This is a genomic window from Streptomyces yongxingensis (assembly GCF_055597465.1).
The window spans coordinates 8,788,204-8,844,300 of record NZ_CM145717.1 but is presented as its reverse complement, the minus strand read 5'-3'; the positions used below and the strand labels follow the sequence as shown (position 1 = coordinate 8,844,300).

Annotated in this window: 51 protein-coding genes and 11 pseudogenes (1 of these 62 only partly in view); 37 read left to right on the top strand and 25 right to left on the bottom strand. The window is 67.9% G+C overall.

Features of this window, described 5'->3' with window-relative positions; all coding sequences use genetic code 11:
- Positions 1–10 precede the first annotated feature (10 nt).
- Positions 11–259: pseudogene (locus ACZ6TD_RS37950) on the top strand (IS5/IS1182 family transposase); the annotation flags it as partial.
- 15 nt (positions 260–274) lie between these two features.
- Here ACZ6TD_RS37950 and ACZ6TD_RS37945 read toward each other — a convergent pair.
- Complete coding sequence (locus tag ACZ6TD_RS37945; RefSeq protein ID WP_471345359.1) at positions 275–1,054, bottom strand: SDR family oxidoreductase; 780 nt, start codon at positions 1,052–1,054, stop codon at positions 275–277.
- A 78-nt stretch (positions 1,055–1,132) separates the two neighbouring features.
- On the opposite strand from ACZ6TD_RS37945, the gene ACZ6TD_RS37940 reads away from it, so the two are divergent.
- Positions 1,133–1,717 carry a TetR/AcrR family transcriptional regulator gene (locus tag ACZ6TD_RS37940; RefSeq protein WP_471345358.1) on the top strand — a complete coding sequence of 195 codons (585 nt, stop codon included), beginning with the start codon at positions 1,133–1,135 and terminating at the stop codon, positions 1,715–1,717.
- Positions 1,718–1,734: 17 nt separating this feature from the next.
- Here the strand turns inward: ACZ6TD_RS37940 and ACZ6TD_RS37935 are convergent.
- A pseudogene (locus ACZ6TD_RS37935) lies at positions 1,735–1,857 on the bottom strand (IS5/IS1182 family transposase); the annotation flags it as partial.
- A gap of 573 nt (positions 1,858–2,430) precedes the next feature.
- Between ACZ6TD_RS37935 and ACZ6TD_RS37930 the strand changes: the two are divergent.
- The 3 genes and pseudogenes from ACZ6TD_RS37930 to ACZ6TD_RS37920 all read left to right on the top strand — a co-directional run bounded on the left by ACZ6TD_RS37930 (position 2,431) and on the right by ACZ6TD_RS37920 (position 8,561).
- Positions 2,431–5,826, top strand: coding sequence for a WD40 repeat domain-containing serine/threonine protein kinase (locus ACZ6TD_RS37930; RefSeq protein ID WP_471345357.1), 3,396 nt, complete (start codon positions 2,431–2,433; stop codon positions 5,824–5,826).
- A 99-nt stretch (positions 5,827–5,925) separates the two neighbouring features.
- Positions 5,926–7,292: pseudogene (locus ACZ6TD_RS37925) on the top strand (protein kinase domain-containing protein).
- 576 nt (positions 7,293–7,868) lie between these two features.
- Positions 7,869–8,561: a hypothetical protein gene (locus ACZ6TD_RS37920; protein ID WP_471345355.1), complete on the top strand. Its 693-nt coding sequence runs from the start codon at positions 7,869–7,871 to the stop codon at positions 8,559–8,561.
- Positions 8,562–8,636: 75 nt separating this feature from the next.
- On the opposite strand, the gene ACZ6TD_RS37915 is transcribed toward ACZ6TD_RS37920, so the two are convergent.
- Entirely contained in the window at positions 8,637–8,786 is a 150-nt protein-coding gene (locus ACZ6TD_RS37915; protein ID WP_471345354.1) for a hypothetical protein, read from the bottom strand.
- A 262-nt stretch (positions 8,787–9,048) separates the two neighbouring features.
- On the opposite strand from ACZ6TD_RS37915, the pseudogene ACZ6TD_RS37910 reads away from it, so the two are divergent.
- A pseudogene (locus ACZ6TD_RS37910) lies at positions 9,049–9,354 on the top strand (hopanoid C-3 methylase HpnR); the annotation flags it as partial.
- Between the two features lie 49 nt (positions 9,355–9,403).
- On the opposite strand, the gene ACZ6TD_RS37905 reads toward ACZ6TD_RS37910, so the two are convergent.
- The 4 genes from ACZ6TD_RS37905 to ACZ6TD_RS37890 are packed head-to-tail and all read right to left on the bottom strand — an operon-like array spanning position 9,404 to position 12,762.
- Positions 9,404–10,087 (bottom strand): alpha/beta fold hydrolase, encoded by a 684-nt coding sequence (locus ACZ6TD_RS37905; RefSeq protein ID WP_471345352.1) that lies wholly within the window; start codon positions 10,085–10,087, stop codon positions 9,404–9,406.
- A complete protein-coding gene (locus tag ACZ6TD_RS37900; RefSeq protein WP_471345351.1) occupies positions 10,087–10,443 on the bottom strand; it encodes a hypothetical protein in 357 nt (118 codons plus the stop codon). Before ACZ6TD_RS37900 ends, ACZ6TD_RS37905 begins: the two co-directional genes overlap by 1 nt.
- Positions 10,433–11,233 (bottom strand): Rid family hydrolase, encoded by an 801-nt coding sequence (locus ACZ6TD_RS37895; RefSeq protein ID WP_471345349.1) that lies wholly within the window; start codon positions 11,231–11,233, stop codon positions 10,433–10,435. The genes ACZ6TD_RS37900 and ACZ6TD_RS37895 overlap by 11 nt, the downstream gene beginning before the upstream one ends.
- Complete coding sequence (locus ACZ6TD_RS37890; protein ID WP_471345347.1) at positions 11,230–12,762, bottom strand: monooxygenase; 1,533 nt, start codon at positions 12,760–12,762, stop codon at positions 11,230–11,232. Before ACZ6TD_RS37890 ends, ACZ6TD_RS37895 begins: the two co-directional genes overlap by 4 nt.
- Before the next feature lie 62 nt (positions 12,763–12,824).
- Here ACZ6TD_RS37890 and ACZ6TD_RS37885 point away from each other — a divergent pair, with 62 nt between their 5' ends.
- The 5 genes and pseudogenes from ACZ6TD_RS37885 to ACZ6TD_RS37865 all read left to right on the top strand — a co-directional run.
- A complete protein-coding gene (locus ACZ6TD_RS37885) occupies positions 12,825–13,517 on the top strand; it encodes a TetR/AcrR family transcriptional regulator (protein ID WP_471345346.1) in 693 nt (230 codons plus the stop codon).
- 1,285 nt (positions 13,518–14,802) lie between these two features.
- Positions 14,803–15,108 carry a hypothetical protein gene (locus tag ACZ6TD_RS37880; RefSeq protein ID WP_471345344.1) on the top strand — a complete coding sequence of 102 codons (306 nt, stop codon included), beginning with the start codon at positions 14,803–14,805 and terminating at the stop codon, positions 15,106–15,108.
- The gene (locus ACZ6TD_RS37875; RefSeq protein ID WP_471345342.1) at positions 15,105–15,365 is read left to right on the top strand and encodes a hypothetical protein; all 261 of its coding nucleotides are present in this window, start codon (positions 15,105–15,107) and stop codon (positions 15,363–15,365) included. Before ACZ6TD_RS37880 ends, ACZ6TD_RS37875 begins: the two co-directional genes overlap by 4 nt.
- Before the next feature lie 327 nt (positions 15,366–15,692).
- The gene (locus ACZ6TD_RS37870) at positions 15,693–16,736 is read left to right on the top strand and encodes an integrase core domain-containing protein (protein WP_471345340.1); all 1,044 of its coding nucleotides are present in this window, start codon (positions 15,693–15,695) and stop codon (positions 16,734–16,736) included.
- A pseudogene (locus tag ACZ6TD_RS37865) lies at positions 16,721–16,837 on the top strand (IS5/IS1182 family transposase); the annotation flags it as partial. The gene ACZ6TD_RS37870 and the pseudogene ACZ6TD_RS37865, both read left to right, overlap by 16 nt.
- Positions 16,838–16,890: 53 nt before the next feature.
- On the opposite strand, the pseudogene ACZ6TD_RS37860 reads toward ACZ6TD_RS37865, so the two are convergent.
- The 4 genes and pseudogenes from ACZ6TD_RS37860 to ACZ6TD_RS37845 form a co-directional block, all read right to left on the bottom strand.
- Positions 16,891–17,004: pseudogene (locus ACZ6TD_RS37860) on the bottom strand (mycothiol transferase); the annotation flags it as partial.
- A gap of 405 nt (positions 17,005–17,409) precedes the next feature.
- Positions 17,410–18,507 carry an alkene reductase gene (locus ACZ6TD_RS37855; RefSeq protein WP_471345338.1) on the bottom strand — a complete coding sequence of 366 codons (1,098 nt, stop codon included), beginning with the start codon at positions 18,505–18,507 and terminating at the stop codon, positions 17,410–17,412.
- Positions 18,508–18,630: 123 nt separating this feature from the next.
- Positions 18,631–19,593 carry an Lrp/AsnC family transcriptional regulator gene (locus ACZ6TD_RS37850; protein WP_471345336.1) on the bottom strand — a complete coding sequence of 321 codons (963 nt, stop codon included), beginning with the start codon at positions 19,591–19,593 and terminating at the stop codon, positions 18,631–18,633.
- Between the two features lie 360 nt (positions 19,594–19,953).
- Positions 19,954–20,691 (bottom strand): SDR family oxidoreductase, encoded by a 738-nt coding sequence (locus ACZ6TD_RS37845; protein ID WP_471345334.1) that lies wholly within the window; start codon positions 20,689–20,691, stop codon positions 19,954–19,956.
- A gap of 93 nt (positions 20,692–20,784) precedes the next feature.
- Here ACZ6TD_RS37845 and ACZ6TD_RS37840 point away from each other — a divergent pair, with 93 nt between their 5' ends.
- Positions 20,785–21,624 carry a LysR family transcriptional regulator gene (locus ACZ6TD_RS37840; RefSeq protein WP_471345332.1) on the top strand — a complete coding sequence of 280 codons (840 nt, stop codon included), beginning with the start codon at positions 20,785–20,787 and terminating at the stop codon, positions 21,622–21,624.
- Between the two features lie 926 nt (positions 21,625–22,550).
- Positions 22,551–22,689 (top strand): annotated as a pseudogene (locus tag ACZ6TD_RS37835) (IS701 family transposase); the annotation flags it as partial.
- A 36-nt stretch (positions 22,690–22,725) separates the two neighbouring features.
- Here the strand turns inward: ACZ6TD_RS37835 and ACZ6TD_RS37830 are convergent.
- The 3 genes and pseudogenes from ACZ6TD_RS37830 to ACZ6TD_RS37820 all read right to left on the bottom strand — a co-directional run.
- Positions 22,726–22,860, bottom strand: a pseudogene (locus ACZ6TD_RS37830) (electron transfer flavoprotein subunit beta); the annotation flags it as partial.
- 22 nt (positions 22,861–22,882) lie between these two features.
- Complete coding sequence (locus ACZ6TD_RS37825; RefSeq protein ID WP_471345330.1) at positions 22,883–23,266, bottom strand: cytochrome P450; 384 nt, start codon at positions 23,264–23,266, stop codon at positions 22,883–22,885.
- 75 nt (positions 23,267–23,341) lie between these two features.
- On the bottom strand, positions 23,342–24,025 hold the full coding sequence (locus ACZ6TD_RS37820; protein ID WP_471345328.1) for a TetR/AcrR family transcriptional regulator: 684 nt from the start codon (positions 24,023–24,025) through the stop codon (positions 23,342–23,344).
- A gap of 207 nt (positions 24,026–24,232) precedes the next feature.
- Here ACZ6TD_RS37820 and ACZ6TD_RS37815 point away from each other — a divergent pair, with 207 nt between their 5' ends.
- The 8 genes and pseudogenes from ACZ6TD_RS37815 to ACZ6TD_RS37780 all read left to right on the top strand — a co-directional run bounded on the left by ACZ6TD_RS37815 (position 24,233) and on the right by ACZ6TD_RS37780 (position 31,394).
- On the top strand, positions 24,233–24,754 hold the full coding sequence (locus ACZ6TD_RS37815; protein ID WP_471345327.1) for a Zn-ribbon domain-containing OB-fold protein: 522 nt from the start codon (positions 24,233–24,235) through the stop codon (positions 24,752–24,754).
- A gap of 390 nt (positions 24,755–25,144) precedes the next feature.
- Positions 25,145–26,749: an acyl-CoA carboxylase subunit beta gene (locus ACZ6TD_RS37810; RefSeq protein WP_471345325.1), complete on the top strand. Its 1,605-nt coding sequence runs from the start codon at positions 25,145–25,147 to the stop codon at positions 26,747–26,749.
- 57 nt (positions 26,750–26,806) lie between these two features.
- A complete protein-coding gene (locus ACZ6TD_RS37805) occupies positions 26,807–27,013 on the top strand; it encodes an acyl-CoA carboxylase epsilon subunit (protein ID WP_471345323.1) in 207 nt (68 codons plus the stop codon).
- A gap of 18 nt (positions 27,014–27,031) precedes the next feature.
- Positions 27,032–27,148: pseudogene (locus tag ACZ6TD_RS37800) on the top strand (methylmalonyl-CoA mutase); the annotation flags it as partial.
- A gap of 48 nt (positions 27,149–27,196) precedes the next feature.
- Complete coding sequence (locus ACZ6TD_RS37795) at positions 27,197–27,352, top strand: hypothetical protein (RefSeq protein ID WP_471345322.1); 156 nt, start codon at positions 27,197–27,199, stop codon at positions 27,350–27,352.
- On the top strand, positions 27,349–29,097 hold the full coding sequence (locus tag ACZ6TD_RS37790; RefSeq protein WP_471358410.1) for an acetyl/propionyl/methylcrotonyl-CoA carboxylase subunit alpha: 1,749 nt from the start codon (positions 27,349–27,351) through the stop codon (positions 29,095–29,097). Before ACZ6TD_RS37795 ends, ACZ6TD_RS37790 begins: the two co-directional genes overlap by 4 nt.
- Positions 29,098–29,430: 333 nt before the next feature.
- The gene (locus ACZ6TD_RS37785; protein ID WP_471345320.1) at positions 29,431–30,117 is read left to right on the top strand and encodes a FadR/GntR family transcriptional regulator; all 687 of its coding nucleotides are present in this window, start codon (positions 29,431–29,433) and stop codon (positions 30,115–30,117) included.
- Between the two features lie 2 nt (positions 30,118–30,119).
- A complete protein-coding gene (locus tag ACZ6TD_RS37780; RefSeq protein WP_471345318.1) occupies positions 30,120–31,394 on the top strand; it encodes a CynX/NimT family MFS transporter in 1,275 nt (424 codons plus the stop codon).
- Positions 31,395–31,950: 556 nt separating this feature from the next.
- Here the strand turns inward: ACZ6TD_RS37780 and ACZ6TD_RS37775 are convergent.
- The 5 genes from ACZ6TD_RS37775 to ACZ6TD_RS37755 all read right to left on the bottom strand — a co-directional run bounded on the left by ACZ6TD_RS37775 (position 31,951) and on the right by ACZ6TD_RS37755 (position 38,704).
- On the bottom strand, positions 31,951–32,613 hold the full coding sequence (locus tag ACZ6TD_RS37775) for an adenylate kinase (protein ID WP_471345316.1): 663 nt from the start codon (positions 32,611–32,613) through the stop codon (positions 31,951–31,953).
- Between the two features lie 358 nt (positions 32,614–32,971).
- A complete protein-coding gene (locus ACZ6TD_RS37770; protein ID WP_471345314.1) occupies positions 32,972–35,314 on the bottom strand; it encodes a transketolase-like TK C-terminal-containing protein in 2,343 nt (780 codons plus the stop codon).
- Complete coding sequence (locus ACZ6TD_RS37765) at positions 35,314–35,769, bottom strand: NUDIX domain-containing protein (protein ID WP_471345312.1); 456 nt, start codon at positions 35,767–35,769, stop codon at positions 35,314–35,316. Before ACZ6TD_RS37765 ends, ACZ6TD_RS37770 begins: the two co-directional genes overlap by 1 nt.
- Positions 35,770–35,972: 203 nt before the next feature.
- Positions 35,973–37,526: an acyl--CoA ligase family protein gene (locus tag ACZ6TD_RS37760; protein WP_471345310.1), complete on the bottom strand. Its 1,554-nt coding sequence runs from the start codon at positions 37,524–37,526 to the stop codon at positions 35,973–35,975.
- Entirely contained in the window at positions 37,523–38,704 is a 1,182-nt protein-coding gene (locus ACZ6TD_RS37755; RefSeq protein WP_471345308.1) for an LLM class flavin-dependent oxidoreductase, read from the bottom strand. The genes ACZ6TD_RS37760 and ACZ6TD_RS37755 overlap by 4 nt, the downstream gene beginning before the upstream one ends.
- A 307-nt stretch (positions 38,705–39,011) precedes the next feature.
- Between ACZ6TD_RS37755 and ACZ6TD_RS37750 the strand changes: the two genes are divergently transcribed.
- The 4 genes from ACZ6TD_RS37750 to ACZ6TD_RS37735 all read left to right on the top strand — a co-directional run bounded on the left by ACZ6TD_RS37750 (position 39,012) and on the right by ACZ6TD_RS37735 (position 41,035).
- The gene (locus ACZ6TD_RS37750) at positions 39,012–39,182 is read left to right on the top strand and encodes a hypothetical protein (protein WP_471345307.1); all 171 of its coding nucleotides are present in this window, start codon (positions 39,012–39,014) and stop codon (positions 39,180–39,182) included.
- Complete coding sequence (locus ACZ6TD_RS37745) at positions 39,175–39,675, top strand: flavin reductase family protein (RefSeq protein ID WP_137964902.1); 501 nt, start codon at positions 39,175–39,177, stop codon at positions 39,673–39,675. Before ACZ6TD_RS37750 ends, ACZ6TD_RS37745 begins: the two co-directional genes overlap by 8 nt.
- A 111-nt stretch (positions 39,676–39,786) precedes the next feature.
- Positions 39,787–40,152, top strand: a complete 366-nt coding sequence (locus ACZ6TD_RS37740; protein ID WP_137964903.1) for a VOC family protein — start codon at positions 39,787–39,789, stop codon at positions 40,150–40,152.
- 451 nt (positions 40,153–40,603) lie between these two features.
- Entirely contained in the window at positions 40,604–41,035 is a 432-nt protein-coding gene (locus ACZ6TD_RS37735) for a hypothetical protein (protein WP_471345305.1), read from the top strand.
- A gap of 95 nt (positions 41,036–41,130) precedes the next feature.
- Here the strand turns inward: ACZ6TD_RS37735 and ACZ6TD_RS37730 are convergent, their stop codons facing one another.
- From ACZ6TD_RS37730 to ACZ6TD_RS37715, 4 genes are all read right to left on the bottom strand, one after another.
- Positions 41,131–42,429, bottom strand: coding sequence for an MFS transporter (locus ACZ6TD_RS37730; protein ID WP_471345303.1), 1,299 nt, complete (start codon positions 42,427–42,429; stop codon positions 41,131–41,133).
- Between the two features lie 1,110 nt (positions 42,430–43,539).
- Positions 43,540–43,989: an AMP-binding protein gene (locus ACZ6TD_RS37725; protein WP_471358408.1), complete on the bottom strand. Its 450-nt coding sequence runs from the start codon at positions 43,987–43,989 to the stop codon at positions 43,540–43,542.
- Positions 43,986–44,534, bottom strand: a complete 549-nt coding sequence (locus ACZ6TD_RS37720; RefSeq protein ID WP_471345301.1) for a TetR/AcrR family transcriptional regulator — start codon at positions 44,532–44,534, stop codon at positions 43,986–43,988. The genes ACZ6TD_RS37725 and ACZ6TD_RS37720 overlap by 4 nt, the downstream gene beginning before the upstream one ends.
- 68 nt (positions 44,535–44,602) lie before the next feature.
- Positions 44,603–45,370 (bottom strand): creatininase family protein, encoded by a 768-nt coding sequence (locus ACZ6TD_RS37715; RefSeq protein WP_471345299.1) that lies wholly within the window; start codon positions 45,368–45,370, stop codon positions 44,603–44,605.
- Positions 45,371–45,567: 197 nt separating this feature from the next.
- Between ACZ6TD_RS37715 and ACZ6TD_RS37710 the strand changes: the two genes are divergently transcribed.
- The 12 genes and pseudogenes from ACZ6TD_RS37710 to ACZ6TD_RS37655 all read left to right on the top strand — a co-directional run.
- On the top strand, positions 45,568–46,749 hold the full coding sequence (locus tag ACZ6TD_RS37710; protein ID WP_471345297.1) for an LLM class flavin-dependent oxidoreductase: 1,182 nt from the start codon (positions 45,568–45,570) through the stop codon (positions 46,747–46,749).
- Complete coding sequence (locus ACZ6TD_RS37705) at positions 46,746–47,564, top strand: enoyl-CoA hydratase/isomerase family protein (RefSeq protein WP_471345295.1); 819 nt, start codon at positions 46,746–46,748, stop codon at positions 47,562–47,564. The genes ACZ6TD_RS37710 and ACZ6TD_RS37705 overlap by 4 nt, the downstream gene beginning before the upstream one ends.
- A 12-nt stretch (positions 47,565–47,576) precedes the next feature.
- Positions 47,577–48,356 (top strand): enoyl-CoA hydratase/isomerase family protein, encoded by a 780-nt coding sequence (locus tag ACZ6TD_RS37700; RefSeq protein ID WP_471345293.1) that lies wholly within the window; start codon positions 47,577–47,579, stop codon positions 48,354–48,356.
- Positions 48,349–48,849, top strand: coding sequence for a flavin reductase family protein (locus ACZ6TD_RS37695; RefSeq protein ID WP_471345291.1), 501 nt, complete (start codon positions 48,349–48,351; stop codon positions 48,847–48,849). Before ACZ6TD_RS37700 ends, ACZ6TD_RS37695 begins: the two co-directional genes overlap by 8 nt.
- 46 nt (positions 48,850–48,895) lie before the next feature.
- Positions 48,896–50,725 (top strand): AMP-dependent synthetase/ligase, encoded by a 1,830-nt coding sequence (locus ACZ6TD_RS37690; protein WP_471345289.1) that lies wholly within the window; start codon positions 48,896–48,898, stop codon positions 50,723–50,725.
- Between the two features lie 74 nt (positions 50,726–50,799).
- Positions 50,800–51,009 carry a hypothetical protein gene (locus tag ACZ6TD_RS37685; RefSeq protein WP_471345287.1) on the top strand — a complete coding sequence of 70 codons (210 nt, stop codon included), beginning with the start codon at positions 50,800–50,802 and terminating at the stop codon, positions 51,007–51,009.
- Positions 51,010–51,028: 19 nt separating this feature from the next.
- Positions 51,029–52,033 carry a LysR family transcriptional regulator gene (locus ACZ6TD_RS37680; RefSeq protein ID WP_471345285.1) on the top strand — a complete coding sequence of 335 codons (1,005 nt, stop codon included), beginning with the start codon at positions 51,029–51,031 and terminating at the stop codon, positions 52,031–52,033.
- Between the two features lie 225 nt (positions 52,034–52,258).
- Positions 52,259–52,399 (top strand): hypothetical protein, encoded by a 141-nt coding sequence (locus tag ACZ6TD_RS37675; RefSeq protein ID WP_157856976.1) that lies wholly within the window; start codon positions 52,259–52,261, stop codon positions 52,397–52,399.
- Positions 52,400–52,434: 35 nt separating this feature from the next.
- Positions 52,435–52,776, top strand: a complete 342-nt coding sequence (locus ACZ6TD_RS37670; RefSeq protein ID WP_471345283.1) for a PadR family transcriptional regulator — start codon at positions 52,435–52,437, stop codon at positions 52,774–52,776.
- Positions 52,773–53,729 (top strand): hypothetical protein, encoded by a 957-nt coding sequence (locus ACZ6TD_RS37665; RefSeq protein WP_471345281.1) that lies wholly within the window; start codon positions 52,773–52,775, stop codon positions 53,727–53,729. Before ACZ6TD_RS37670 ends, ACZ6TD_RS37665 begins: the two co-directional genes overlap by 4 nt.
- A gap of 193 nt (positions 53,730–53,922) precedes the next feature.
- Positions 53,923–54,735, top strand: a complete 813-nt coding sequence (locus ACZ6TD_RS37660; protein ID WP_471345279.1) for a phosphatase PAP2 family protein — start codon at positions 53,923–53,925, stop codon at positions 54,733–54,735.
- 278 nt (positions 54,736–55,013) lie between these two features.
- Positions 55,014–55,277 (top strand): annotated as a pseudogene (locus tag ACZ6TD_RS37655) (pentapeptide repeat-containing protein); the annotation flags it as partial.
- Positions 55,278–55,401: 124 nt separating this feature from the next.
- Here ACZ6TD_RS37655 and ACZ6TD_RS37650 read toward each other — a convergent pair.
- Both ACZ6TD_RS37650 and ACZ6TD_RS37645 read right to left on the bottom strand, forming a co-directional pair.
- Positions 55,402–55,524, bottom strand: a pseudogene (locus ACZ6TD_RS37650) (IS110 family transposase); the annotation flags it as partial.
- Positions 55,525–56,038: 514 nt separating this feature from the next.
- A protein-coding gene (locus tag ACZ6TD_RS37645) for a VOC family protein (protein WP_020867395.1) crosses the window boundary here: on the bottom strand, positions 56,039–56,097 show its 3' portion. 328 nt of this gene lie beyond the right edge of the window; 59 of the gene's 387 nt are visible here — the last part of the coding sequence; its start codon lies off the right edge, out of view; its stop codon occupies positions 56,039–56,041.

The window sequence follows — 56,097 nt, the reverse complement described above, 5'->3', positions numbered from 1 at the left end:
TCCCGGATGTCGGCCTCGAAAAATCCGCGCGGTCATCCCCGTCCCGGCCGACCAGCGCGACCACCGGCTCCGCCGGGGCAGCCGCGGCGGCAGACCACCATTCTTCGGGCACGATACCTACAAGCAGCGCAACACCGTCGAGCGCTGCACCAACAAGTTGAAACAGTGGCGCGGGCTCGCCACCCGCTACGACAAGACCGCGACCATTTACCTCGCCGGGCTCCACCTCGCAGGCATCTTCATCTGGTCCGCCCGATGACGCAAACGAAAGGCCCTAGATGACGGGGAGTTCGCCGCCGTCGACTATCAGGCTCGCTCCGGTGACCCACTGAGCCCGGTCCGATGCGAGATAGGCAACGGCCTCGGCGATGTCGCGCGGGTCTCCGGGGCGACCCAGAGGGACGTCCGCCGTGACGTCGGCAAGCGAGACGCTCATCGCGTCGGCGAAGTTCTGGCGGATCACGTCGGCGCCCGGGGTGAGCACGTTGCCGGGCATGATCGTGGTGACGCGGATTCCGGCGGGCGCGAGCTCGGAAGCGAGCGCCTTGCCATAGGTGTTGAGCGCGGCCTTGGCGGCACCGTAGTGGGCCAATGGCGGCACAGGCGTGAGGGCCGCCCCCGATGAGATGTTGACGATCACGCTGCCCGACCCGGCCTCGCGCAGCGCCGGCAGCAGCGCGCTGTTGACCCTCACGGCGGACAGGTAGTTAAGGTCGAGTGCGTCGAGCCATTCCTCATCGGGGATGGACGAAATGCCCCCGACGTGGGTGCGTGCCGCGGCCGCGTTGTTGACCACGATGTCGACGCCGGCGAGTTCGTTGAGCGCTGCCGCAGTGAACGCCTGCACGCCCGCGAGCGTGCTGATGTCGCCTTGAATGAAGGTGGCGGCCTTCGGCGTCTCGTCGGTGGCGTTACGCGCCGTGGTAACGACGGTCGCGCCGCCGTCGAGCAGCCGCTGCACGATAGCCGCGCCGATCCCGCGAGAACCTCCCGTAACGATCGCGCGCTTGCCGGCGAACTCGGTGGTGCTGGGCGAAGCAAGAGTTCTGAACATACGGTCCACTATATCGAGTTCTGGACCGAACGTCCAGAAGTTTCGGACCGGGAGTTCAGAACGGCGTATCATAGAGGCATGGCGCGACCACGGAAATTCAACGAGCAAGACGTCATAGTCGCTGCGCGTCGGCAGTTCAACGAAACCGGCTACCACGGCACCTCGGTCGACGATCTCTCCCGCGCGACAGGGCTCAGCAAGGGAAGCCTCTACGGCGCGTTTGGCGACAAGGAGGCACTGTTCCAGCGAGTGTTCGAGGAGTACTGCGCGAGCTCCGAAAAGGGCGCCGCCGCCCGGCTCGAAGGCCCGGAGGACCAGGCGCTCGACCGCCTCCGCAATTGGCTCCGGGCGCCGGAGAGCTACACCGACCGGCGTGGCTGCCTGCTGGCCAAGGCCACGGCCGAACTGGCGTGGGAGAACGACGACATCGCGACCAGGTCGCTCGCGGCGCACGAAACGCTACTCGACAGCTGCCGCCAACTTGTCGAGCAGGCGCAGCGCGCCGGGCACGTGGATCCGGCCGCCGACGCTGAGGTGCTCGGCGGGCTGATCCTCACCACGCATCGCGGGCTCGAGGCGCTCGCCAAGGCGGGGTTCGACACGGAGACCAGGAACCGCATCGCCGACGCCGCGATCGACAGCATCGCACTGCCGGTTTCTTGACCCTGGAGCCGGCAGTTCCCGTCTGCGGCGAGGTGGACCTTGGTGCTCAGTCCTCCGCGGGAGCGGCCGATGGCGTGGTCGTGGGGCTCGGCAGCCGGGGCCCCCTTTTTACGGGCCCCGGCCGCGTTCTGATGCGCGCGGGTGCATGCCCTCAAGGGCCAGGGTGTTGGCCTTCCGGATCCAGGGGCGGGCGGACAGGATGGCGAAGGGCAGCGCGAGTACATCGCCACGCCGTCCTGCCACACCTTGCCGGTGATCTTCCAGTAGCCGGCGGCGAAGTACAGCACGGCCGTCGCGCGGACACCACGATCACGGCGTGGTAGACGATCTCGAACCAGACCGTGGAACGCCCCCACAGGAAGAGGGAGAAGCCCCCGCGCGGCAGCGCGGATTTCGCTGTGGAGATCGAGTTGTAGGAGTCGAGCCCCCACAGGAAGCGACCGAGCAGTGCGGTGGAAAAAGTTGCACGCGGCGGTCGACCGGCCCTTCAGACCTCCCCGCAGGTGGGCATCTCGGCGAAGGACTGAACGGCGCGCTCCCGCACCCCCGCGGTGAGCCTGAAACATCGACACCAGGATCGACGACGTCACATACTGACCCTCGTCGAAATCTGACAACGGGGCCATCTGCGTCCGGGCCTTCCAGGACAGCGACTTCTGCCGCAATCACGATGAGGAATCGCAGTGAACGCACCTACGTCGCCGGCAGTTTGGGTGACCGGCGAGACCATCGACGGCCGGTACCGGGTGATCGGCGAGCTTGGCCGGGGCGGGATGGGCGTCGTGCACCGGGTACGGCATCTCGCCTGGGGCATCGACATGGCGGTGAAGAGTTCGCGGCCCGAGCTGTTCCGGAGCCCCGGCGATCAGGAGCTGTTCGTCAGGGAGGCCGAGGCGTGGGTGTCCCTCGGGCTCCATCCGAACGTCTGCGCCTGCCATTACGTGCGGGTGATCGACGGTGTCCCCCGCGTGTTCGCCGAGTACGTCGACGGCGGCAGCCTGGCCGAGTGGATCGGCGACGGGCGCCTCTACGCCGGGGATGCGCCGCAGGCCCTCGCCCGTGTCCTCGACACGGCGGTCCAAGCGGCCCGTGGGCTCGAGCACGCCCATCGCAGAGACCTGGTGCACCAGGACGTGAAGCCGGCCAACATTCTGCTCGACGGCACGGGCGCCGCGAAGATCACCGACTTCGGTCTCGCCCGGTCCAAGGCCACCACGGCCCCGGCTGACCTCCAACTGACGCCCGATGTCAGCGTGTTGGTGCCGTTCGGCGGCATGACGGTCGGCTACGCGTCCCCGGAGCAGCTCGCGGGCGAGCCCGTCGGGCGGCGCAGCGATGTCTACAGTTTCGCGGTCTCGGTCCTGGAGATGTTCACCGGCGGTGTGCATTGGGCGGCTGGTTCGGTCGCGGGTCTCGCGCTGGAGGAATACCTGGCCGACCCCTCGAACCCGGTCGCGGCGCCGCCGGAAGTCGCCCACCTGCTCCGGCGTTGCCTGCGGCAGCACCCGGCCCACCGGCCGGCCTCGATGGCGGACATCGCGGATGTACTGACCGGGATCTACGAGCAGGCGACCGGCTCGGCGTATCCGCGTCCCACGTCGCAGGCCGCCGATCTGCGCGCCGACGAGCTCAACAACCGTGGCCTGTCGCTCCTCGACCTGGACCGGGCCGCCGACGCCGAACATGCCTTCGACCAGGCGCTCGCGGTCGACCCGCACCACGTCGCGGCCGTGTACAACGGTGGCCTGTTCCAGTGGCGTACGGGGGCGATCACCGATGGGGAACTCGTCGCCCGGCTGGAGGCGATCCCGCGTGGGTCCGGCACGTCCTCCTGGCAGGTGCGGCTGTTTCTGGCCCGGGTCCACCTCGAACGCGGCGACCTCGCGGCGGCACACGACCTGCTCGACGCCCTCGCCCGCGAACGGCCCGACGACACCGACGTACGGGCGGCGCTGCGGGTGACGACCTCCGGAACCGTGGCCGATGCCCGCCACACCGACACCCGCGAATTCCGCGAGCCGTTCGCGCTGCCGTTCGCGCCGGTGAAACTGCTCGCCCGGCACGAGGTGATGGGCTACCTGCCGATCCGGTTCGCTCCCGACGGACGCCTCGCGCTGAGCGGCCACTGGGACGGCGTGCTGCGGCTGTGGTCCACGGCGACCTGCGCACAGCGGTTGGCGGTCAAGGGCCACCCCACGCAGGTGCTCGGCGTCGACCTCACCCCTGACGGCTCGTACGCACTGTCCACGAGCCGCGACGGCACGGTGCAGTTCTGGGATCTCAGGGCGGGCAGGTGTACCCGCGTCATCCGCTCCGCCGCACGCGCCACGGGGTGCCCGGTCAGGTTGAGTGCCGACGGACGCATCGGTGTGTGGCGTGGTGCGGACGGGCGCGTCCAGGTCTGGGAACCGCGGACCGGGACCCGCCGGTGGTCGCTCAGGGCAGCGCTCAAGGACAGCGCCCTGGACGGCTCGCAGTACGAGGTGAGCGCCGACGGGCGCCATGTGCTCACCGCCGAGGAGGACGGGGCGCGGCTGTGGAGCGTGGCCGATGGCCGGTGCCAGGTGCTGGCCGCCGGCTCGGCGACGCATGCGCTGTGCTTCAGTCCCGACGGGCGGATGGTCGCGGTGGCCGGCGAGGACCGGGTGATCCGGTTGTGGGATGTGGGGAACGGCCGGCGGGTCCGTACGTTGCGTACGTTGACGGGGCTGACCGCCGCGGCCGGTCACCTGGCCTTCAGCGACAGTGGGCGGCTGCTGCTGTCCGGTACGACCGGCGACCACACCGTTCAGATCTGGGAGCTGAGCAGCGGCCGGTGTCTGCGGACCTTCACCGCCCACGCGTACGGAATGCACCACGTCGGATTCCCCGACAGCGACGACCGGTTCGGCGCTTCCGTCGGCGGACACCCCGAACTGCCCATGCATCGCTGGCGTTTGCCCGATACCGAATACACCGCCGAGCCGCACCTGATCAAGCCGCGCGAGTACGCGGAGGTCAGCCGGCTCGGCGGACTGGCCGAGGAACTGCTCGCCGAAGCACGCCAGGCGATGTCGAACGGCCGACACCGGTCAGCCTTCGGCCTGTTGACCCGCGCACGCGAGATCCCGGGATACGAGCGCGCGCCCCAGGTCCTGGCCGCCTGGCACGAACTGGGCCGCTCGGCGCGCCACGTACGGCTGCGCTCCGCCTGGTCGCGGCCACTGGACGCCGGCCACCTCTCCTTCGGCGCCATCACGGCGATCGGTGTCGCCGCGGATGTCCGGCTCGCCGTCAGCGGGCAGAGCGACGGCACCGTACGGATGTGGGATCTGGACAGCGGCGCGTGCACGCACGTCCTCAACGATCACCCGGGCAGGGTGGGCGGGGTGGCGTTGAGCGACGACGGTCGGCACGTCCTGTGCGAGGGCACCAAGCCACTCGCGATCATTCGGCGGCGACTGGCAGACGGCGAGTGCCGTCGGCTGACTCCGGACTGGGACATGAGGCGGACCATCAGGTTCACCGGCGACGGAAGGTACGCCTGGTTCGGCGGCGGCGACGGTGTCCTGCGCCGATGGGACCTGGACGACGACCGCTGCGTCGCGACGATCACCCGGAACGGCCCGGTCAACGTGATCTCCACGTCCGCGGACGGGCGGCTCGCGGCGGTCGGCGACTCGGGCGGCGTGCTCCGGCTGCTGGATCTTGACACCGGAGCCTGCCTGCGGACCTGGACCGGCCCCCGGGAACCGATCCTGTCGGCGTGCCTGAGCGCCGACGGCCGCCTGGCCATGTCCACACACCAGGTCATGTCCTCGGGCGCCAAGGACGAACCGATCCGGCTGTGGGACGCCGGTTCCGGGCGGTCCGTACGCGAGTTCACGGGGCACGAGGGCTGGGTCTCCGCCGTGCGGTTCACCCCCGACGCCCGGTTCGCCTTCTCGGCCGGCCACGACAGATCCGTACGGATGTGGGAGGTCGCCACCGGCCGATGCCTGCACGTGCTCGAAGGGCACCAACAACGCATCCGGCACCTCGAACTCACCCCCGACCTGCGCAACTTGGTCTCGGCGGGAGACGACGGCATCCGGCTCTGGGACCTCGACTGGGAGCTGGTGGCCGACTGAGCGGAGCGGGATGCGTACTGTCCGACGCCGCGGACGGCACGCTCACGTTCACCGTCCCGTCCCCCGAAGCCCTCCCCTCACACAAGGAGACGATCCTCTGTGACGCCCTCGGCCACCGTCACGCTCACCCTCGTCGAGGGCCGGGTGAAGCCCGGCGCGTACGTCTTCGAGGAGCGCACCACCTGCGTCCTCGGCCGCTCCACCGACTGTTCGCCGCGACTGCCCGACGACTCCGACCACAAGACCGTCTCCCGCCACCACTGCCTGCTCGACATCAACCCGCCGGACATCCGCATCCGCGACTTCGGCAGCCTCAACGGCACGTACGTCAACGGCGAGAAGATCGGCCAGCGGCGCCGCGGCCTCACCCCCGAGGAGGCCGTCGCGGATTCCTACCCCGAGCACGACCTCAAGGACGGCGACCGGATCCGCCTCGGTGACACTGTGTTCCGCGTCGACATCACGCGGCCGCAGGTCGCCACGCTGAGGCTCGCGCGCTGCGCCAAGTGCGAGCGCGAGCTGGGCGACGAGGCGGGCGGCCGCCCCGGCGAGTTGTTGTGCGCCGCCTGTCAGGCCCGGCCCGACGCCGTGCTCAAGCTGCTGCTCGAGCTGGCGCACGGCGGCCGCGCCGACCTCAAGGCCATCCGCGGCTACTCGGTGATCCGGGAGCTCGGCCGTGGCGGCATGGGCGCGGTGTACCTGGCCCGGCACCAGGCCACCGGCGTCGAGGTGGCGCTGAAGGTGATGCTGCCGAAGGTGGCGGCGAGCGAGACGGCGCGCGCCCGGTTCCTGCGCGAGGTGGCGCTCACCCGGGCGATGAAGCATCCGCACGTCGTCGCGCCGCACGACGCGGGCTTCGGATACGGGACCTTCTATCTGACAACCGAGTTCTGCACCGGCGGCAGCCTGGACCGGCTCGTCGCCGAACGCGGCGGGCGGCTTCCGGTCGAGGAAGCGGTGCCCATCGCGGTGCAGGCGCTCAAGGGCCTGGAATACGCGCACGGGCAGGGTGTCGTCCACCGCGACCTGAGCCCTCCAACATCCTGCTGCACCGGGAGACCGACGGCTCGACGACGGCGAAGATCGCGGACTTCGGCATCGGAAAGGCATTCGACCAGGCGGGCCTGAGCGGGCTGACACGCACCGGCACCACGGCCGGCAAGCCGATGTTCATGCCGCGCCAACAGGTCATCGACTTCCGCAAGGCCACCCCCGCCGTGGACGTCTGGGCATTTGCCGCCTGCCTCTACCACACGCTGACCGGAAGGACCCCGCGCGATTTCCCGCGCGCCAAGGACCCCTGGCAGGTCGTCCTGCAGAAGCCGGCGATCCCGATCCGCCGCCGCGACCCGGCCATCCCGCGACGCCTCGCGGAGGTCATCGACACGGCGCTGCGGGAGCACCCCGAGATCGGCTGCGCGAGCGCGGCGGAGCTGCGCGGGGCGCTGGAGCGGGCGGGACGGTGAGCCGTCGAAGCCACGTCGCTCTCCAAGCACGTCCCCAACAAGGCCGCGATCGAACAGCGGCATCCTCCAGCGCGTCTTCTCCGGCATCACCATCCCCGGCCGCGGCCAGCCCTGGACCGAACGCCTCCGCGCCATCGGGCACCGAATCCACCACGCGCTCAGCACACACCCGATCGTCGTCACCCTCATCACGACCGGCACCACCAGCCCACGCACCACCGAAGCCCTGCGTCCGGTCGAGGAACTACCCGCCGCACTCCACGACGCCGGCTTCGGAGTCCGTAAAGGCGCCAGCCGGTGGTGCGATGCCGTCGGCCGCCTCCGACGAGCAGCTCGTCGCGATGCTGGTCCTCGCTCATGACGCCTTCTCTGCCCGCCCCGTACGTGCCGTCGCTGTTCGCGGCCAGGCACGGTCCGACGACGGTCAGGCGCGGGCGGGCGGGAGCTGAGAAGCGCAGCGCCCAGTGGGTCTGAGAACAAGCCGCCCTCCACACTGTTTGGTGGCACCGATTTCACAGCGCGCCAACTGGTCCTAAAATGTGTTGGCTTAGGACCGACGGGGGGAGGTTGACGAGCGTGGAATCGGCGCTATTTGTGATCGCCTTGCTGTGCTGGTTGATCTACGTACTGTTCGTGTGGATCCGCGGAGTGGTGCACCGGCGGCGGCTGCCGGAGCCGACGGTCGCGCCGAGCCAGTTGGAGATCTATCAGGGGCAGGTATTCCGCGAGATATGCCGACGGGCGGCGAACCCGGGGCGGCGCGTGATGATGACCGACTACTTTGCCGAGCGAGGATGGAACCGGGCGGACGTCATGCGCATCCTGGCCGAGCTGCTCAAGCACAAACTGATCGACGTGGAGGGTTGGCGGTTCGGTAGCTACAGCGTGACGCACAAGGGCTGGACCGAGTACGAGGGCAAGTTCATCTGGACAGGAGGCGAAGGGGTGCACATCTCCACTGGACCGGGCGGCTTCATCGTGGCGAACGTCAACAGCCATCATTCGGTGGCCCACGGCGGCTACGGCAACCGGGCGAACGCGCCTGACATTCCCCACCAGCAACTGATCGACGCCCTGCGCACGGACGCGGACACCGCGACGTCCGATGAGGCGGTAAGGGCGCGGGAGTACGCCGACGACCTGGCCGCGGCCGTCGAGGCGCAGGATGCCGACAGGACGGCTCGCATCCTCGGAAGAATCAACGCCCTCCTGTCCACCGCTACGGCTGCCTTCACCCTGGCCCGCGGACTACTGCCATCCGGCTCGTAGCGGAACGGATCTGCATCGAGGCCGCGGCATCACCAGCAACGGCACCGTCTACACCCCTGGTCAGGCCCAGCAGCCCTACCAGTGATCCGAGAAGGTCACCAGACGCCGGGGCCGCCGCCGCGCCATCGACCAGTTGGGATCGTCCAGCCGGGCATCCTCGGCGACGGCGCGCCGCAGGAACGCCTCGACATCGGCCGCCTCCCCGAGCGAGCCCGGCGATCTCACCGCGGATCGGGGCCGGGCGCCGAGCTCGGGCAACCGCGGCCGTCCACCGCACGGCCGCGGCTGTTTCGGTCTCGGCGTGGGTCGACTTCGTCGCGGTGGCGACCGCGTCCGCGCCGTTCGGGTTCGCACGGAACCAGCGATGGTTCTGCTCGGTCGCGTACGCCCGTCGCGCCTTCGCCTCGGCTTCCTCTGCCCGGCCCAGCATCTCCACGGCGCACCGCCGGTACTGCGGCGCCTGTGCCGTTCCCGCAGCGGGCCCGCGGGGACCGCCCACGTGGTCGTGCGAGGCGAAGGGGAACCGGCCATCGGCCCGCTGCTGGACGCGGTGCGCGACAGCGGTGTGGAAGCGGTGCCCGGGATCGTCACGCACTCCGGGCCCGGACCGGCGCCCCGGATGATGCACAGCATCGACCTGCCCAGACCCGCCCGAGATCTGACGCGCCACCGCAGCCGGTACTTCATCGGAGAACTCGACCCCTGCGCCTCGATCGAGTTCACTCGCGGCTCTCCCTGGGACTGCTCGTTCCGCTCCGCGCAACATCCGCAAGTGGCGGGCGAGGACCTGGCGACCGATCCTTGCGCCGGCGCCGGCGCAAGAATGGCGCATCGGCTCCTCCTCAGCTCTCGCCGTGGAATACCGCGCACACGCGGTCGTGGTCGGAGACGGGAGCCATGTGACCGGCTCCTTCGATGGTCAGGACCCGGGCACCCCGCGACTTCGCCGTGGCAGCCGTGGCGGCGAAGAAGGGAGAGGCGCCGAACCGTACATACGTTGTCGGAGGGTCCGTGTATCGCGGCATGGGGGTGCACAAGGGTTCCTCGTGGGTGGCCCGGTTCATCGGTGTGGCCCGCGAGGTGACCCATCGCAGTCCGGCCGGGTCGAGCCCCATGGCCTCGAAGCCGAAGGGCGGAACCAGCCACGGCTCCGTCGTCGGCCGCGATGCCGCCGCGGCGGCGAACGCGTCACGGAGCCCGGGCTGGATGTCGAAGGCCGCCTGGCCTGGCCTGGGAAGATACGCGTCAAGGTAGACGAGCCGCCGGACGCGGGCCGACCGCCGGTACGCGACTCCGGTGATGACCATGCCCCCGTAGCTGTGGCCCGCAAGGACCACGTCGGTGAGAGCGTGACGGTCGATCAGCCCAACAATGTCGTCGATGTGTGTGTCCAGTCCCACGTGTGGGCCTGCTGCGGTCAGCGAGGGGCAGTGGACGGTGTGTCCGGACGCCCCTAACCCGGCGGCGACCGGCTCCCAGACCCAGCCGCCCAGCCACGATCCGTGCACCAGGACGAAAGTGGCCATCACTGCCGCCCTTCGGCCCTGGCGGCCCACGAGGAGCGGATGCCCCGCAGGATCCACTTCAGTCGATCATCGGGGATGAAGAAGCCACCGACCCCGGAGGAGAACAGCACGTCGTGGACCCGCTGCGAGGTCTCTGCCAGGCGCACTTCGAAGTCCTCGCCGTCCCGCGGCCGCGCGGGCAGCAGGATGACGATGGTGTCGTCCCGCTCCTCGACGACCTCGACGGCGAAGTCCTCGCACGGGCGGTAGCCGGATTCCTCGCAGAGCACCCGCTTCGGGTCGGCGAGCATCCTGGCACGGTAGGTGGGGTCGTTGACGATCCGCAGGGTGTGGGCGGTGCCGGCGTCAACTGTCATCGCTGCTCCTCGCATCGGTGGCGGGATGGGACCGGTGGAAGCCGCGGCGCATGGCCAGTAGCCCGGCCTTGAGCCGCTCGGGCAGAACCCAGACGAACATGTCGCCGCTGCCCCACTGGTCCATGAGGTTCACCGCCTCGCGTTGGTCCGGCTCACCGGGCTTTCTCGCGGGCGGGACGACGTAGTAGAGAGTGTCGCGTTTCTGCAGTTTGACCTGCACCGTGATGCCTGGTGGCACCATCACACCCAGCGCTGCCAGAGCGGGGCCCGGATCGCGTTCCAGCTGCTCGGCGAGGGCCGGGTCTGCCCAGGCGCGACGAGTGAGCGCTGCTTCGAGATCCTCCTCGGCCGCCCTTCCAACGCTCGGCGGCCCACTCGGCGTCGCGGCCGGAACCAGGCCGACCGCGGCGACCACCTGGACCTCGACCAGATAGTCAGGGGCGAAGAGCGCCGACACGCCCACCAGCGTGCTGGCCGGTGTCCGCACCGTTCCGGCCCGCAGCGGTTCGAAGATCGCGGGCAGTAGCTCTGGGGTGTAATCGACGACGAAGACGGTCTCCTGGACGATGTCGTCCCGGGTGGCGCCGACCGAGGCGAGCGCCGCGTCGAGATTGCGGGCGATCTGTGCGGCCTGGGCCGCGTGGTCGCCCGGTCCGACAGGCCGTCCCTCGCTGTCCGAGGCGACCTGACCGGACAGGTGCACCAGCCGGACGTCTTCGACGGTGACGATCTGGGTGATGGCGTCGGACGGGTTGTACACGCCCGGGGGGTTGAGACGGGTCACGGTCACCGGGTGGCCACCCCTTGCGTTGCGCCGGCCCAGGCTGCGAGGGCGGTGACCCGCTCGGCGCGCCGGGCGTCCGGTTCAGTGCCGCGAGTGGCCCAGGCGATGTGCCCGTCGGGGCGGACAAGCACCTCGGTGACCCCGTCCAGTTCCGGATGGCCGTCGTGCTCGGTGACGGTGACGGCGGTGACCCGCGAGTCCCACCCGGCGTCGACGGTCTGCCCCAAGCCGGCGTCTCCGGCGAGGCCGAGGAGGACGAAGCGGCCCCGGGAGAACAGCTCGTAGGCCCGTGTCGCCGCCGACGGGGCGTCGATGAGCCCGATGTCGGGCATCCGCCGGCCCACCAACGGGTCGGCGGCGTGGCCGTCGCTGTCCGAGTAGCTGGTGGCGAGTGCGGAAACCTGGCCGGCGATGCGGCGATTGACCTCCGGGATGCGCAGCAGTTCGTCCAGCAGGCCGCGCAGGGCGGCGGCGGGGCGGTGATACTGCGGGACGAGCGTCAACTCCGCGAGCAGGGTCTGCACCTCGGTGTTCTCGGTGACGGCTCGCCCGACCGGCCGGCGTTCGGCGTCGTAGCTGTCCAGCAGACCGGGTGGCGCCCAGCCGTTTGTCTCGGCGGCCAGCTTCCACCCCAGGTTCATGGCGTCCTGGAGACCGGTGTTCAGCCCTTGGCCGGCCGCGGGGAAATGGATGTGGGCGGCATCGCCCGCCAGGAGAACGCGGCCACGCCGGTAGCTGTCCGCGAGGCGGGTGGCGTTGCCGAAGCGCGACATCCACCGCGGCTCGGCGACCCCGAGGTCGGAGCCGCAGATCCTGGTCAGCGACGTACGGAACTCCTCCAAGGACACGGGCACACCGCTGGGGATACGCATCCGCTCCGGATCCAGGTACACCAAACGGGTCAGTCCACCGTCCAAGGGCGCCACCAGCACGCCGAGCGCCCGCGCCCGGTCGAGCGCGGCCGGATCGGGATCGACCACCGCGAAGTCCCCGAGTACCCCGCTCAAGGTCTCGTCGACACCTGGGAAGGCGATACCGGCGGCCTCGCGCACCCCGCTGCGACCGCCGTCGCACCCGACGACATACCGCGCACACAGGGTCTCGGCGCGGCCGCCCGGTCCGCGGACCTGCACCTCGACGCCGTCCGCGTCCTGGCGGAGACCGGTGCTCTCATAGCCGCGGGTGATCTCCACCCCCAGCTCCAACGCACGCTCCTGGAGGAGGAATTCGGAACGCGCCTGGGGAAGGAACAGGGTGTAGCCGTGCCGGCTGTCGAGCGCGGCAAAGTCGAGCTGGGTGTCCAGGCCCGCGAAGTGCCAGCTCGGCACCGTACGGCCGAGCGCGAGGAATCGGGGCGCGAGGCCGCGCAGGTCCATCAGTTCCACACTGCGCGGATGCAGGGTCAACGCACGGGAGTCTCGCTGCGGCTCGGTGCGCCGCTCGATGATCCGCGTGCGGACACCTGCCAGCGCCAGCTCGCAGGCGAGCATCAGGCCGGTCGGTCCGGCACCGACGACGATCACATCGGCATGCATAGGCAGGGCCTTCCATTTAGTGAACAACGTTCACGAGAACGCTGTTCACTATAGTGGGGTCCATGAGTTCCACGTCAAGTCCCGGCCGAGGCAGGCCCGCCCGGCTCGACCGGTCGAGCACCGTCGACACCGCCCTGCAACTGCTGGACTCCCTCGGCCTCGACGACCTGACCATGCGCCGCCTGGCCGACTCCCTGGGTGTGCAGGCCGGGGCGCTGTACCGCCACTTCGCCACCAAGCAAGACCTGCTGACCGCGATGGCCGAACGGATGCTGGCCGACATCCCTGTCCCCCGCGAGAACAGCGACTGGGATGAGCGCCTGGCCGACCTGGCCCGAGCGATGCGCACGGCCCTGCTCACCCACCGCGACGGCGCTCGTGTATTCGCTGGTACGCACTCGACAGGGGCGCACACTCTGCGCTTCTCCGAAACCGTCACCGGCGTGCTGCGCGAGGCGGGCTTCACCAATGAGGACGCGGCTCGTACCCTGATGGCGGTGGCCAACTTCACGGTCGGCCATGCCCTGGAGGAACAGGCCGCCCTCCGGCCCGGCGACGAAGCGGACGCGGACCCCGAACGCCTGCGCCAGGCTGTGGAGTCCGGGTCGTTCCCCCACCTCGTCGCCGCCTTGCCCACCCTCACCAGCACCGACTTCACAGCCCACTTCGAATTCGGCCTGCACCTGCTCATCCAGGGCCTACGGGCGCTCAACGAATCCGGCACACGGCGGTGCCCAGAAAGCGCCCGACCGTGACGCGAGGGCCTGCCCCTCCCCGGGCCCTGAACCGCCAGGCGCGGTGCTACTGGCTCAGCTGATGGTGGTCCCGCACGGCACGGTGGTGAACAATCACGCTCCCTTCGGCCCAGACGGTCCTGGGCCTCTCCGACGGCGACCTGCGCTTGCCGAGAATGTCATCCGCCCTGGTCGGAAGCCTGCACCTGGACTGGCGGTCGTCGGCCTCGTCGCTCACCGGCATCCAGATGCCGAGAATGAACTTGATCATGGAAAGGTGGGTGCAGACCTGCAGACACGAGCTCCTGGACCGGACCTTGATCTGAAACCAGCGCCACCTCCTCCACGCCCTGCGAGCCCTCGCCCTGCTGACGCCACGACCGCCTTGGCGGCATCCTCCACGAATACAGACATGCCGCGTGACCTGCACGGACAAGATATTCGGCAAGCACAGGGTCAAATGCCATCCAGGCCGGATACATCAACGACAAGACGCTTCGCAGTGCTCGTCGACCGCCATGTCAAGCACGCACACATCGGTGCCATATCCTCGCTCGCCTGGCACACTTTTTCTTCTGACAAGTCTCCGCAAACGTGCTCGCTACGGCGCTCCAGAGCCGACTACGGCGCTCGCGCCCTGGGAGTGCCCTATCTGCCGGCAGACGCCAAGGGGCTTTACTCCCCCTCGGCGCTGGCCGTCCGCGGCGACCAGGACGCCCGCACGCGGCCTGCCTGCGGAAACCTACCCGGAAAGATCACCCACAGTCCCCCGCTCCCCTGTCGTATGGGGAGCGCGACTCCGCGCTCCCACCCCGGAAAGGGGGTCGGGAGCCGACAAGGGCCCTTATGCCTCTTGATGTAGAGAGCATCCGAATCCGATGGGGTGATCGCAGGGGCCTACGGTTGACGACGGCGCACGAGATCTCTGTACTGCGCCGTAGGTCTACCGGAACGGGTGACGGATGAATCGGACACCGTTGACGCGTCTGCGAGTTGGGAGCACGAGGGCTCCCACTTACTCCCAGCCCGGAAACGGTTAAGACCGCCCCCCGCTACCCACGAAAACGGCCTCCGACCTGCGAAAACGCTGGTCGGGACGACAGGATTTGAACCTGCGACCCCTTGCCCCCAGTCACGCGGCAACTCTACGTGCCGATCCGTACCGCACCGTAGCGCGACGGCTTGCGGAGCGGACAGGAGTCTCCCACGGCTACCGCGCCCGCACGGTAGGGTACGACGAGCAAACCCTGCACTGGAGGTCATCGTGAGTGCGCAGCCAGACGGCCCGTATGGACCCCTGATCCCCATGCCCGACCTCACCCCTGACGCACTGCGCACGGCTGTCGCCCGGATCGCTCCCAGCAGAGTCCCTGCGCTCACTCAGCACCTGTTCGAGGCGACTACAAACGCACAGCAGACACAGAGCCTCGCGCCCCTGCGGGCTTTCGTCCACTCATGGGCCGTGTTCGTCGCCATCGAGCGGCACCCGGAACGCGCCGCCCGCCTCCGTGAACTCGAGCAGATCGTCGATATGGCCGAACAGGACCCGACGGCGGCCATCCATGAAATTCGGCAGATCCGGAAGGCCGCGGAGGCCGAGGCGGGGCTGTGACCGACTGGACCTGGGAGTACAACCCGAGTCAGGAGTACGTCGCCGACGGACTTGCGCCAGGTGTCGTAGCAGAGGTCGAGCGACTGGCGACCGAACTCGCCGCGCTTGGAGTCGACGCGGCAAAGGTGGGTCGGCCCTTCGACCGAGAAGGCGGACTCCGAGAATTCGACATTCTCAGCGGACGCGGCTTCATCAGCTTCCTCTCAGTACCACGCCATCACTGCATCTATATCTGCAACGTCACCTGGTACGGATGACGTTGCTCTAGTTCCAGCGCTGTTGTTGAGGTCTGTGGGGCTCGGTTATTCATCGCTGCTGGTCAAACGCTCCGCCCCGGCGTGCAGAAGCCGCAACCAGGTGTGGATGATCGTATCGCTTCTGTACCTGGTGACTCGACGTCTTCTCTCCGTCCCGGCGGGCGGTGCTTGTACCGCGGGACACTGCCCTTGCCGGAAACCTCATCCGTCCTGGTGGGAGCCGGTGCATCGGTGTGGGTGCCGGAAAATATGTCACCCGAGACGACCTGCGGCTTCGGATCTGCCAGAGCGCAGGAGCTGACGGGTGCTGCGGCATCATGCTGGGTCGTGGCGATACGTCTGATCTATCAGCTCGCGTGTCAGCTCTTCCGGTGGCTTGCACTGCCGGCCCGGTCGAGTGCGGCGAAAGACGTCGAGATCTTGATGCTCCGGCACCAGCTCGGTGTCGCGCAACGCACCCAGCCACGGCCTCAATTTTCCTGGAGCGATCGGGCCGTCATGGCAGCGCTGCTCCGGATGGTGAACAAGCAGCAGCGTGCACGGCTGGTGCTGCTGGTCACTCCACGGTCGGTCCTGCACTGGCACGCACGTCTCGTGGCCCGGAAGTGGACCTATCCACACCGCCGTCCGGGCCGACCACCGAAGCCGGAAGCACTGCGGCAGCTCAAAGCCCAGGCCTCCGCCATCGTGGCCACCGACCTCTTCCACATCGACACGGTCTTCCTGCGGCGCTGGTTCGTGCTGTTCTTCATCGACCACGGCACCCGCCGCGTGCACATCGCCGGCGTCACCCGGCACCCGACCGGCCCCTGGATCACCCAGCAAGCGCGGAACTACCTCATGGACCTCGGTGACCGCGCAGAGTCGATCAAGTCTCTCACCCGGGACCACGGCGCCTACTTCACCGACAGCTTCGACGCCGTCTTCCAGGCGATCGGCATGCACGTCATCCCGACACTGCCCCAGGTGCCCCGGATGAACGCCGTCACGGAACGCTGGATCGGATCATGCCGACGCGAGGCAAACCACCGCATCCTGATCACCGGAGAGCGCCATCTGCGCCTCATCGTCGGCGAGTACGCGGAGCACTACAACACACACCGGCCGCATCGATCCCTCGGACAACGGGCACCAGACCGACTCACCGACCCCGAGCCGCCCATCGCCAGGGACCACACTCGCATCAGTCGACGCGATCGACTCGGCGGCCTTATCCACGAATACTCGCGGTCGCATAGGGTGACACAGATTCTGGCCCCCACAGGGCCGCCGACATTGTCAGACGACTGGCCGGATGGCGTAGGCGCCAGGTGCCAGCGGGTGAACGCAGGTGCTCAGGAGGACCACGGCTCGGCATACATCCCCGCATGAAGAGCTGGAAGATCCTCCGCAACTGCCGCCTGAAAGGCGACGGCGTCCACCACGCCATGCTCGGCATCGCCCGCTTGCACAACCTCACCCTCGCCGGGTAACCGGAAAACCCGCAGGCCATCCAGCAGGCAAGTGATCATTTACTGGACAGCGCTTACTCGCCGACGGCTCCGTCGATCGCCTCGCGCAGTAGGTCGGCGTGGCCGTTGTGCCGCACATACTCCTCGATCATGTGGGTGAGGACGTAGCGGAGCGAGATGGTCACGCCGCCACAGTTGACGGTGTCGCCGAGGGAAGCGAAGCGCTCGATGGAGACCGCGGCTGTTCACCGTTCACCGTTCACCGTTCACCGTTCACCGAACGATGATGGCAAGGACCCCCTCCCGCGAGCCACCCCTCGTGCCAAGAGCCGGATACCAACGCCCAGCCACCCCTTTGCCATCCGGTGACCTTGGTTGCTGCGGGGCGGGGCGGCACGACTGAGGGCGGCCCCGATCTGACCGGATCGGCGACCGCCCTCACGCTGCGGTCACTCAGAGAGTAGAGAGCTGGGACAGCGAGGCTCGACCCCCGCGCGCGGCCGGCCGGTCGGCAAGGGTGAGCCTGCGGCGTTTGCGAGGCTGATGCGACTGCTGGCACAGGTGACCACGGCGATCGCTGCGCAGGACAGCGGTCACGAGAGGACTTCCCCCAAGCAGGGGTAGTCGGTGTAGCCGCGGTGGTCGCCGCGGTAGAACGTGGTCTCGTCAGCCTCGGCGAGCGGCGCGCCGAGGCGGAGGCGGTGCACGAGGTCGGGGTTGGAGATGAACAGCGTCCCGAACGAGAGGATGTCCGCCAGCCCGTCGTCGACCAGGCGCAGTTGCCGGGGGCCGGCGGGCCAGTCGTGGTGGGTCTCGTGCGGATTGAGCATGAACACTCCTGCCCAGTGCTCCCGCAGTTTCACCGTGAGGTCGCGGTGGCCCGGAAACTCGAATACGTGCAGGTAGGCCAGGTCGCGTGGCAGACCGTCGACCAGGGTCAGGTAGAGCTCGTGCAGGTTCGGCTCGTCGAGGCCGAACGCGGTGCAGCCAGGGGAGATCCGCAGTGCGAGCCGCTCGGGTCCGATGCGCGCGGCGACGGCATCAACGAGGTCGAGCGGGAACCGGACGCGCCCGGCGACGCTGCCGCCGTAGCGGTCGGTGCGGCGGTTGGCGTTGCCGGAGAGGAACTGCTGGATGAGGTAACCGTAGCCTCCATGCAGTTCGACACCGTCGAACCCGGCGTCGATCGCGTTCGCGGCCGCATCGGCGAAGTCGGCGATGGTATCCGCGACGCCCTGCACGGTCAGAACTCGCGGTATCGGGTACGGCTTGCGCACGGCCGGTTCGCCGCCGTGGACGCGCACGACGCCTTCGGCGGCACACGCGGACGGCGCGAGCGGGTGCAGCCCGCCGCCGAGGAGTTCGGGGTGGCTGTTACGGCCGGCGTGCATGAGCTGTGTGTAGATCCGGCCGCCCGCGTCGTGCACGGCTTCGGTGACCGGGCGCCAGGACACGACCTGCGCCGTGTCGTGCAGGCCGGGGGTGTCGGTGTAGCCCTGGCCGACACGACTGGGCTGGGCGGCTTCGGCGACGATCAGCCCGGCGGTCGCGCGCTGCCGGTAGTACTCGGCCATGAGCGGGGTCGCTGACAGGCCGTCGCCGTAGGCGCGGCGGCGGGTCAGCGGGGCCATGGCGACGCGGTTGGGCAGGGTAAGCGGTCCGATGGTGATCGGGTCGAACGCGTTGGGCATCGGGGGTTCTTTCTCGGAGCGATGTATTTTCGTGCCCCGCCACAATCCCCTCGCGCTGAGCTCCGCGGCAGAAACACCGCCCCAGTGGGCGCTATTCCGACATGAAGAGCCTCGTACGCGGCGCTATCCGACGATCGGAGACGCCCCCTTGACCACCCGCATACTCGGCGCGGTCTCCACCGACAGCAGCCCGGGCAATGCCGCCACCGGGCCAGTCAGGTACTCGTACAGCGCCGTGCCAGTGGGGCACTGCACGCTCGCGTACAGGTTGGACACACCGGTGGTGGCAGCCGCGAAGCTCACCTGCGGATGCTCCGCCAGCGCCTCACCCGCAGCCGCCAGCTCACCCGGTGCGACCGTCAGCCACAACCCCGCCGACGTCCACGACCCCAGCAACGCCGGGTCGACATCGACGTCGAAGTACACCACCCCGCCCGAGCGCAGCTCCGCCAGCCGCCGCCGCACAGTCGTCTGCGACCAGCCCGTCGCCGTGGCCAGCGACCGGAACCCGGCCCGCCCGTCCAGCGCGAGCGCCTCCAGCAACGCGTTGTCCTCCGTCGACAGTTCCACCGGCCCGGTCACGCATTTCGCCGTCGGCGGCGACAGTTGCGCGCACTGCTCCGCCGTGAGCGGCCCGTTCTTCGTCAGCGGACTCTCACTTCCACCGAAGAACGAGTGCAGCACGCGGTGCGCACTCACCCCGGTGACCCGGGGCGTGCGGGGCAGGCGAGACAGCACGATCGACTCCGCGGCCGGCGTGTCCGTCACCGCCTGAACCATGCACAGGACCTCCGCGCCGCCCGAGGCGATCTGCACCCACGACGTCTCCGCCTGCTTCGCCAGCGCTCGCGCGAGCCCAGCCACCGCCTCCGGTACGCACCGCACCCGCACCAGCCACAACTGCCGCCCCACCGACTCCGGCCACACCGCACCGATCACCCGGACGCCCGCCTCGTTCCGCAGCCGCGCGTACCGGCGCGCCACTGTCTGGTCCGAAACCCCCAGCACCGCACCGACCAGCGAGAACGCGACCCGCCCATCGATCTGGAGCGCCTGCAGCAGCCCGCGTTCGACCGCGTCCAACATGTGTCCCGTCCTACCGGTCCGACTCATCCGGCGCGCCCCGTGTGCTCCCCGTACCGGCCACGCCCGATGGGCTCCGCTAACTACGTATCAGGGTTAATGCCCCAGTCTCAACACGTTGAGACTGGCCTGGTGGTGACGTGTCAAGGGGTTGAACGACGCATCTGCCTACCTACTTACGGCTCCTGGCTGAACTGGATCGAGTCCGAGTTCGCCGCGCTGCGCTGCTTCGCTCTCTCAATGGCGTAGACCACCAAACGCACGACGAGCAGAACGCCGCCATCGCCGCCCACATCCGCTGGTACAACGCCGGCGCCGAGCCGAAGAACCGCTTCGCACCCGGGAACGTATCCGAGGGTCAGGTCACCAGGGCACGACCCCGTTGTCATCGAACAGTTGGCCGGTCGGGCCGTCGTCCGGCAGGGTCGCCAGCTGGATGGCGATCGCCGCGCCCTGCTCGGGGGTCTGGGTCCCGCTGAATCCGTTGAGGTCGGTGGCCACATAACCGGGGCAGGCGTTGTTGATCAGGATGTTGGTGCCGCTCAGCTCCTTGGCGTACTGGATGGTGACGGCGTTGAGGCAGGTCTTCGTCGGCGCGTAGCCCCCGCTGATCCCCCCGAGGTCGACGCCGGGCGTGGTCTGCAGGGTCAGGGAGCCGACGTGGCTGGACTGGTTGACGATCCGCGGGTGTTCCGAGCGGCGCAGCAGCGGCAGCATCGCGTTGGTGACCCTGATGACGCCGATGACGTTGGTCTCCACCAGTCGCCGCACGGTCTCGAGGTCGATGGTCGTGGGTTCCTCCGGCCAGCCGCCGGCCACGCCGGCATTGTTGACCAGTACGTCCAGCCGCCCCGCACGCTCCTCGATCAGCTGGACCGCGGCGGTCACGCTCTCGTCGTCGGTCACGTCCAGGGGTACGCCGAAGGCGTCGGCGCCAGCCGCGCGCAACTTCGCCACGGCGTCCTCCCGGCGCTGCTCGTCCCGGGCGCCGACACCGACGCTCCAGCCCCGCGCACCCAGCCCGGCCGCGATCTCGTACCCGATCCCCTTGTTCGCGCCAGTGACCAGCGCGATCGTCTTCTCGCTCATGACAGCGAGCATGCTCGTACTGCGGCCGGGCACCAACACCCTCTCGGCAGTGCAGCGATACCCGGTCGGTATTGATCTGCCGTCTGCCGTCATTAGCCTGGACTCATGGAACTACGCGAGCTGCGGTACTTCGTCGCCGTCGCCGAGGAACTGCACTTCGGCAGGGCTGCCCAGCGCCTCGGGATGGCCCAGCCGCCCCTGTCCCGCGCGATCACCCAGCTCGAACGGCGGCTCGGAACCACACTGCTGGAACGCACCAGCCGCAAGGTCACGCTCACCGCCGCCGGAGACGTGCTGCTGGCCGAATCACGCGCGATCCTCAGCGCGGTGACCGCGGCTGAGCGGCGTACCCGTCGGGCCGCGACAGCGCACCCCAGCCTGGTCCTCGCCGTGAAGTCCGGCACCACTGGCGAACTGCTGACGAAACTGCTCGACGCCTACGCCGCGGAACCCGGCGCAGCCACCGTCGAGCTGCTGCTCTGCGAGGCACACCAGCACCAGCTGCTGCTGCGGGACGGGCAGGCCGACGTAGCTCTGCTGCACCTGCCCTTCGACTCAGCAGCCGGGCTCGACACCGAAACCCTGTACAGCGAGGGACAGGTCGCGATCCTGCCGGCCTCACACCCGCTCGCCAGTCGCTCTCAGATCCGGATGGCCGACGTCACCGCGCTGCCAGAGCTCCCGATGGCGCGCTGGCCCAGTCCCAGCGGCAGCTACCCAGAGGGACCGGGCGCAGAGGTACGGAACCTGACACAGCTCTTCCAGCTGATCGCACTCGGCCGTACCACCGTGGTCATTCCCGAGTCAGCCGGCGCCGACCTGCGCCGGGACCTCGCCGCCGTACCGGTCCTGGACGCTCCGCCCGTGACAACGGCGATCGCCTGGCCGCCGCACAGCCGCCTTCGCACAGTTGCTGACCTGATCCGCGTGGCAACACGTCTTTGAGCCCGGACGAGGAGGGCGGCCACCCAACGACAGCCCCGATCAAGCAACTGGCAGCTCTACGCTCCTGCATCAGCGAGGTGGTGTCCTTGGCTGTCTGGAACTGGGCGGAGATCGCCACCACGATCGCCCGGCGCAGCCGCACCGGATCCTTCGCCGTCCGGCTGATCCGCTGCAAGCGGCTCCCTTCCTCCACGCTGATCGGCCGGGCGAACACAGTCGGTCGACGCCCCACGACCACTCCAAGATCAGGTCCTGCGGACAGGTCTGCTCACCCGACCAGCGGCACACATGACGACTGGCAGCGGTCGAGGCTCGAGGCGTCGGTGACATCAAGACGGTGGCACGGGGCGCGGTCGCGGTTGTAGACGCACATCAGGAACGAGTGCGGGTTGTCGTAGAGGTGAGCAGCCGGGGTGACATGGTGTGGTACTCGTTGAGCAGTCCGCCACGTACCTGTCGGCGCCTGGATGGCACCACGCCGCCGGGCAGCCGGTTCATGGACGATATGCACGAAAGACCGATGGAAGTCTTGGGGCGCCTCTTGCTCCGTTCCGTCCTCCCCCTGGGTGGCGCGCTTCCCGGCGCGACCGGCTCGGGATCGAAACGCGTACCGGTCGGGTGCGGCGAGTGGTGCCAGGCACTCGGGGCGGCGGCACTGGCCAGGAGCGCCGCCGCCCAGCGCGGCGGTCAGGCAGAGCCGCGGCGTCCAGGCTTACTGGGCACGGCAGGTCCTGAGGTAGCTGAGGAACGATGCCTGCAGCCCCACCAGACCCGCAACCAGCTACCACCCGACGCCCACGAACAACCTGTTGCGGCGCATGCCCTCAGCACCAGCAAAGACCTGCGCACCCGGATCCTCGGCGGCCTCATCAACGAGTACAGATACGCGGCATGACATGCAGCGATGACTTTCAGAGCGGCACAGGGTGAACGCACATGAAGTGAACCGGGCCCGGGGTGAAGTTGGCGTGCTGCGCGGCTGATGTGTTCGCGTCGGTGCCGCGCAAGGATCAGAGGGACAAGGGCGACCGCCACCTGCGGGGGCTGGTGCTGGACGGCCGCCGTACGGACATGCTCCACACCCTGGCCGGCTGGGGCCCACGGGCGGGCGGTCAAGACCGTGACCTCGACATCGTCGTCCACTTCCCGCCGCTGGCCTTCGGCGATCTGCAGCGCCTACTCGACCGCGTACTCGTCGAGCTCGGAGAGCAAACCGTCCGCGTCATCCCGGTCGATGGTCTCAGGGCAGACCGCCGGTTCATCGGCTGACGGTGACGCCGAGGGGAGCCCGGAAGGACAGCAGACCCAGCATCGGGGACTCGGTCCCGCCTTCCTCCAGCCGCGCTCCGGACAGGCAACTGGCTGCTACTCGCAAGGCCACGGCCGCTTCTGTGCGCGCCAGGGACGCGCCCGGGCAGCGGTGACGGCCGACGCCGAATGCGAGGTGGTGACGGACGTTCGTCCGATACGGGCGCATCCGCTCCGGGTCGGGGAAGACCTTCGGGCCGGATCCGCTGCCCATCAGCATCAGCAGCAACTGCGCGCCGTCAGCACGGGTGCCGAGCGCCGCCGGGCAGCCTCCTGGGCTGGTCCCGGCGGTTCCGCTATGGAATGGGAATGTGTGCGGGACCGGGGAAGCCACGGCCGGAAGCTAACACGCCCAAGCGCGACCCGGTCTCCGCTGTGCGCGGCATCACTCGATCAAGCGGAGCGGGCTTCAGCGCTCGGTACCGCCCTCGACGAGACGCCTCAACGAGGGAAGCAGGGTGTCGATGTCCTGCCCGGTCCTGAACGCGACAACGGTGGTGCCACCGCCGGGCTCCGGTGAGGAACCGGGCGCCGGAAAGAGGGCGAGCACCTCACGCATCGCCTCGTCCACCTCGGCGACCGGGTCGGACGACTCGCCCCGAAGCCAGCGACGCAGCACGTGGTTGTGGGCGGCGACCACCGCGGCGGCCATGAGTTCGGCCCTCAGCGACGCCGGTTCCGTCGGACCTCCCATCCAGTCCGCGATGAACTCCCGGAACAGCCGCTGATAGCGGCCCACACTGGCGATCTCCCGGTCACGCAGGGCAGCCACCTTGCTCGTGAGGGCATATCGCCGCCTCGCCAGGTCGCCCTCATCCACGTAGTGCAGCAGTACGAGTCGGACCGCGTCCGACACGGCGACCAGAGCGGTGCTGTGGCTCGAGGTCGCCAGCCGATCTCTGATCAACTCCAGGAGCCGGTCGTGGTCCGGGAAGATGACGTCTTCCTTGGTGCGGTAGTTCCGGAAGAACGTCGTGCGCCCGAGCCCCGCTCGCTCAGCGATGTCGTCGACGGTCGTCTGCTCGTATCCGCGCTCGTCGAAGAGCGCGAATGCGGCGTCTGCCAGTCGGATCCGTGCAGGTGGCTTGCTCATGACCGCTCATCCTTCCCCGTCTCACCGCGCAGACGCCACTTGCCTCATCTCGATGGGATCGAACACCGCATCTCGAGCATCGGGCGCCGAGTGACGCGGCGAGGCTTCTATCACAGGGAGCCGTTTGGGACTGAGTACTTTACTTTCGGAACTGGAGCCCATAGCTTGTGAAACACGCCGCCACAGCGGTGCCGACGTGCTACAGCCGTGATCGGTGAGCCCTCGCCTCCCGTCGCGGGTCATTTCGGGACGGGGACGGAGAGGGACACCGTGCTCCATACAGCGATCGAAACCACCGATAGCGCCCCCGTCGAACGGGAGGCCGATCCAAGCGCGAGCCCACTCCCGGAGGCGGACTGCCCCACGCAGGTGCCGCTGGGCGGAGTGGGCGGTGGAGAGCTGTACTTCCAGCGCTGCCGCTGGTGTCGGACCGCAGTCTTCCGCCGTCTGTTGTGTCCCGTCTGCGCCTCCACCGATCTCGCCTGGGAGCTCAGTTGCGGCACCGGGGTCATCCGTCATGTCCTGGCCATGGGCCGGAGCCCCGGGAGACAGTGCGCACTCGCCACCATCAACATGAACGAGGGATTCTGGCTGTGCTCCAGGGTCATCGGCGTGCCGCCGCTCACCGTGCGGGTCGGGGCCCCGGTGTGTCTGACCGAAGGCATCGAGTCCGGCCCTCAGGCACTCCTCTTCCGCCTCTGTGAGCCTCCACAGCCTCCGTGGCGATGAAGGTCGAGGCAGCACGCCCACTCGCTCCAGCGACGTCTGGGGTGTGTACGTCCCCCACCACGCCTTCTGACCTTGAGCTCGGCCCCGCAGGCCATTGCCCATCACCTCTGGAGTGCCTCCGATGATCCCTGCCTGCCACCTGCCACGCCGCCCCCCGCTGCCGACCGGTTCGTTCGTGCCAAGAACGTTGAGCCGCAATGACGTAACGGTGCCTCCAGGCGCCGGTCTGACGGCCCCGCTCCACCAACCGGCCACCCTCATTCCGGCTTCCCCGGTGCGGATGGCAGTGCCGTTCCCGCTCGGAAACTCATTCACAGCTGCCTCGGCAACCGGGTTCTTGCTCACCACCTGGCACGCCACCAGCGCCAACGCTCAGAAGGGAGCCAAGCAGTGAGCACCGAGCCCGCGCAGCCGGCCGCCCCCGAGATTCCCGACCGTCACACCACCGCGGGGAAGCTCGCGGACCTGCAGCGCCGCATCGAAGAAGCGACCCACGCCGGGTCCGCGCGCGCGGTGGAGAAGCAGCACGCCAAGGGCAAGCTGACCGCACGCGAACGCATCGACCTCCTCCTGGACGAGGGGTCCTTCACCGAGCTCGACGAGTTCGCCCGGCACCGCTCGACCAACTTCGGCATCGACCAGAACCGGCCCTACGGCGACGGGGTCGTGACCGGCTACGGCACGGTCGACGGCCGCCCGGTGGCCGTCTTCTCCCAGGACTTCACGGTCTTCGGCGGGGCACTCGGGGAGGTGTTCGGCGAGAAGATCGTCAAGGTCATGGACTTCGCGCTGAAGACCGGCTGCCCGGTCGTCGGCATCAACGACTCCGGCGGCGCCCGCATCCAGGAGGGTGTGGTCTCCCTCGGCATGTACGGCGAGATCTTCCGCCGCAACACCCACGCCTCCGGGGTGATCCCGCAGATCAGCCTGGTCGTGGGCCCCTGCGCGGGCGGAGCGGTCTACTCCCCGGCGATCACCGACTTCACGGTGATGGTCGACCAGACCTCCCACATGTTCATCACCGGCCCCGACGTGATCAAAACGGTCACCGGTGAGGACGTCGGCTTCGAGGCGCTGGGCGGCGCCCGGACCCACAACACCACCTCCGGTGTCGCGCACTACATGGCCGGGGACGAGAAGGACGGCATCGAGTACGTCAAGGCCCTGCTGTCCTACCTCCCCTCCAACAACCTCTCCCAGCCCCCCGCCTTCCCCGACGAGGCCGATCTGGAGGTCTCGGACGAGGACCGGGAGATGGACACCCTCATCCCCGACTCGGCGAACCAGCCGTACGACGTGCACAAGGCCATCGAGCACGTGCTGGACGACAACGAGTTCATGGAGACGCAGGCGCTCTTCGCGCCCAACATCATCACCGGCTTCGGCCGGGTCGAGGGCCACCCGGTGGGCATCGTGGCCAACCAGCCGATGCAGTTCGCCGGCTGCCTGGACATCAACGCCTCCGAGAAGGCCGCACGCTTCGTACGCACCTGCGACGCGTTCAACGTGCCCGTCCTGACCTTCGTGGACGTGCCCGGCTTCCTGCCCGGCACCGACCAGGAGTACAACGGCATCATCCGGCGCGGCGCCAAGCTGATCTTCGCCTACGCGGAGGCCACCGTCCCGCTGATCACGGTCATCACCCGCAAGGCGTTCGGCGGCGCGTACGACGTGATGGGCTCCAAGCACCTGGGCGCGGACCTCAACCTGGCCTGGCCGACCGCCCAGATCGCGGTCATGGGCGCCCAGGGCGCCGTCAACATCCTCCACCGGCGCACCATCGCCGCCTCCGACGACCCGGAGACCACCCGCACCGAGCTGATCGCGGACTACGAGGACACCCTGCTGAATCCGTATATCGCCGCCGAGCGAGGCTACGTCGACGCGGTGATCATGCCCTCCGAGACCCGTCGCCACATCGTCCGCGGGCTGCGGACCCTGCGGAACAAGCGCGAAGCGCTGCCCCCGAAGAAGCACGGCAACATCCCCCTCTGACCCCACTGACCTCACTGACCTCACGGACTTCACGGACTTCAGAAAGGGCGGCCAATAGTGTTCACGGTCGTACGGGGCAATCCCACTCCCGAAGAGCTGGCCGCCGCGCTCGTGGTGGTCCAAGCCCGCGCCGCAGCGGCCTCAGCTGTCCCTGCGACGCCGCAGCACCTGGACGAGTGGACGGTCAAAACCCGCAACATCTCGTGCAGCGCCCCGCTCCAGCCGGGCCCGGCAGCGTGGCGCAGCTCCTACTGGCCACGCTGAGGAACCCACGGGGCCCGCATCCGCGACGTCGTCGCTCTGTTCCCGCGCGACACCGGCTACGAGGTCATCGGCACCGACCCGCACCAGGCCCCGGAACAGATCGTCGCCATCGTCGTCGCCGAGGATGCACCAGTCCTGGGTCTCTCCGTCCTTTCAGGTGCCCACCTGACGATCGCGCAGAAGGTGATCAACCTTTCCGTGCCGGAGGACGACGTTCCCTCCCTGGAGGCCATGGGCATCCGCGCGGTCTCCACCCTCGGCGCGGACATGGGCCAGATCCTCGAAAACACCGACCGGCTCTACGCCGCCCCGAACCAGACCCTGGAGCCGACATGCTGATGAAGGTGCTTATAGCCAATCGTGGCGAGATCGCTGTCCGTGTTGCCCGTGCCTGCCGGGATGCCGGTATCGCGAGCGTAGCCGTCTACGCCGATCCGGACCGGGACGCTGTGCATGTGCGCGCGGCCGATGAAGCCTATGCGCTGGGCGGTGACACCCCGGCGGCCAGCTATCTCGACCAGGCCAAGGTCCTGGCCGCGGCCGCCGAATCCGGCACCGACGCCGTCCACCCCGGGTACGGATTCCTCTCCGAGAACGCCGAGTTCGCCCAGGCCGTCCTCGACGCGGGCCTGACCTGGATCGGTCCCCCGCCGCACGCCATTCGCGACCTGGGTGACAAGGTCGCCGCCCGCCACATCGCCCAGCGCGCCGGAGCCCCGCTGGTCGCCGGCACCCCCGACCCCGTCTCCGGGGCGGAGGAGGTCGTGGCCTTCGCCGAGCAGCACGGCCTGCCCATCGCCATCAAGGCCGCCTTCGGCGGCGGCGGCCGCGGCCTGAAGGTCGCCCGCACCATGGAAGAAGTCCCCGAGCTCTACGACTCCGCCGTCCGCGAGGCCGTGGCCGCCTTCGGCCGCGGCGAATGCTTCGTCGAGCGCTACCTCGACAAGCCCCGCCACGTCGAGACCCAGTGCCTGGCCGACACCCACGGCAACGTCGTCGTGGTCTCCACCCGCGACTGCTCCCTCCAGCGCCGCCACCAAAAACTCGTCGAAGAAGCCCCCGCCCCCTTCCTGACCGAAGAGCAGAACGCCGAGCTGTACCGGGCGTCGAAGGCCATCCTCAAGGAGGCCGGATACGTCGGCGCGGGCACGGTCGAGTTCCTCGTCGGCAACGACGGCACCATCTCCTTCCTCGAGGTCAACACCCGTCTCCAGGTGGAGCACCCGGTCACCGAAGAGGTCACCGGCATCGACCTGGTGCGGGAGATGTTCCGCATCGCCGACGGCGAGGCCATCGGCTACGACGATCCGCCGATGCGCGGCCACTCCTTCGAGTTCCGGATCAACGGTGAGGACCCGGGCCGCAACTTCCTGCCCGCCCCGGGCACGGTGACCTCCTTCGTGCCGCCCGCCGGGCCGGGTGTGCGGCTGGACGCGGGCGTGGAGTCCGGCAGCGTCATCGGCCCGGCGTGGGACTCGCTGCTGGCCAAGCTGATCGTCACCGGCGCCACGCGGCGGCAGGCCCTGGAGCGGGCGGCCCGCGCCCTGGCCGAGTTCCAGGTCGAGGGCATGGCCACCGCGATCCCGTTCCACCAGGCGGTGGTGAAGGACCCGGCGTTCACCAGCGAGCCGTTCACCATCCACACCCGCTGGATCGAGACCGAGTTCAACAACACCATCGCCCCGTTCACCCCGACCGGCGCGGACGAGGCCGAGGAGCCCACCGCCCGCGAGACGGTCGTGGTCGAGGTCGGCGGCAAGCGGCTGGAGATCTCCCTCCCGGCGGTCCTGGGCGTGGCCACCGCCCCCGCGGGCGGCTCGAAGAAGCCCAAGCGCAAGGCGGTCAAGAAGTCCGGCTCCGCCGCCTCCGGCGACGCCCTCGCATCGCCCATGCAGGGCACCATCGTCAAGGTGGCCGTGGCCGAGGGCGACACGGTGGCCGAGGGCGACCTCGTCGTGGTCCTGGAGGCCATGAAGATGGAGCAGCCCATCAACGCCCACCGCGCGGGCACCGTCAAGGGCCTGGCCGCCGAGGTCGGCGCGTCCCTCACCTCGGGCGCGGTCATCTGCGAAATCAAGGACTGACAGGAAAGATCGCTGTGGCTCCACTCGGAGGTAAGCCCCAGGATTGACCGGCGCTGTCCTGGGGGTGTTCCCGGTGGGGCGGGGACGACGAGACCGGAGAGGAACGTCTCGGGCGCGGTGTGGCGGCGCCAGGCCACCGGGGATCCGGCGGGGGTGGCCCCTCAGTCATGACGATGACGTCCGTACCGACCCTTCCGTCGTTATTGCGGACTAACGTTATGGGTGATTCACATGGCATTCGCCGCGTCGAAACCCATGCACGCCAGGCGGACCAAGGCGGGTGGCGACCTACATCACGTACAGATGTCAGACATTCGGTGTTAGGGTCGCCTTATGAAAGATCTTCGTGCGCCGCGCCGCGTCGCGAGCTTGTCGGCGCAACTGGTGGACACCCTTCGTGAGCAGATCACATCCGGCGCATGGCCTGTAGGGATGCGGATTCCGGCGGAACATGATCTGGTCGAGCAACTCGGTGTCGGGCGTACGACGGTGCGCGAGGCGCTCGGCGCGCTGGTGCATCTGGGCCTGCTGGAGGCTCGGAAGGGTGACGGGACGTACGTCCGGACATCGAGCGAAATGCACTCGGTACTGATGAGACGTGCCAACACCTCGAGGCGGAGCGACGTGCTGGAACTGCGCGCAGTGCTGGAAGAGTACGCCTCGGGCTTGGCCGCGTTGCGGCGTACCGAAGACGACCTGAATCGCCTGCGGCACCTCCTCGACGAAGCCGAGGCGACAGCGGATTCACCGGAGATGGCCGCCATCGTGGAGATCGACACCCGCTTCCACCAGGCCGTGGTGAGTGCCAGCGGGAACACCCTTCTTACCGAGGTGTACGACGTCCTCAGCATCGCGGTCACCGAACAGATCGGCGGCACGCTCTGGCCCAGCACGACGGCTGCAGAGCACAGCCTTCTGCACAGGCGTCTCGTTGAGGCGATCGCTGCCCAAGACGAGGTCGGTGCACGCTACTGCGCCACCGAGATCGTGAAGCTCACCGAGACCGGAACGGAACGATAGAAGTGACCGCCTCGAGGAACTCCCGCGCCGGCCTCACCACGGCTACGAAGGCCGACCGGATCGCAACCCCGAAGACGCCGGTTACTACGCCCGCCCTTTCGGCCGGCCTCTTGATCGCGATCCTTTTGGTGGCGGCCAACCTACGCGTGACCTTGACGGGTGTGGGCACACTGTTGCCGGCCATCGAGCACGACACCGGGTTGACCGCGTCAGAGGGTGGCGTACTGAGCACCCTGCCGCTGTTTGTGTTTGCTGTGACTTCGCCCTTTGTCGGACGCACCTCGCACCGGGTCGGCACCACCCGCCTCCTCGTGGCCGCCCTCGCAGTGCTGGCAGCGGGCACCGTGATCCGGTCCTTGCCTTCGCTTGCCTGTTTGTTCGTCGGAACCGTGATCCTCTCGGTGGCGATCGCGGTTGGCAACGTCCTGCTGCCTACGGTGATTCGCACCCACGTGCCCGGCTCACGGGTTCATACCGTCAGCGCTCTCTACGTCACCGCTATGGGAATGGTCGCTGCTCTGTCGTCCGGCATCTCCGTCCCGCTTGCCGAGGTCCTACCCGGAACCTGGCATTCCGCCCTGGCCTGGGGAATAGTCGTCGCCGTCGCCGCTCTCGCCGTGTGGCTGCCTCGGCTACGCGGGTCCCGGCCGGACGGCGGCGTGCGGTCTCGTGGGACACACGCTCGAACCCCATGGCGATCCTGGCTGGCGTGGCAGGTGTCCTTCTTCATGGGCCTGCAATCCCTTGCCTTCTACACCGCCGTCGCTTGGCTGCCCAGCATCCTCGGTCAGCAGGGCATGAGCACCACAGCTGCCGGCTGGATGCTGTTCTACTACCAGCTCGTCGCACTGGTCACGAGCATGTTGCTGCCTTTGATCACTCGGGGCCGCCACGACCAGCGCTTCGCTGCGGCCGCGGGCTCAGCGATCGTCGCCGCAGGCTTCGCGCTTCTGCTCCTCTTTCCAGCGCTCGCACTCGCGGCGTGCACTCTTCTCGGGTTGGGCGCCGGTGTCTGTCTCGTGCTCGCCCTGAGCTTCCAAAGCCAACGTGCCACTGGTCCCAGCGAGACCACAGCCCTGGCCGGGATGGCTCAGTCCATCGGCTATCTCGTCGCCGCGGCCGGACCCCTCCTTCTGGGCGTCCTCCACGACACCACCGGCAGCTGGACTGGTGCTCTCCTTCTCCTCACCGCATTGAGCCTGGTCATGGCCGCTGCCGGTTATGGCGCCGGACGCGACCGCCACGTATCCACCCGGCCTGACCGCGAGACAGACTAACGCCGTCCAGAACGCATCGGACCGGATGCAGAGAACGCGGAGTCAGCCTCCCTGAGCCACTGCGGGAAAGCTGTAGCTCAGCAGGCACCCTCCTCCCCCGTCAGCCACCGAAGCGACTAACGAGCCATCATCACCCCTGCGGACAGTCCGTGACGGCAAGGCACTCGAGGGAACCACGTCCCTTTCGGCCATGGCATACGCGCGGGCTCCGCGGTCTGACAGAGTGGAAAAGCGGCGCTCGAGGTAGGAGATGAGGGCGCATTCGTAGCGCCACACCGCCGACGTTTCGTAGGTCTTAAGGGCAGGGACCTTACGGGTGAGTGCGTACCTCTTGACCGAGAACTCCGCACGCTCGGCATACATGCGCATGACCAGCCGGGCCGCTCCGCAGGCACGGCCCACGGGATCGGGGTCCTGGGCGCCCTGCTCCAAGTAGTCGACCATCTACGCCAGAGCCCGTTCAACAACGCGGGCGTCTCCGGTGCGCGCGGTAGGCACTCCGCTCTGGGCATACGCCCGCCGCCGCCATTTGTGGTGGTGGAAGACGTGCCGGCGGCTACTTGCCGTCGTCCTCGCGCTCGAGGGCTTCCAGCGCCCGCCGCGTGACCTCGTCCACCGGGCCGAGGGAGGAGATCGTGACCGCCAGGCCCTGCGTCTTGTAGTACTCGATGATCGGCTCGGTCTGCGTGTGGTAGACCTCGAGCCGCTTGCGGACGGTCTCCTCGGAGTCGTCGTCGCGCTGGTAGAGCTCACCGCCGCAGACGTCGCACACGCCCTGCTTCTTCGGCGGGCTGTACGACTCGTGGAACACGTGTGCCGACCGGCTGCGGCAGATGCGCCGGCCGGCGATGCGCTTGATGACCTCTCCCTCGGGGACTTCGAGGTCAAGAACCGCGTCCAGCTTGATGGCCTCGGTCTTCAGCAGCTCGTCGAGCGCCTCGGCCTGCGAGACGTTGCGCGGGAAACCGTCGAGCAGGAAGCCGTCCTCGGCATCCGGCTGTTGCATGCGGTCCTTCGCCATCGCGATGGTGAGCTCGTCGGGGACGAGGTTGCCGGCGTCCATGGAGACCTTCGCGAGTTTCCCGAGCTCGGTCTGCCGACTGATGTTGGCACGGAACAGATCGCCCGTAGAGATGTGCGGGATCGACAGCTTCCCGGCCAGGCGTGTGGCCTGAGTGCCCTTTCCAGCACCCGGCGGCCCGACGAGGACGATGCGCATCAGCGGAGGAACCCTTCGTCATTGCGCTGCTGGAGCTCATCGGCGACGGAGGCGCTTGCCGACGGCTTGGAGACGACCTCGCCGATCCTGCCACCCACGGCCAGGTACGGACGACTGGCTGACGGTGCGGCCGGTCGGGGAACGGCCGGAGCCCCGGACCACTTTCGTTCGATTCCGCTCAGAGCCTTCATCACATGTCCAATCGTCTGGGTGGAGCGTCTGCTCGGCTCGCCGTGGGAAGGGCGGACAGGTTGGTTGCGACCGTCCGGCGGTACGTCTTTTCGGCAGGACAGGGGCGTGCCGCCGGACGGGGTATGAGAGGCGAATCCCCTGCACGCAGAGGCTGCCGGGTTCTCGCTCAATCGATGAGGTCGAGGGCGGTGGTGACGATGCTGTCTGTGTCGATGCGGTGGTAGCGGTAGACGTCCTCGATCGCCCCGGACTGGCCGAACCGGGTCACGCCGAGAGTGCTGACGGGAACGTTCTGGATCGTGCTCAGGAAAGCCAAGGTGTGGGGATGCCCGTCCAGGACGGTGACCAGCGGGGTGGCCCGGTCGAGGGGGAAGACCTGGTCGAGGATCCAGGCCGGGTCGTCCGACAGGCCGCGACGAGCCTGGAGCGCGCGGAAGAGCAGATCCGGGCTGGTCACGCACACAACGTCGGCGCCATGCCCGAGGGCGGCGAGCCGGTCGGCGGCGGCCCGGGCCTCCGGGACCAAAGCGCCCATCGCGGCGAGTGTCACCACGGGCTTCTCGTGCTGCCGCAGCCGGTAGGCCCCGGCGGTCACCTGCCGGCGACGGCGTTCGCGAGCGGCCGGGTCGCTGGGCACGGCGGCTGTCGACTGGTCGATGGGTCGGGTCGACAGCCGCAGATAGGCCGACCTGCCCCCTGGACTGGCCAAGTTGCCGAGTGCGGCGAGCAGGCACCATTCGGTGTCGATCGCGAACGCCGGCTCATAGGTGACGCAGCCGGGCTGTTCCATGCCCAGCGAGGGGGTGGTGATCGACTGGTGGGCGCCGCCCTCCGGGGCGAGGGTGACACCGGAGGGGGTGCCGACCAGGATCGACTGGCCGCCGGCATAGATGCCGAACGACCACGGCTCCAGTGCCCGGTTGACGAAGGGATCGTAGACGACGCCGATCGGCAGCAGCGGCTGGCCCCACCGGCTCCAGGTGGCGCCCAGTTCGCCGAGGAGACCGACCAGGTTGGTCTCCGCGATGCCCAGCTCCACGTGCTGACCGGCCGGCTGCTCGCGCCAGTGCAGGATGGTCTCGGCGTCGTCGGCGAACCAGTCGGTGCGCTCGGTGGGCGACCACACGCCCACCTTGTTGAGCCAGCCGCCGAGGTTGGTGGTGGAGCTGACGTCCGGGCTGACGGTGACGATCCGGGCGGCCGCCTCCGGCGCCCGCCGGGTGAGATCCAGCAGGACGCGGCCGAGAGCCTGCTGAGTGTTCCCGATGCCGGAAGGGGCGGGGCGCGCTAGGTCGGCGGGGACCGCAGGGGGCTCTTGGGGCGCCTGTTCGGGGCGGTGCAGCCGCTGGGCGGCCGCCGCGCACAGGGCCGCTTCCGCCGAACCCTCACCGAAGCGCGTCCACGGGTCGTCGAGATCGGTTCCCAGGCGGTCGGCCAGTGCACTCATCTGGTCGACCGTCAGGAGTGAGGAGTGGTTTTGCGGGTGGCCCTCGGTGGGGAGCCCGTAGCCCTTGACCGTGTACGCGAAGATCACGGTCGGGCGGGTGTCGTCGACACCGGCGAACGCATCCGACAGCGCGCCGATGTCGTGGCCGCCCAGGTTGCGCAGCGCCGCCAGGAGCGAGGCGTCGTCCAGGGGGGCGATGAGGTCGGCGATCGGCCCGGCGGTCGAGCCGGTGCCGGGCAGGCGCTCGCGCAGCTCGTCGGCGGAGCAGCGCAGCAGGCGCTGGTATTCGGGGTTGCCCATGGCATCGATACGAGCGCGCAGGGCCTCGCCGCCGGGCCGGGTGAACAACTCCTGCAGGAGATGCCCGTACTTGAGGGAGATCACCTGCCAGCCGGCCGCGGCGAACATGCCCTGCAGCTTGTCCGCGGCGATGCCGGGGATGACTCGGTCGAGAGACTGCCGGTTGAGGTCGACGACCCACACCACTTCGCCCAGGCCCGGCACCATCGGATCCTGGATGGCTTCCCAGATCGCGCCTTCGTCCAGCTCGGCGTCGCCGAGCAGGGAGTACTGGCGCCCCCTCCCGGCACCGCCGAAGCGCCCCTCCACGTAGCGCCGGGCGAGAGCGCCCCACAGGGGAGCGGTGGCGCCGATACCGACCGAACCGGTGGAGTAGTCGACCGGGTCGGGGTCCTTGGAGCGACTGGGGTAGCTCTGCAGGCCGCCGAAGGCGCGCAGCGTGGTCAGGTAGGACTCGTCCAGCTCGCCCAGCAAGTAGTTGATCGCATGCAACACCGGTGAGGCATGAGGCTTGACCGACACCCGGTCCTCCGCAGTCAGTGCATGAAACCACAGCGTCGTCATGATCGAGGTCATCGAGGCACTGGACGCCTGGTGACCGCCCACCTTCAGCCCCGAAGGGTTCGGCCGCACCCGGTTGGCGTGATCGATGATCGCGGTGGACAGCCACAGCACCCGCTGTTCGACCGACTCCAGCGCAACAAGCTCCTCCGCCCGGGCAGGACCGCCGTTGCCGTCGGCCGGCCTCAGTTCCGCCACCATCACAGACCACCTCCGCGTTCGACACCATGCCTGAGAGATTTCGCGTTGGACGCGCCCCCATCACGCGCCTTGGCTGACGGCAGAGAGTCGACTGCTCGCAGGACATCTGTCAGCCATGCGACCTGCCCGTCGAACTGTGACAGCTTCCAGGGCCGTACCCACCGGTATGCCTTGTGCTCCCAGTTGAGAGTGAGCCGGCGTTGACTGGTGCAGGCCAAAAAAGTGTGCACGGTCCAGTCCGGCCCGCCGCGAGGGTCGGCGAGACGCAGCGTGGGGCCCGCAGTCAGCTGCTCCAGAGCGCGGGCGGGGAGCAGAGTCTCCTCCCAGATCTCCTGGATGGCTTGCCGTACCGGGTCGCTGTCAGCGTCCAGATATCCGGTGATGCAGTGCCACAAGCCTGCATCATGCTGGACAGATCCACTGCGCTGGAACAACCCGATGCGCCCTCGCCACATGAGGATGACGGCGACTACCTGCCGCGGGCCCTGAGACCTGGGGCGACCGGACGCATTCAGGGACTGTGCCCCTGGTGAAGCCTGGGAGACCACCCCGCGACCACCGCCTTCGGTACGGACACCCGGGGAGGACCCGACCGTGAAAGCACGAGGTTTGACACGCTCTGAGACAACCTCGCGTGCCGCCGGTCCGTTCCTGTCGTTCACCGGATGCGGCTCTCGCTCCCGGCCCATGCCTTGTCCCGCAACACGAACTTCTGGATCTTCCCGGTGGAGGTCTTCGGCAACTCGGTGAACGTGACCGTCTTCGGCGCTTTGAACCGGGCCAGCCTGCCCTTCACATGCTCGATGATCTCCGCCTCGGTGGCCGTAGCGCCTTCCCGCAGGCTCACATAGGCGGCAGGGACCTCACCCCAGTGCTCGTCCGGCACCGCGATCACCGCCACCTCCAGTACCGCCGGATGGTCCATGATCGCCTGCTCCACCTCGACCGAGGCGATGTTCTCCCCACCCGAGATGATCACGTCCTTCGAGCGGTCACGCAGCTCCACGTACCCGTCGGGGTGCAGGATGCCGATGTCCCCGGTCCGGAACCATCCGTCCGGCACCGCTGCCAGGGTGGCCTCCGGGTCGTCGAGGTAGCCGAGCATGAGGTTGTTGCCCCGCAACGCGATCTGCCCCGTGGTGACACCGTCCGCGGGGACGTCCGTGCCGTCGTCCGCGATCACCCGCGGCACGCACGAGATCATGTTCCCGACGCCCTGGCGCGCCTTGAGCCGCGCTTGTGCCGCGGCGCCGCGGTCGTTCCACTCCGGGCGCCAGTCGCACAGCATCGCTGGGCCGTAAGTCTCGGTCAGCCCGTACAGGTGCGTGACCTCGAACCCCAACTCCGCCGTCCGCCGCAGGATCGCCGGCGACGGCGGCGCCCCACCGGTGGCGATCCGCACCGTGCGGTCCAGTGGTGCGGCCTCTTGGGCGTAGGCGATCATCGACAGCACCGTCGGCGCCCCGTTGAGGTGCGTGACGCCCTCCTCCCGGAGCAGTCGCCAGATCTCCGCCGGATTCACCTTCGGCAGGCAGACGTGCGTCCCAGCCGCCGCGGTCACCGCCCATGGGAACGTCCATCCGTTGCAGTGGAACATCGGCAGCGTCCACAGGTGCACGCTCGACGGCGTCAGTCCGGTGTGCCCCACCATCGCCACGGCCTGGAGGAACGCGCCCCGGTGGTGGTACATCACGCCCTTCGGGCGGCCCGTGGTCCCCGAGGTGTAGTTGATCGACAGCAGCGCCCGTTCGTCGGTCGGGGTCAGATGCAGCGGCTCCGCCGCGGCCAGCAGATCCTCGTATTCCCGCCCCGCCCTGATCCGGTGCGGTGGGGCGTCCAGCCGGGCGAGGGCCTCGTCCACCAACGCGTCGAACGACGGGTCCTGGATCAGCACGGAAGCCTTGGAGTGCTCCAGAATGTAGGCGACCTCGCCCACCGACAGCCGGGTGTTCACCGCGACCAGCGGCACCCCCGCCCACGGCACCCCGTAGTGCGCCTCCAGCGACACATGCGTGTTCGGCGCCAGCACCGCCACCGGACGCCCCCCGGCCAACGAGGCCAGCCCGCCCGCCAACCGCTGACACCGATCACGCAGCTCCGCATAGGTCCACCGGGACCGCCCGTCCACCACCGCGACCCGATCCCCGTGCGCCGCAGCGGCACGATCCAGATACGACGTCGGGGTCAACGGCTCGAAGGACAAGGAGCTCATCGGCTGGTCTCCTTGGGGTGTGTGGGGTTGTGCTGGGTGTGGAACTGGTGGAGTGCTTGTTGGTGGGCGGGGCGTGCGGCTCGGATGTCGGCGAGTACGTCGTCGGCGGGGCGGATGACGTTGCGGGGGTTTTTGAAGTGGGGGATGACGTATTTGCCGAAGAGTTCGATGGAGCGCAGGAGTTGGTGGTGGGGGAGGCTGTCGACGCGGAGGACGAGTGCGTCGACGCCCATGTCGGCGTAGCGCTGTACGTGTTCGATGCAGTGGTCGGGGTCGCCGACCATGAAGCCTTGGGAGTGTTCGAACATGTACTCCTGGTCGTTGAAGTCGATGTCTTTGACGGCGCCCATGTAGGCGTAGTCCTGTGAGAGTTTGGAGAGCCGTTCGTAGGCGTCGGTGGAGAGTTTGGCCATCTCGAAGAGGGGTTGGGCTTCGGTGCGGGCCTGTGCTGTTGTCTCGGCGCAGTGCATGCCGCCTGAGATGGCGACCATTTTGCGTGGTGTGATCGGGTGGGGGTGGTCGGTGGTGGCGAGTGTGGTGTCGTAGAGCTTCACCATGTTTTCGACGAGGTCGAATCCGAGGTAGAGGCCGCCCATGATGGCGCCGATGCCCATGGTGGCGGCGGTTTCGACGGAGTTGGGGCTGCCGGCGGCGGCTGAGATGGGTGGGTAGGGGGTTTGGAGGGGTTTGGGGACCAGGCTGCGGGGTGGGATCTTGTAGTGCTCGCCGACGTAGGAGAAGGGGTCGTCGAGGAAGGCGCGGCGGATGAGTTCGACGCCTTCTCGCCACTGGGACTTGTTCTCGGATGGGTCGACTTCGAAGGCGCGCAGGGCGAGGGTGGTGTTGCCGCGTCCGGTGCCGAGTTCGATGCGGCCGTTGGAGAGGATGTCCTCGGTCGCGACGCGCTCGGCCACGCGCAGGGCGTGGTTCATCCGTGTCGGCAGCAGTGTGACGAGGTGGATGAAGCGGATCCGGCTGGTGAGAGCCATCAGGTACGGGTAGAGCACCTCCGGAGCGGAGACCGAGGCCGTTCCGAGGGCGACGTGCTGCTCGGAACTGCCGAAGGCGTCGAAGCCGACGCGCTCGGCGAGCAGTACCTCCTCGACCAGTTCCCGGTAGCGGTGCTCATGGGTGAGCCCGACCGGGGTGTCCCCCTCGGTCATGAGGATGAAGTCCATACCGACCCTTCCGTCGAATGTTATTCGCCGATAACGTAGGACGCGGCACAGCCCAGGTCAAGGCCCCAGGAAGAGCGACAAGCGTTAGCTAGTGATAACAAAGCAGGTCGACCGGGCGCGCACGGGAGGGTCGCAACCAGAGCGATCCCGGCCACACCGCGGCCGACGGCCGCACAGGCGGACCCGGACTGACTTGACTCCCACTTCGTTACTGCGCACTAACCGCTTCATCTCTCCATCCCGAGACTTGACCGCTCCCAAGCCAAGCCGTACGTTATTCGTCAATAACATTCGAGGAAGGATCGGTATGGACGTCATCGTCATGACTGAGGGGGACATCCCGACTGGGCTCGCACGTGACCACCGCTACCGAGAGCCGGTCGAGGAGGCGCTACTCGCAGAAGATGTCGACGTTGATGCCTTCAGCGGCTACCACGACCTTGCCGCCCGAGCTGCCCACGAGGTGTGGAATGGCTGACCAAGTCCAAGGGCTGGACGCGGCTGCCTTCCGTTCGGCGTTGGCTCGCTTCCCTTCCGGCGTGACAATCGTGACGACCCGAAGCGCCGGGGGCACGCCGCATGGGTTCACCGCGAGTTCCTTCGCGGCGCTGTCGCTTGATCCACCACTTGTTCTCGTTTGTCTGGACCAAGGAGCGGACTGCTTCCCAGCTTTCATAGCGGCTGAGCAGTTCGTCGTGAACATCGTGACGCCCGCGCATGCGAAGTTGGCCATGAGGTTCGCCACGAAGGGCGAGGACAAGTTCGCACACGGGAGCTTCGAGTCCGACGAGGGCGGACACCCGATACTGCCCGACGCCGCAGCGGTCATCCGCTGCGAGCTGGAGCAAGCCGTACCCGGCGGAGATCACGTCATTCTCATCGGTCGTGTGCACGACGCACGCATAGGCAGCGGCAAGCCGGTGATGTGGTACCGCGGTGATTTCCTCTACCTCGGGCAGAGCGTTACATGAATGACATCGGGCCCGGCTCGTCAGCTCCGGTGGATCGCACGAGTGGTACATCCACGCGCGGCGCGCGGTGTGGTGGAACCCTCCGCTCGGGCCGTGCTGCGGGGCCGTCCGGTGAGTGATTCCGTGGAGTTCGACCTCGTGAAGATCGGGAACGTGCTGCACCCGGTGGCCGACATCGACGCCGCCGTGCGCTTCTACACTGACACCTTCGGCCTGGCCACGAAGTTCGTCGACGGCGACCGCTACGCCGCCCTCGACGCCGGCAGCACCACGTTGGCCCTGACCGGCCCGGCCGAGGACGTCACCGGTGGGGTGCCCGCGGCGTCGTTCAAGGTCCCCGACGTCACCTCGGCGCTCACCGCCCTCGTACAAGGCGGCGGATCCGTAGTCCGGGAGCCCGAGCAGGGCCCGCACGAGGTCCGGGCCGTGGCCCGGGACCCATGGGGCAACACCGTAGTGATCTACGGGCCGCGGTAGCGGTCAGTCCGGTAGCGGGTCGGCCTCCGCCGTGCCCCAGACCGAGACGCCGGATGCCATTGACATTTCTGTTCGCACCCCTCCCCCGGCCGTCGGCCAGATCCCAGACCTTTTGCGCGCCGGAACGACCCGCGCGTCCGAGGTACCAACACTCGCCGACCGAGTCACCCACCCTCGAAGCCCGGAAGGTTTCCGTGCACCCCGTCTTCTCCTCACCCTCACCCGATCGCCCGCCGGCACCGGACCCATCGCTCGATGCCCGCCGACTGCGACACGGTGAAAGTCTCCGCGAAACCACGCGTCGTGCCCGGCGTGCATTCCTTGCCGCCAACACCGTCCCTCTTGCCGTCGGCATCGCGCTGTCCTTGCTGACCGCCGTTCCCGCGGTTCATGTGTACGGGCACATCAGCTTCGGCCTTGTCTGGGGCATGCTTGCGTCGTCCTGGTCACCGTGAGCCTGTCGCTGTCCACACCCATCAGCCGCTATCTGGTCGAGTCCCTGGTCATCTTCGCTCTCTGCGTTGCTGCGTCGGGTGTATTCCCGGCGCTGATCTACACTTTCTTCTGGCCCAAGTTCAATCGCCGGGGGCTTCTCTGGTCCGTCTATGGGGGACTGCTGCTGTCCCTCGTGCTCAGGGTCTCCTCACCCGTCGTCACCGGTACCAAGAACTCACTATGGCCGGAATTGAGTTTCAACTGGTATCCGTACTACAACGCGGGCATGGTGTCCGTGCCAGCGGCACTCTTCCTCGGGTGGATCGGCAGCCTCACCTCACCAAAGAGTTCTCAACCGGTTGCCGGTGCAGTGAATACGACGGGATGGGAAGTCGGACGGAGGAGCACGGCCCGCCCGCGGACAGCGCACGGTCGACATGCAGGCTGATTCGCCGCGGTTGTGGTATCCGCAGGCTCGACGATCTCCTGCACCCCGGCGGCTTCCGCACAGTGTTGCAGGAGATCGTGGACCTGGCCGTCCGCTTAGGCGGGTAGCGGCTTCGACGCGGTCTTCGGCAGTCGCACGACGGTGATCACTCCGATGAGCGCTACGGCGAGGATCCAGTAGACGGGGCTGGTTCTGCTTCCGGTGCCGGCCACGAGGGCAGCGGCGACGAGTGGCGTGATGCCGCCGATGATCACGCCCAGGTTGTAGCCGATCGCGATGCCTGAGTAGCGCACGCTTGCCGGAAACAGCTCCGTGGCCAACGGCCACGTAGGTACCTGCGCCCACCCCGTGAAGAACATGAAGACCAGATAGACGGCCCCGACGGCCCAGAGGTTGGTCGCCGCGATGAGGAGTGCGAAGACCGGCCAAGCGATGACGGCGAAGATGATGTAGGACGCCAGCAGGATTGGTTTGCGGTCGTAGCGATCCGTCAACTTGCCCGCCCATGGATAGGTGAAGGTGGCCAAGGCGATGCACAACGCTGAGGTCCAGGCGACGCCTGTGGCGGAGAATCCTTCCTCCTGCAGGAAGATGGCGAAGTAGGCAACGCCGAAGTAGCCGGTGCCGTTGAACGCGATAGCCAGGCCCGCCACGCGGGCAACCGACAGCGGGTGGCTACGCAGAGCGGCCAGCATCGGACTGCGTACGATCGCGGCCTTCTCCTTCAGCTCCTGGAATTGAGGCGACTCCTCGACCCGCAGCCGGGCCTGCAGACACACCACAGTGAGGACCAGCGAGAGGAGGAACGGAATCCGCCAGCCCCACGTTGCCATCTGGTCGGCCGGAACCAGCAGACGGACCAGCCCTACGACGCCGGCGGCCACGGCGAACCCGAGAGTGGACCCCATCGAAACCGTCGATCCGTAGAAACCCCGCTTGCCGGGCGGCGCCAGCTCGGCGATGTAGGTGGCAGCCCCACCGATCTCACCACCGGCAGCGAACCCTTGGGCGAGTCGCACGACGACGATAGCGATCGTCGCGGCGACTCCCATCTGTCCGTAGGTGGGCAGCAGACCCATCACGCCGCACGCCGCCCCCATCATCACAATCGTCGCGACGAGGGCTGTCCGGCGGCCGCGGCGGTCGCCGAGGCGACTGAAGAACCAGCCACCGAGCGGACGGATGAGGTAGGACGACGCGAACACCGCGAGCGCGGACAGGGTTGAGACCGTCGGATTGTCGCTGGGGAAGAACAACGGTCCGATGGTGAGCGTCAGAAACCCATAGACACTGAAGTCGTAGTACTCGATCAGTGTCCCGACGCCGCCCGCCAGCGATGCACGCCGGGCGGACCTCAAGCTGATCGTCTTTTCGGAACGTTGTGCCGTCGTCATTGACTCTCCTTGTCACACCAGGATGGAAGGTGCGCCGTTCGGCCGCCCTCACCGCGCGAGGTCGGCGCCGTCACGTTGCTCGGCGCGATCAGAAGGTGGGTACTGACTGGAACCCGTCCGTCCGGTCAGGCTCCGAGGCACTATGGCGAGGTCGATAGTCGCCGGTGCCCGGTGCTGCGTCAGAGGGCTGAAGCCCCAATCTCTGTGGGTTCAAGCGGCGCAGGCGTCAGGGCTACCTCGTCGGTGACTGCTGATTCGACGACTGCGGGATGGCCATCGGATGATGGGGCGCGTTGATGGAGCGCCGCCGATCGCATGCCATACCTCGTGGGTCAGCAGGAACTGCGTACGCACACACTCGATGCACTTCGCATGTGCTGACTCTGACCCGTCGTACACAGACGCGCAATGAACTGATACGACTGGACTCATTCAAATTCCACAAGCATGGATGCAGAAGAGACATGGTCTGGGAGTGGCGCGCAGGAATGGAATTAAGTCAGCATTGCCGAACGACTCAAGCCGCAGAGCGGTCCGGGAAACCGAACTGCTCGGGCCATGGCAGAAGCCGGAGATGATCTGTGGTCGTCGTGCCTGCAGCCCGCTCACCGAGTCTGCGCCGCGGCGCCGGCTTGCGCTGCTCGGACCTGTTGCCGTGTCAGATCGGGAGCCGTATGCGTCCATCCATTGCTGTATACGCGTCAGCAGACGTAGGAGCCACGGCCAACCCGACCTGGAAGCGTGGGTCCGAGAATTCGCGACCAATACATCCCGGGCGAGGAAACGTCTGGTCGAAATGAGCAACGGGGCAGCCAGCTGTTTCGGTGAGGCCATAGCTTTCGCGCAGATCCAGCCCCCAGATCTGCCACAGCGCGATGACGTTCTCGGGCGTCGCGGCAGAGGCGGTGAAAGCGACGCGAAGGCGGTCCAATCCGACGCTTGCCCGCAACGGCAGGAAGACACGGTGAAGCACTCCGGTCTATGCGATCCGCAGCAATACCGAGGGATGACCACTGGACCAACGGCGCTCGGCCATGCGGCGACCGACCCACATCGCGCCTTTGTAGGCGTACCGGCGCGCCCGGGGCCAAGCCTGCGTTCGTGCGATGCTCACGGCTGTCGAGCTCCGGATAGAGGCCGACGACGGTCTGGCCGCGCTCCTTCTGTGCGCAGCTTCTCCCACGTTGTCCCAGTGATTTTCTCAGGTAGCGCCGACGGGGCGGTGTCCATGCCGACGACGAGCCGCAGCTTCGGTGTGCGGGCCGCGATCTCCGCCACCTTGTTGAGCTCCGTAGTTGTCTCGCCCATGAAGGCCACTGCCTCGCTGTGTGCCAGGATCTGCTCGATCTCGGCGGGCGAGCTGGCCGGGTAGACGCCGACCACCACGCCGCCGACACTCTGCACTGCCAGTGCGGCGAAGGCCCATTCCGGGCGTGCGCTGCTCATCACTGCGACGCGATCGCCGTGCTCACACCGTGTCACCTCCCGGTCACCAGCCCCGGCATGGATCAGGTCAGCGGCTACGGGCCTCGACGCCGCAAAGACCGCTCTTCTTGTCAGATCGCCTCTGCGGGGATCAATAGCGCGTTGAGCGCGGCGGTGCGGATGGTCGTCGCGACGATGTCGGGATCGAGGCCGCTGTTGAACTGGGGCAGTGCGTTGATCATCGAGAAGACGGCATGTGTGAGAACGCGGGTCTGCGCGTCTGACAGGTCGGGCCGCAGCCGGGTGACCAGTCCGCTCCATTCTTCGGCATAGAGACGCATCATGCGCCGCATGCGATGGCGTTCGTCCTCGGGGACGTTGTGTTCGTTCTTCAGGAACACCAGCGTGGACGGAACGTTCTGGAGACTGCGTTTGACGTGGTAATCGATCATCTCTTCGAGGGCCTTGCGTGGATCCGTCACCTCGGCCGCCGTCTTGCGGGCATGAGCCAGCAGTTCGTTCAGCGGATCCTCTAGCACAGCGATCAACAACGCCTGCTTGCTCGGGAAGTGCCGGTAGAGCGCGGGGCCGGTCACACCGGCACGCGCGCCGATCATCTCAGTGGTGACCGCATCGAAGGCACGCTCGTTGAACAACTCTCCGGCGACCTTGATCAGCACCTGCCGACGGGTGGCGCGGGGAGATGCGGTACGGGGGGTAGGTGAGCTCGACACATGTAAAGTCTAGTCTAGGTGAGCGGCCGATAACGTGCCATTGCGTGTTCCGCGAGCAGGTCGGCCACCGCGGTCAGACAGGCGAAGCCCAGCTCAGACGACATGCCGCGCGGATCACCGAGCACCCCGCTGGGTGCGACTGCCTTGACACCGTCAGTGAATACGCGGGCCAGCAACGCGTCATCCATGGACCCGGTGAAACCTGCGGCGGCGCGATCGTTCCTCACGGCGTCCGGCCGCACGGCTAGCATGATCGAACTTTCGGCGACGTCGGCATGGCCTCCGACGTGGTCGGCGAGGCCGCCGACGCGTCGAGCAGCATCGCGCCACGCGCGGAGGACCGCTGCCGAGTCTGCGAACGTGATGACATCCAGGTCGGAGGGAAGCCGCGCGGTGAGCTTCGGCTCGATGTCACTGAGCACCGGGTAGTTGCCGATATGCGCCGAGAAGATCAGCACCCGGCGGAAGCCGTGCGCGGCAAGGCTGGCGCAGCAGTCGGCGCAGATCGCCTCGAGCGTCTCGGCCTGCAGCGAGAGCGTTCCGGCGAAGCCGAGGTGGTGCGACGAGCAGCCGATCCGCACCGTCGGTAGCACGAGCGCGTCGCCAAGCCGCTCGGCGATAAGGACACCCAGTCGATCGGCGTGGTCACTGTCGACCGACATCGGCAGGTGCGCGCCGTGCTGCTCCGTGGCGCCCAGCGGCAAGACCGCCGTACGCATACCGCTCGCGATGGCGCTCGCGATGTCAGGCGAGGTCAAACGCTCAATCCGCAACTCGCTCACGTGTGGTCACTCCTCCTCCTGTGTCTGCTCGGCCAGCACCTCGCGGATGCGTCACTACTCGACGGATGGGGAGAGGTCCGCAGTCCAGGCCCGCGCACGTTAATCAGAGCTAACGCTTGTCGCTCTTCCTGGGGCCTTGACCTGGGCTGTGCCGCGTCCTACGTTATCGGCGAATAACATTCGACGGAAGGGTCGGTATGGACTTCATCCTCATGACCGAGGGGGACACCCCGGTCGGGCTCACACATGAGCACCGCTACCGGGAACTGGTCGAGGAGGTACTGCTCGCCGAGCGCGTCGGCTTCGACGCCTTCGGCAGTTCCGAGCAGCACGTCGCCCTCGGAACGGCCTCGGTCTCCGCTCCGGAGGTGCTCTACCCGTACCTGATGGCTCTCACCAGCCGGATCCGCTTCATCCACCTCGTCACACTGCTGCCGACACGGATGAACCACGCCCTGCGCGTCGCGGAGCGTGTGGCGACCGAGGACATCCTGTCCAACGGCCGTGTCGAGCTTGGTACCGGGCGCGGCAACACCACGCTCGCCCTGCGCGCGTTTGAGGTGGACCCTTCCGAGAACAAGGCTCAGTGGCGTGAGGGCATCGAGCTGATCCGGAGCGCGTTCCTCAACGACGTGTTCTCGTACGTGGGCGAGCACTACAAGGTTCCGCCGCGCAGCCTGGTCCCCAAGCCCCTGCAGGGTCCCTACCCGCCCATTTCGGCTGCCGCCGGCAGCCCGAGCTCGGTCGAGACGGCCGCCTCGATGGGTATCGGCGCCATCATGGGCGGCCTCTACCTCGGGTTCGACCTCGTCGAGAACATGGTCAAGCTCTACGACGACACTCTCGCCGCCACCAACCACCCCTACCCGATCACGCCGCGCAAGATGGTCGCGGTCGCCGGTGGTATGCACTGCGCCGAGACCACTGCCCAGGCCCGCCTCGAGGCGAAGCCCCTGTTCGAGATGGCCAAGCTGTCCACCGACGCATATGAGCGCCTGTCGAAGCTGTCGAAGGACTACGCCTACATGGGCGCTGTCAAGGACATCGACTTCAACGACGAAGAGTACATGTTCGAACGCTCCCAGGGCTTCATGGTCGGCGACCCCGAGCACTGCATCGAACACGTACAGCGATACGCGGACATGGGCGTCGAAGCGCTCGTCCTGCGTGTCGACAGCCTGCCCCACGACCAGCTGATGCGCTCGATCGAACTCTTCGGCAAGTACGTCATCCCCCGCTTCAAGCACCCCCGCAACGTCGTGCGCTCGGCCGACGACATCCTCGCCGAGATCCGAGCCGCCCGCCCCGCTCACGAAGAAGCACTCCGCCAGTTCAACGACACGCACAACCCCACACACCCCAAGGAGACCAGCCGATGACCACCCTCTACCAGCACGGCACCGGCAACGTCCTCACCGAACGCCACGACAACGGCATCCTCCAGATCACGATCAACCGACCCGACCGGTACAACTCGCTCACCCTGCCGATGTTCGAGGAGATGAACCAGATCTGGGCCGACGTCGAGCGCGACGACCAGACCCGGGTCGTGGTCATCACCGGGGCCGGCAAAGCCTTCTGCACCGGGATGGACGTCGCTCAGCCCGATCCCACGCCCCAGGATGCGCTCGCGATGCTGGAGACCGAACGCAAGCGGGTCGCGACGATGTTGCGCATCGAGAAGCCGATCATCTCCGCGATCAACGGCCCCGCGGTCGGCTACGGGCTGTCGACCGCGCTTCTCGCCGACATCAGCATCGCCGCGGACGACGCGGTGCTGATCGAAGGCCATACCAAGGTCGGTGTGACCGCCGGCGACCACGCCGCGCTCATCTGGCCGTTGCTTGTCGGCATGGCCAAGACCAAGTACTACGTGCTCACCTCCGAGAAGCTGACGGGCGCCGAGGCCGAGCGGATCGGGCTCGTGAGCCTGTCCGTTCCCCGCGAGCAGGTGCTGCCCCGCGCGCTCGAGGTCGCGTCCCGGCTGGCCCGCGGTTCCCAGCAGGCGCTCCGTTTCACCAAGCGTGCGCTCAACGCCTGGCTCACCAACGCGATGCCCCAGCACGAGCTGTCCTCGGCACTCGAGATCCTCGACTTCGCCGGTGCCGACTACGCCGAAGCACGCCAGGCTTTCCGGGAGAAGCGCCCCGTGGACTTCCCCTCCGCTCGCACCGCCGGCGGACCGGCGAACTGAGGGAAGGCGAGCATGAGCATTGCCTCGCACAACACAGCGCCCAGCGCTGTGCACGCGTCCGACGAAGTGGACGGCGTGGTGGTACTCACCCTGAACCACCCGCCGGCGAACGCGCTCAGCAACTCGCTCGTCAGCGAGCTGACAACGACGCTGGAAACCCTCGCCGACGGCCCCGGCACCCCCGCGGTGGTCTTGACGGGAGCTGGTGAGCGCTTCTTCTGCGCGGGTGGCGACATCAAGGAAGCCATCGGCTTCGGGGCCGATTCGATGGTCGAGCGGATGGCCTCGTTTCACGCGCTGCTCTGCGCTCTGGAGGACTTTGCCCGGCCGCTGGTGTGTGCGGTCAACGGCTGGTGCGTCGGTGGCGGCATCGAAATGGCCCTGTTCGCCGACAAGGTGTACGCGTCGACTGAGGCGCGTTTCGTCTTCCCCGAGGTCAACCACGGGATGCTGCCGGCCGTGAAGGGGATCACTCGAGTGCGCGAGGTCCTGGGTGACCGCGCGGCCCGGCGCCTCCTGCTGAGCGGAGAGCCCGTCGACGCGTTCGACGCGGAGCGGATGGGCATCGTCGACCAGGTGGTCGAGCAGGACGACCTGCTCGCGACCGCGATGGCGGACGCGCGGGCGGCAGCGGCGAAACCACCTGCCGTGTTCGCGGCGCTGAAACGGGCCCTGCGCTCAGGGACTTCCCGTTGGCCGGTTGAAGAGCAGCTCCGCGTCACGGTCGCCGACGCGCGCACAGTCTTCAACAACCCTGCCGCCCGAGCTGCCCGCGAGGGATATCGTGGTTGATCGATTTCAAGGGCTGGACCCGGCCGCCTTCCGCTCGGCGTTGGCCCGCTTCCCCTCCGGCGTGACGATCGTGACGACGCGAAGCGCGTCAGGCACGCTGCACGGGTTCACCGCGAGTTCCTTCGCGGCGCTGTCACTCGATCCGCCGCTCGTCCTGGTGTGCCTGGACCGAGGAGCGGACTGCTCTCCCGTCTTCATGGCGGCCGAGCGGTTCATCGTCAACATCGTGACTCCCGCGCACGCCGAGTTGGCGATCAAGTTCGCGACAAAAGGTGAGAACAAGTTCGCGTACGGAGCCTTCGCATTCGATGAGTGGGGTCACCCGCTCCTGCCCGATGCGGCGGCAGTCATCCGTTGCGAACTGGAGCAAGCCGTACCCGGCGGAGATCACGTGATCCTCATCGGCCGGGTACACGACGCGCGGACAGGCAGCGGCAAGCCGGTGACGTGGTACCGAGGTGACTTCCTGCACCTCGGGGAGAGTGCCGCATGAATCTCATCGGGCCCGGGCTTGTCGGCTCTGGAAGAGAGGCCGTGTCATGGATCTGACTATTTTCGAGCCAACCCGGACGCTACCGGGGCTGCTGCTCGATCGCGCGAACAGGGAACCCGACGCCGTCGCGCTGCGTTACTGGCGGGATGGGGCCATGCAGGCGATCACGTGGCGAACGTACCGGGATCGCGTGCAAGATCTCGCGCTCGGCCTGGTCGCGCACGGTGTGCGGCACGGCGATCGCGTCGCGGTGATGAGCAGCGCACGCCCGGAGTGGGTGTTCGCCGCGCTGGCCGTGCAGAGTGCCGGCGGCGTCGTGATCGGCGTCTATCCGACCAACTCACCTGCCGAGATCGAGCAACTCCTCGCCCACAGCGAGGCCGTCGCCTTCATCGGCGAGACGACGACGGAGCTCAGCAAGGTGGCGGAGGTCGCCGCACACACACCGAAGCTGCGGCTCGTGGTCGGAATCGACGCCACTCCGCCGGAGCTGCCCGAGGTGATCAAAAGGGCAACGTGGGAAGCGCTGTGCGAAGAAGGAACACAGTACGCCGACGACAGCGCCGATCCTCTGTCCGAGCTGGTCGCCGGCGGCTCCCTCGACGATGCCGCGGTGCTGTTCTACACGTCGGGATCCACGGGAATTCCGAAAGGCGTCACCCACACGCACCGCACGCTTCAGCACGCGGTTCAGACCTTCGTCGGCCTCTACCCGCAGATCCTCCGCCACGAGCACGATGCCGTGGGCTTCCTGCCGTTGGCCCACGTGGCGCCGGCGTTGGTGTCGGTGTTCGCGCCGCTGCTCTCACGGCTGGTGGTCACATACTGCCGCATTGGTGACTACGAAGACGTGTTGCGTTCGGTGCGGCCGACAGCAGTGCTCTGGCCGCCGCGGTTCTACGAGAAGATCGCCGGCGAACTGATCGCACAGACGGAGGTCTGGCCGCGACGTCGTCGCTACGTCTATGGCGCCGCCATGTGGGCCGGCCGCAGAGTAGCCGAACGCCGCTGGTCCCGTCGTCGGCCCTCGGTACCGCTGCGGATCGCGTACGCTGCCGCACTTCGTTGGGTGTTCTTGCCACTGCGGGCAACCGTCGGAATGGATCGCATCCGCGTCGCCTACACCGCATCTGCCGCGATGCCCGAAAGCGTCATCGCGATTTGGCAGATCTGGGGGCTCGATCTCCGCGAGAACTACGGTCTCACCGAGACCGCCGGGTGCCCCATCGCTCATTTCGACCAGCCATTCCCTCGTCCGGGCTTCATCGGCAGGGAATTCCCGGACCCACGGTTCCAGGTGAAAGTCGCGGACGATGGCGAAATGCTGCTCCGCGCGCCGTTGCTCTTCGACGGATACTGGCGCAACCCGGCGGAGACCGAGGCTGCTTACCAGGACGGCTGGTTCCGCACCGGTGACCTGATGGAGCGCGCACGCCGCGGGGACATCCGGCTCATCGGCCGGAAGAAGGACGTGATCATCACCCGAGGCGGCAAAACGATCAATCCTCAGCCCATCGAAACCCGGTTGAAGGAGAGCTTGCTGATCAACGAAGCGATCGTCGTCGGCGACGCCCGCAAGTACCTCACCGTCCTGCTCGAGCCGAGCACAACCGCAGGCGCCCGGTCGGCAGAGGTGCTGGCCGAACGCCTGCGAGCGGAGGTCGCTCGGGTCAACGCGGACCTCGCGCGCGTAGAGCAGTTGAAGGACTTTCGCGTTCTGCCGCGGTCCCTGGAAGTCGAGCGCGGCGAGCGGACTGCGAACGGCAAGATCAAGCGCAATGCCGTCGTGGACTCGTTCGCAACGCTGATCGACGACATGTACGGCGCGAACGACGACGCGGCGATCGCGAACCACGTGCGCTCAAGGCCGAACTAGGCGGTTGATCGCGTGAAGATCGCGTGAACTGAGGTCGGTCCGCAGGCGTGGGAGGAGGGCGTTCAGCTTGATGTGTGAGCGAAGAACTGAACACTCGTCTGATGGCACTCTGCACGGTGATCAACGATCAGGTGGTCGTATCCAGTGCCTGCCGTGGCCGTCAGCCGTTGTTGTCCGCCACCCCTGTGCCCTGCGGCATGCCGCGGGAAACGGTCAAGCGCTCGGCGCTGGCCGGGCACGCCGACAACGGCTCCTACGCCGCCGGACCGCAGGCTCAGTCATGATTGCCACATCCACCCGAGTATGCGGCAAGAGGTGGAGCCATTGCCGATCCCTGACCTGACGCTGCAGCAGCTTCGCGCAGTCCGGACACTCGCCGCATCCGGCAGTTTCACGAAAGCAGCCGCAGCAGAGCACATCTCTCAGTCAGTCCTCAGCAGACGGATCAAGGAAGTCGAACGTCTCCTGCGGGTGCGGTTGTTCGACCGAACCACTCGGCAGCTCGACATCACGGCCGCGGGGCATGCCTTTCTCCTCATGACGGGCGCCGTCCTCGACGACATGGACATGCGACTGAGCCGCTTCATGTCGTACGTGGCGGCCCAGTCCGGAACCATCGCCGTAGCCGCGCTTCCGTCGCTCGCGGCGGCTGTGCTGCCGGACATGATGCGCGGCTTCATGCTGGATCACCCCGAGGTGGAGTTCGAGATCATCGACGGTGCCGCGGATGAAGTTGTCGAACGCCTCGAAGGTGGGACTGTCGAACTCGGCTTGACCGCCCACGGTGACCTGCCGGACGGCTTGTGCTTCACACCACTGCTGCGGGAACAGTTCTACGGCGTCGCGCACCACAGCCATCCTTGGTCGGCGCAGAGTTCCATCTCGTGGGCGGACTTCAATGGTGAGACCGTGGTCGCAACGCGGCCCGGAACCAGCATCCGAGCGATCACCGACGCTGCGTTCAGCAGGTACTCGATCTCGGTGAGCCACCACTTCAATGCCTGTAGCGCGGCGACGATCCGCGGGCTGCTGCGGGCCGGAGTGGGCGTGGCAGCTCTGCCGGCCTTTGAGTTGCAGGGTTTCGGTCTGGATGATCTGGTCGCGGTACCCATGGATTCTCCGGGAGCAACCAGGGTCACCGGCGTGATGTACCACTGCTCTCAGAACCTCTCGCCCGTCGCGGCTCGCTTCTTGGATTTCATGCGCGCCACCGAGATCGATCCCCCGCGAGGAGTCTCCCTCGTTCACGAGGGCTACACCGGCGAACCAGGCACATTGAGCCACGCGGGGGCGCAGCTCGCAGAATGAGGTCGGCGATCGTCTCGGGCCGGGTGGTGCTGCCGGGTGGCCTTCGGCATGCCTGAAGGGTGTCAATACCCCGATCAGGCCGCTGATCGGGGTGTTTCTTGTGGCTGGAGAAGTCGTTGGGGTGGCGTGGTGTGGTACTCGTTGAGCAGACCACCTCACCATCGGGCTGGTCCATGGAAGATTCAACGGAGGCGAGTCGGGTCCGGCGGTCACGGCGGGAATGACATGCCTCCCGGACCAGGTCGCGGTGGGCATCCGTCAACGCCGCGCGGGGGCGTCGAGGAGACCGCCGTCGCGCCCGCCGGCCGGGAGAGGGTGACGCTCGCCGCGGGCGTGGAGGCGCTGCCGATGATCACCCAGGGCTAGCAGATATACTTCGTAGCTCGATATATATTCGACGCATGACACGCCAGAACCCGTCCTTGACGGAACCGCAGTACTTCATCCTTGCTGCGCTCATGGATGGACCGTTGCACGGTTACGGCATCATCAAGGCTGCCGAGCGGGCCACCGACGGGCGGCTCCGGATCGCTGTCGGCACTCTCTACGGCGCGCTGGAGCGGTTGGAGCGGGCCGGGCTGTTGGCCGCCGGCCATGAGGAGATCGTGGACGGGCGGGCGCGGCGCTACTACCGGCTCACCGAGGACGGCGCCGAGACGCTCGCCCGGGAGGCGCTGCGGATGCAGCAGGCGGCGGCTGTCGTCATCGGACGCTCGCGAGATGCCGGAGCGGCCCCGGCATGAACCGTTTACTGCTTGCGGCCTATCCCAAGTCCTACCGTTCCCGGCAGGGAGAGGAGTTGCTGGCCTGCCTGGCCGAGGCGTATCCCGGCCGTGCCTGGCCCCCGCCGCGGGAAGTTGCCGCCTTGGCGTGTGCCGGGGTGCAGGCCCGCGCCCGTGCCGTCGTCGACGACGCGGCTCGTCCGTGGTGGCTGGACGGCATCCATCTGGCCGCCCTGGCCCTCGCCGCGCTGGCGCTGGTTCCGTACCTACAGGACGTGTGGCACTGGGCACTGCACATCGACCCCGGACAGCACGCCATCGCCTTCCACTTCTCCGGCTGGTATCCGTGGGCCGGAGGTCCCACGCGGATACGGCTACTGCCCTACGGGCTGCTCCCGCTGGGCTGCCTGATCGCTCTGCTGCGTGGCAGAGCGTGGATCGCGCTGCCGGCCGCGGCAGCCATGATCTGGGCCGGTGCCACGCCCCACGGCCGCGCCCTCTTCGGCAGCGAGGGCAAGGCGGGCTTGAGCTACTACGGGTTGGGCGCCCCGCTGACGGCCCGTGACCTGGTGCTCTCGGGGACACTGTGCGCCGCGTGCGCCGTGCTGGCGCTCTGCCGTCCCAGCCGCCTGCGACGCCACTCCTACCGCTGGCTGGCCCCTGTCGTGCTCGCCATGTTCATGGCCGGTGGCCTGCACATCATCTCCGTCAGTCCGGCTTTCCAGCGCGGCTTGTTCGTCCTCGAAGTCACCGCGCTGCTCGGCGCGTGGGTTGCGACGGCAGCCACCGGCGACCACCGGTGGCTGATCCCCGTCGCGGCGGTCGCGATCGTCCGCACGCAGGCGATCGTCGTCCAGCCGGACGCGTTCATGCAGTCCTTTCCGGACCTGGTCGTTCTCCTCCTGCTGATCGCGCCCCTCCCCGCCCTGGCGATCACCGCCCAGCGCCGACAGGGGCAGGCACTCCCCGAATAGGAGCGGACCCCCGGTGGGCCGGCCGAGCCCGGCGGCCCACGTCGTGCCACAAGACGTGCGTGACCCAACCCCCCTCAACGGAAGAAACAGAGCGATGACTCAGCACGATTCTCCGGCCCTGCCCGCGCACCGTCCGGGGGGCTCAAGGCAGGCCCCCGCCGACCCCAGCCCGTCGCGTACGACACGGCCGTGGATGCCGGCTCTGCTGTACACCCTGGGGTTCCTGACGGTCTACCTGCTCGCCATCTGCACCCCGTGGGGGCAACGAGCTGAGAACGCCCTGTTTGGTCTCGGCAAACAGGGTGGCGAAGAAGCATGGATCTACCCCCTGTCAGGAGCGGCCTACGGCTCGACGCCCCTGCCGCCGATGGAATTGAGCGCCAAGCCCACCCTGATGGTGGGCCTGGCCGTCATCGTGATCCTCACCCTGGTGCGGCGGTGCTGGTGGCCGGGGTGCGCGGCGCTCGGCGTCGTCATTCTCACGACCGGAGGCAAGGAGGTGCTCAAATCGACCCTGCCCCGCCCCGATCTGGTGGGCGCGCCCGAGAATCTCCTTGATCAGGGTTTCCCCAGCGGGCACACCGCCATCCCCGCCGCGCTGACTCTCGCCGCCGTCCTCGTGGTTTCCCCCCGCATCCGCCCCTACGTCGCCACGGCCGGTGTGCTGTGGCTCGCCTGCATCGCCGCCGCCAGCGCGACCATGGGCGGCCACCGGCCCAGCGAAGTGCTGGGGGCCACACTGTTGGCCTGTGCCTGTTACGGCCTCGCAACCTGGCTGCTGCCGCCGGCCGCCGCGCCAGGCGCCACGCGGAGCACCCGTGCGCTGCCCGTCATCACCTTGACGGTGGCATTGGCCATCGCCCTCGTTTCCGGCGCACGGAACGACACCCTCACAAGGTCACTGGTCTCCGCGGCGACGGCCTTCATATGTGCGGCCCTGGTCTGGTACGCCGCAGTCGGGCGGCCCGCACACACCGCACGCCGCACACGCCCCGCACTGCGCTGACCACGCGGCCGGCTCCGGGCGGGAACCGGCGCATCCTGGCAAAGCCGCGATCCGATGCCACCTCCCAGTCGTAGAAGCCGTCGACGCCCGAGCGGGGATGCGCTCCCGCCCGGCGTGTCCTCCCATAGTCCGGTCAACAGGTCTGTGACGCCCCCCAGCACACACAGTGACTGCAACGACGCTTGGGCAGCAGTACTCGCGTAACGAAAGTCAGCGAACCGAGGAGATCGGGTGACTACTGCCAACCACATTCGGGATGCTGCGGGCGCTATTAGGAGCTGCGACTGTGGAGGGTCGGCCGGGCCTTGGCCGTCACCTTCGTTGCTGCGGTCGTGGTCGCGAGCGGTGTCTTCTACGGTTTGGCGGTCCTTCTGGGCTTCCGGGGGATCGACAGCACCGCCAAGCTCGACGCGAAGACGCTTTTCGACCTGGTGAAGCTCTCCTTCGGAGTGGTCGCCGGGGCCGGCGCGCTCGTCGCCCTGGTCGTTGCCTACCGTCGCCACCGCGTCGACGAGGTAGGCGCTCACCGGGAGGCCACCCGGAGTCAAGAACACACACCGGGCACCCCGCTACGCCGTCGGCAAGACCGTCAAACGCCCCGAGACTCTCAAGGCCATCGGCAAGCCCGGAAGATCTTGGTAGATAAAGAACTTCCCAATGACGATGTCAAGCCGCTGTCGTTACGGTTGGTAGAACCGTGTAGCACTCTCCGTCTCGGAGCATGGCCCACAAGACGTTGGCTCGTCGACGGGCCAGAGCGAGCAGGGCTTGCTTGAGCCCTTTCCCCTCGTTCTCGGCGAGCGCCGCCGCGTTCCTCACCTTGCGGTTCTTCAGCCAGGTTCCGATGCGCCTGGCTCCGCTGCGACGGATCGAGGCCGGCGCTTGGTAGCCGGTCAGCAGCATGATTGGACCCTTCTTGCTCAGGTTCAGCATGTGCTCCAATGCGGGGAAGAACTCCAGCAGTTGTGCCCTCAGCCGGTTGGTCTGGCGGGTCCGGTCGTTGACCAAACCACGCAGTGATGGTGTTCCTTGCCGATGTCCACTCCAGCCCAGATCTGGGGCACGGGTCACCTCCGCCAGCTCGTCATCACACCTCGATCCCGCAGACGACCTCGCCGACGTTGTCCTGCACAGCGATCGAGTCGCGTATCCCCCATTGGCGGTCGAGTCGTCGCGGGGCTCCGGGCGGCCAAGTTCTTTGAGCCATCCAACGGCGACAAGCTCACAGCCATACCCGGAACCCCTGGGTCCGCCGATCTTACGAAGGACCAGCTCAGACCCACGCTTGGAAGGTAGGACAAGCTTAGCTGTAGGGCGTGGTGATGAACTCGGCCAGGACCGTGCCGCCGGGGTCGAGTGTGT

Excerpts from the sequence above, each read along its gene's own strand:
- ACZ6TD_RS37680 (WP_471345285.1), top strand. The coding sequence starts at position 51,029 with ATGCGGCAAGAGGTGGAGCCATTGCCGATCCCTGACCTGACGCTGCAG.
- ACZ6TD_RS37820 (WP_471345328.1), bottom strand. The coding sequence starts at position 24,025 with ATGAGCAAGCCACCTGCACGGATCCGACTGGCAGACGCCGCATTCGCG.
- ACZ6TD_RS37750 (WP_471345307.1), top strand. The coding sequence starts at position 39,012 with ATGGACGTCATCGTCATGACTGAGGGGGACATCCCGACTGGGCTCGCA.
- ACZ6TD_RS37890 (WP_471345347.1), bottom strand. The coding sequence starts at position 12,762 with ATGCATGCCGATGTGATCGTCGTCGGTGCCGGACCGACCGGCCTGATG.
- ACZ6TD_RS37700 (WP_471345293.1), top strand. The coding sequence starts at position 47,577 with ATGAGCATTGCCTCGCACAACACAGCGCCCAGCGCTGTGCACGCGTCC.
- ACZ6TD_RS37940 (WP_471345358.1), top strand. The coding sequence starts at position 1,133 with ATGGCGCGACCACGGAAATTCAACGAGCAAGACGTCATAGTCGCTGCG.
- ACZ6TD_RS37665 (WP_471345281.1), top strand. The coding sequence starts at position 52,773 with ATGAACCGTTTACTGCTTGCGGCCTATCCCAAGTCCTACCGTTCCCGG.
- ACZ6TD_RS37840 (WP_471345332.1), top strand. The coding sequence starts at position 20,785 with ATGGAACTACGCGAGCTGCGGTACTTCGTCGCCGTCGCCGAGGAACTG.
- ACZ6TD_RS37770 (WP_471345314.1), bottom strand. The coding sequence starts at position 35,314 with ATGGTGGCGGAACTGAGGCCGGCCGACGGCAACGGCGGTCCTGCCCGG.
- ACZ6TD_RS37670 (WP_471345283.1), top strand. The coding sequence starts at position 52,435 with ATGACACGCCAGAACCCGTCCTTGACGGAACCGCAGTACTTCATCCTT.
- ACZ6TD_RS37675 (WP_157856976.1), top strand. The coding sequence starts at position 52,259 with ATGCCTCCCGGACCAGGTCGCGGTGGGCATCCGTCAACGCCGCGCGGG.
- ACZ6TD_RS37690 (WP_471345289.1), top strand. The coding sequence starts at position 48,896 with ATGGATCTGACTATTTTCGAGCCAACCCGGACGCTACCGGGGCTGCTG.
- ACZ6TD_RS37855 (WP_471345338.1), bottom strand. The coding sequence starts at position 18,507 with ATGCCCAACGCGTTCGACCCGATCACCATCGGACCGCTTACCCTGCCC.
- ACZ6TD_RS37880 (WP_471345344.1), top strand. The coding sequence starts at position 14,803 with ATGCCCGACCTCACCCCTGACGCACTGCGCACGGCTGTCGCCCGGATC.
- ACZ6TD_RS37660 (WP_471345279.1), top strand. The coding sequence starts at position 53,923 with ATGCCGGCTCTGCTGTACACCCTGGGGTTCCTGACGGTCTACCTGCTC.
- ACZ6TD_RS37945 (WP_471345359.1), bottom strand. The coding sequence starts at position 1,054 with ATGTTCAGAACTCTTGCTTCGCCCAGCACCACCGAGTTCGCCGGCAAG.
- ACZ6TD_RS37730 (WP_471345303.1), bottom strand. The coding sequence starts at position 42,429 with ATGACGACGGCACAACGTTCCGAAAAGACGATCAGCTTGAGGTCCGCC.
- ACZ6TD_RS37885 (WP_471345346.1), top strand. The coding sequence starts at position 12,825 with ATGAGTTCCACGTCAAGTCCCGGCCGAGGCAGGCCCGCCCGGCTCGAC.
- ACZ6TD_RS37760 (WP_471345310.1), bottom strand. The coding sequence starts at position 37,526 with ATGAGCTCCTTGTCCTTCGAGCCGTTGACCCCGACGTCGTATCTGGAT.
- ACZ6TD_RS37755 (WP_471345308.1), bottom strand. The coding sequence starts at position 38,704 with ATGGACTTCATCCTCATGACCGAGGGGGACACCCCGGTCGGGCTCACC.
- ACZ6TD_RS37705 (WP_471345295.1), top strand. The coding sequence starts at position 46,746 with ATGACCACCCTCTACCAGCACGGCACCGGCAACGTCCTCACCGAACGC.
- ACZ6TD_RS37745 (WP_137964902.1), top strand. The coding sequence starts at position 39,175 with ATGGCTGACCAAGTCCAAGGGCTGGACGCGGCTGCCTTCCGTTCGGCG.
- ACZ6TD_RS37845 (WP_471345334.1), bottom strand. The coding sequence starts at position 20,691 with ATGCTCGCTGTCATGAGCGAGAAGACGATCGCGCTGGTCACTGGCGCG.
- ACZ6TD_RS37775 (WP_471345316.1), bottom strand. The coding sequence starts at position 32,613 with ATGCGCATCGTCCTCGTCGGGCCGCCGGGTGCTGGAAAGGGCACTCAG.
- ACZ6TD_RS37905 (WP_471345352.1), bottom strand. The coding sequence starts at position 10,087 with ATGGCCACTTTCGTCCTGGTGCACGGATCGTGGCTGGGCGGCTGGGTC.
- ACZ6TD_RS37850 (WP_471345336.1), bottom strand. The coding sequence starts at position 19,593 with ATGTTGGACGCGGTCGAACGCGGGCTGCTGCAGGCGCTCCAGATCGAT.
- ACZ6TD_RS37765 (WP_471345312.1), bottom strand. The coding sequence starts at position 35,769 with ATGTGGCGAGGGCGCATCGGGTTGTTCCAGCGCAGTGGATCTGTCCAG.
- ACZ6TD_RS37900 (WP_471345351.1), bottom strand. The coding sequence starts at position 10,443 with ATGACAGTTGACGCCGGCACCGCCCACACCCTGCGGATCGTCAACGAC.
- ACZ6TD_RS37785 (WP_471345320.1), top strand. The coding sequence starts at position 29,431 with ATGAAAGATCTTCGTGCGCCGCGCCGCGTCGCGAGCTTGTCGGCGCAA.
- ACZ6TD_RS37710 (WP_471345297.1), top strand. The coding sequence starts at position 45,568 with ATGGACTTCATCCTCATGACCGAGGGGGACACCCCGGTCGGGCTCACA.